Annotated in this window: 47 protein-coding genes, 1 pseudogene and 1 riboswitch (1 of these 49 only partly in view); of the genes and pseudogenes, 28 read left to right on the top strand and 20 right to left on the bottom strand. The window is 70.8% G+C overall.

Going from position 1 to position 57,472, the window contains the following annotated elements; genetic code table 11:
* Positions 1 to 26: 26 nt before the first annotated feature.
* Complete coding sequence (locus ABZV77_RS17120; protein WP_356256825.1) at positions 27 to 446, bottom strand: Dabb family protein; 420 nt, start codon at positions 444 to 446, stop codon at positions 27 to 29.
* Complete coding sequence (locus ABZV77_RS17125) at positions 443 to 1,123, bottom strand: TetR/AcrR family transcriptional regulator (protein WP_356256828.1); 681 nt, start codon at positions 1,121 to 1,123, stop codon at positions 443 to 445. The genes ABZV77_RS17120 and ABZV77_RS17125 overlap by 4 nt, the downstream gene beginning before the upstream one ends.
* Positions 1,124 to 1,386: 263 nt before the next feature.
* Here ABZV77_RS17125 and ABZV77_RS17130 point away from each other — a divergent pair, with 263 nt between their 5' ends.
* On the top strand, positions 1,387 to 1,962 hold the full coding sequence (locus tag ABZV77_RS17130) for a DUF1062 domain-containing protein (RefSeq protein ID WP_356256831.1): 576 nt from the start codon (positions 1,387 to 1,389) through the stop codon (positions 1,960 to 1,962).
* A gap of 42 nt (positions 1,963 to 2,004) precedes the next feature.
* Here ABZV77_RS17130 and ABZV77_RS17135 read toward each other — a convergent pair whose 3' ends face one another.
* On the bottom strand, positions 2,005 to 2,736 hold the full coding sequence (locus tag ABZV77_RS17135; RefSeq protein ID WP_356256833.1) for an FCD domain-containing protein: 732 nt from the start codon (positions 2,734 to 2,736) through the stop codon (positions 2,005 to 2,007).
* 340 nt (positions 2,737 to 3,076) lie between these two features.
* Here ABZV77_RS17135 and leuA point away from each other — a divergent pair, with 340 nt between their 5' ends.
* Together leuA and ABZV77_RS17145 are read left to right on the top strand one after the other, a co-directional pair.
* Positions 3,077 to 4,810 (top strand): 2-isopropylmalate synthase, encoded by a 1,734-nt coding sequence (leuA, locus tag ABZV77_RS17140; protein WP_356257632.1) that lies wholly within the window; start codon positions 3,077 to 3,079, stop codon positions 4,808 to 4,810.
* Positions 4,811 to 4,929: 119 nt separating this feature from the next.
* Entirely contained in the window at positions 4,930 to 5,685 is a 756-nt protein-coding gene (locus ABZV77_RS17145; protein ID WP_356257635.1) for an ATP-binding cassette domain-containing protein, read from the top strand.
* A gap of 72 nt (positions 5,686 to 5,757) precedes the next feature.
* Here the strand turns inward: ABZV77_RS17145 and ABZV77_RS17150 are convergent, their stop codons facing one another.
* A complete protein-coding gene (locus ABZV77_RS17150; protein ID WP_356256836.1) occupies positions 5,758 to 5,970 on the bottom strand; it encodes an EF-hand domain-containing protein in 213 nt (70 codons plus the stop codon).
* A gap of 275 nt (positions 5,971 to 6,245) precedes the next feature.
* On the opposite strand from ABZV77_RS17150, the gene ABZV77_RS17155 reads away from it, so the two are divergent.
* Entirely contained in the window at positions 6,246 to 9,497 is a 3,252-nt protein-coding gene (locus tag ABZV77_RS17155; protein ID WP_356256839.1) for an AAA family ATPase, read from the top strand.
* A 255-nt stretch (positions 9,498 to 9,752) separates the two neighbouring features.
* On the opposite strand, the gene ABZV77_RS17160 is transcribed toward ABZV77_RS17155, so the two are convergent.
* Positions 9,753 to 12,065 (bottom strand): hypothetical protein, encoded by a 2,313-nt coding sequence (locus ABZV77_RS17160; RefSeq protein ID WP_356256842.1) that lies wholly within the window; start codon positions 12,063 to 12,065, stop codon positions 9,753 to 9,755.
* Positions 12,066 to 12,319: 254 nt separating this feature from the next.
* Between ABZV77_RS17160 and ABZV77_RS17165 the strand changes: the two genes are divergently transcribed.
* Positions 12,320 to 13,903 (top strand): alpha/beta hydrolase, encoded by a 1,584-nt coding sequence (locus tag ABZV77_RS17165; RefSeq protein ID WP_356256845.1) that lies wholly within the window; start codon positions 12,320 to 12,322, stop codon positions 13,901 to 13,903.
* 62 nt (positions 13,904 to 13,965) lie between these two features.
* Here ABZV77_RS17165 and ABZV77_RS17170 read toward each other — a convergent pair.
* The 5 genes and pseudogenes from ABZV77_RS17170 to ABZV77_RS17190 form a co-directional block, all read right to left on the bottom strand.
* Positions 13,966 to 15,726: pseudogene (locus ABZV77_RS17170) on the bottom strand (glycosyl hydrolase family 28-related protein); the annotation flags it as partial.
* A 227-nt stretch (positions 15,727 to 15,953) separates the two neighbouring features.
* A complete protein-coding gene (locus tag ABZV77_RS17175) occupies positions 15,954 to 17,519 on the bottom strand; it encodes an alpha-amylase family glycosyl hydrolase (RefSeq protein WP_356256848.1) in 1,566 nt (521 codons plus the stop codon).
* Positions 17,520 to 17,563: 44 nt separating this feature from the next.
* On the bottom strand, positions 17,564 to 18,445 hold the full coding sequence (locus tag ABZV77_RS17180) for a carbohydrate ABC transporter permease (protein ID WP_356256851.1): 882 nt from the start codon (positions 18,443 to 18,445) through the stop codon (positions 17,564 to 17,566).
* Positions 18,446 to 18,448: 3 nt separating this feature from the next.
* On the bottom strand, positions 18,449 to 19,402 hold the full coding sequence (locus ABZV77_RS17185; protein ID WP_356256854.1) for a sugar ABC transporter permease: 954 nt from the start codon (positions 19,400 to 19,402) through the stop codon (positions 18,449 to 18,451).
* Entirely contained in the window at positions 19,402 to 20,769 is a 1,368-nt protein-coding gene (locus ABZV77_RS17190) for an extracellular solute-binding protein (RefSeq protein WP_356256857.1), read from the bottom strand. The genes ABZV77_RS17185 and ABZV77_RS17190 overlap by 1 nt, the downstream gene beginning before the upstream one ends.
* 336 nt (positions 20,770 to 21,105) lie before the next feature.
* Here ABZV77_RS17190 and ABZV77_RS17195 point away from each other — a divergent pair, with 336 nt between their 5' ends.
* Positions 21,106 to 25,389: a discoidin domain-containing protein gene (locus ABZV77_RS17195; RefSeq protein ID WP_356256860.1), complete on the top strand. Its 4,284-nt coding sequence runs from the start codon at positions 21,106 to 21,108 to the stop codon at positions 25,387 to 25,389.
* A 114-nt stretch (positions 25,390 to 25,503) separates the two neighbouring features.
* Entirely contained in the window at positions 25,504 to 26,517 is a 1,014-nt protein-coding gene (locus ABZV77_RS17200; RefSeq protein ID WP_356256863.1) for a LacI family DNA-binding transcriptional regulator, read from the top strand.
* On the opposite strand, the gene ABZV77_RS17205 is transcribed toward ABZV77_RS17200, so the two are convergent.
* The 4 genes from ABZV77_RS17205 to gcvT form a co-directional block, all read right to left on the bottom strand.
* Complete coding sequence (locus ABZV77_RS17205) at positions 26,504 to 27,874, bottom strand: L-serine ammonia-lyase (RefSeq protein WP_356256866.1); 1,371 nt, start codon at positions 27,872 to 27,874, stop codon at positions 26,504 to 26,506. The two genes, ABZV77_RS17200 and ABZV77_RS17205, sit on opposite strands and share 14 nt — an antisense overlap.
* Before the next feature lie 175 nt (positions 27,875 to 28,049).
* On the bottom strand, positions 28,050 to 29,312 hold the full coding sequence (glyA, locus tag ABZV77_RS17210; RefSeq protein ID WP_356256869.1) for a serine hydroxymethyltransferase: 1,263 nt from the start codon (positions 29,310 to 29,312) through the stop codon (positions 28,050 to 28,052).
* A gap of 23 nt (positions 29,313 to 29,335) precedes the next feature.
* A complete protein-coding gene (gene gcvH / locus ABZV77_RS17215; RefSeq protein ID WP_356256872.1) occupies positions 29,336 to 29,713 on the bottom strand; it encodes a glycine cleavage system protein GcvH in 378 nt (125 codons plus the stop codon).
* A 58-nt stretch (positions 29,714 to 29,771) separates the two neighbouring features.
* A complete protein-coding gene (gene gcvT / locus ABZV77_RS17220) occupies positions 29,772 to 30,905 on the bottom strand; it encodes a glycine cleavage system aminomethyltransferase GcvT (protein ID WP_356256875.1) in 1,134 nt (377 codons plus the stop codon).
* Between the two features lie 149 nt (positions 30,906 to 31,054).
* Positions 31,055 to 31,163: riboswitch (glycine riboswitch) on the bottom strand.
* Positions 31,164 to 31,312: 149 nt separating this feature from the next.
* Between gcvT and ABZV77_RS17225 the strand changes: the two genes are divergently transcribed.
* The 9 genes from ABZV77_RS17225 to ABZV77_RS17265 all read left to right on the top strand — a co-directional run bounded on the left by ABZV77_RS17225 (position 31,313) and on the right by ABZV77_RS17265 (position 41,887).
* On the top strand, positions 31,313 to 32,002 hold the full coding sequence (locus ABZV77_RS17225; RefSeq protein ID WP_356257638.1) for an AAA family ATPase: 690 nt from the start codon (positions 31,313 to 31,315) through the stop codon (positions 32,000 to 32,002).
* 59 nt (positions 32,003 to 32,061) lie between these two features.
* Complete coding sequence (locus tag ABZV77_RS17230; RefSeq protein ID WP_356256878.1) at positions 32,062 to 32,844, top strand: enhanced serine sensitivity protein SseB; 783 nt, start codon at positions 32,062 to 32,064, stop codon at positions 32,842 to 32,844.
* Between the two features lie 62 nt (positions 32,845 to 32,906).
* On the top strand, positions 32,907 to 33,680 hold the full coding sequence (locus tag ABZV77_RS17235) for an enhanced serine sensitivity protein SseB C-terminal domain-containing protein (RefSeq protein ID WP_356256881.1): 774 nt from the start codon (positions 32,907 to 32,909) through the stop codon (positions 33,678 to 33,680).
* 297 nt (positions 33,681 to 33,977) lie between these two features.
* Complete coding sequence (locus ABZV77_RS17240) at positions 33,978 to 34,982, top strand: ABC transporter permease (RefSeq protein ID WP_356256884.1); 1,005 nt, start codon at positions 33,978 to 33,980, stop codon at positions 34,980 to 34,982.
* 101 nt (positions 34,983 to 35,083) lie between these two features.
* Positions 35,084 to 36,838: an ABC transporter substrate-binding protein gene (locus ABZV77_RS17245; RefSeq protein WP_356256887.1), complete on the top strand. Its 1,755-nt coding sequence runs from the start codon at positions 35,084 to 35,086 to the stop codon at positions 36,836 to 36,838.
* 151 nt (positions 36,839 to 36,989) lie between these two features.
* Positions 36,990 to 37,991 carry an ABC transporter permease gene (locus ABZV77_RS17250; RefSeq protein WP_356256890.1) on the top strand — a complete coding sequence of 334 codons (1,002 nt, stop codon included), beginning with the start codon at positions 36,990 to 36,992 and terminating at the stop codon, positions 37,989 to 37,991.
* Entirely contained in the window at positions 37,988 to 39,085 is a 1,098-nt protein-coding gene (locus ABZV77_RS17255; protein ID WP_356256893.1) for an ABC transporter ATP-binding protein, read from the top strand. The genes ABZV77_RS17250 and ABZV77_RS17255 overlap by 4 nt, the downstream gene beginning before the upstream one ends.
* 23 nt (positions 39,086 to 39,108) lie before the next feature.
* Entirely contained in the window at positions 39,109 to 40,365 is a 1,257-nt protein-coding gene (locus tag ABZV77_RS17260) for a dipeptide ABC transporter ATP-binding protein (protein WP_356257641.1), read from the top strand.
* 121 nt (positions 40,366 to 40,486) lie between these two features.
* Positions 40,487 to 41,887: a M1 family metallopeptidase gene (locus tag ABZV77_RS17265; protein WP_356256895.1), complete on the top strand. Its 1,401-nt coding sequence runs from the start codon at positions 40,487 to 40,489 to the stop codon at positions 41,885 to 41,887.
* Here ABZV77_RS17265 and ABZV77_RS17270 read toward each other — a convergent pair.
* On the bottom strand, positions 41,853 to 42,062 hold the full coding sequence (locus ABZV77_RS17270; protein ID WP_356256898.1) for a hypothetical protein: 210 nt from the start codon (positions 42,060 to 42,062) through the stop codon (positions 41,853 to 41,855). The two genes, ABZV77_RS17265 and ABZV77_RS17270, sit on opposite strands and share 35 nt — an antisense overlap.
* Positions 42,063 to 42,202: 140 nt before the next feature.
* Between ABZV77_RS17270 and ABZV77_RS17275 the strand changes: the two genes are divergently transcribed.
* Both ABZV77_RS17275 and ABZV77_RS17280 read left to right on the top strand, forming a co-directional pair.
* Complete coding sequence (locus tag ABZV77_RS17275; protein WP_356256901.1) at positions 42,203 to 42,877, top strand: trimeric intracellular cation channel family protein; 675 nt, start codon at positions 42,203 to 42,205, stop codon at positions 42,875 to 42,877.
* A gap of 75 nt (positions 42,878 to 42,952) precedes the next feature.
* Positions 42,953 to 43,840: a thioesterase family protein gene (locus ABZV77_RS17280; protein ID WP_356256903.1), complete on the top strand. Its 888-nt coding sequence runs from the start codon at positions 42,953 to 42,955 to the stop codon at positions 43,838 to 43,840.
* Here ABZV77_RS17280 and ABZV77_RS17285 read toward each other — a convergent pair whose 3' ends face one another.
* Together ABZV77_RS17285 and ABZV77_RS17290 are read right to left on the bottom strand one after the other, a co-directional pair.
* Positions 43,841 to 44,683: an alpha/beta hydrolase gene (locus ABZV77_RS17285; protein ID WP_356256906.1), complete on the bottom strand. Its 843-nt coding sequence runs from the start codon at positions 44,681 to 44,683 to the stop codon at positions 43,841 to 43,843.
* Positions 44,684 to 44,740: 57 nt separating this feature from the next.
* Positions 44,741 to 45,382 (bottom strand): TetR family transcriptional regulator, encoded by a 642-nt coding sequence (locus ABZV77_RS17290; protein ID WP_356256909.1) that lies wholly within the window; start codon positions 45,380 to 45,382, stop codon positions 44,741 to 44,743.
* A 110-nt stretch (positions 45,383 to 45,492) separates the two neighbouring features.
* Between ABZV77_RS17290 and ABZV77_RS17295 the strand changes: the two genes are divergently transcribed.
* The 3 genes from ABZV77_RS17295 to ABZV77_RS17305 all read left to right on the top strand — a co-directional run bounded on the left by ABZV77_RS17295 (position 45,493) and on the right by ABZV77_RS17305 (position 47,237).
* Positions 45,493 to 45,645 (top strand): hypothetical protein, encoded by a 153-nt coding sequence (locus tag ABZV77_RS17295; protein WP_167355636.1) that lies wholly within the window; start codon positions 45,493 to 45,495, stop codon positions 45,643 to 45,645.
* 155 nt (positions 45,646 to 45,800) lie between these two features.
* Positions 45,801 to 46,019, top strand: coding sequence for a DUF4190 domain-containing protein (locus ABZV77_RS17300; protein ID WP_356257643.1), 219 nt, complete (start codon positions 45,801 to 45,803; stop codon positions 46,017 to 46,019).
* Between the two features lie 48 nt (positions 46,020 to 46,067).
* Complete coding sequence (locus tag ABZV77_RS17305; RefSeq protein WP_356256912.1) at positions 46,068 to 47,237, top strand: cysteine desulfurase family protein; 1,170 nt, start codon at positions 46,068 to 46,070, stop codon at positions 47,235 to 47,237.
* Here the strand turns inward: ABZV77_RS17305 and ABZV77_RS17310 are convergent.
* On the bottom strand, positions 47,234 to 47,944 hold the full coding sequence (locus ABZV77_RS17310) for an N-acetylmuramoyl-L-alanine amidase (protein ID WP_356256915.1): 711 nt from the start codon (positions 47,942 to 47,944) through the stop codon (positions 47,234 to 47,236). The genes ABZV77_RS17305 and ABZV77_RS17310 overlap by 4 nt on opposite strands.
* Positions 47,945 to 48,011: 67 nt before the next feature.
* On the opposite strand from ABZV77_RS17310, the gene mnmA reads away from it, so the two are divergent.
* Complete coding sequence (mnmA, locus tag ABZV77_RS17315; RefSeq protein ID WP_356257646.1) at positions 48,012 to 49,142, top strand: tRNA 2-thiouridine(34) synthase MnmA; 1,131 nt, start codon at positions 48,012 to 48,014, stop codon at positions 49,140 to 49,142.
* Positions 49,143 to 49,177: 35 nt separating this feature from the next.
* Here mnmA and ABZV77_RS17320 read toward each other — a convergent pair whose 3' ends face one another.
* Positions 49,178 to 50,125: an NADP-dependent oxidoreductase gene (locus ABZV77_RS17320; RefSeq protein WP_356256918.1), complete on the bottom strand. Its 948-nt coding sequence runs from the start codon at positions 50,123 to 50,125 to the stop codon at positions 49,178 to 49,180.
* 97 nt (positions 50,126 to 50,222) lie between these two features.
* Between ABZV77_RS17320 and ABZV77_RS17325 the strand changes: the two genes are divergently transcribed.
* Complete coding sequence (locus ABZV77_RS17325; protein WP_356256921.1) at positions 50,223 to 51,203, top strand: helix-turn-helix domain-containing protein; 981 nt, start codon at positions 50,223 to 50,225, stop codon at positions 51,201 to 51,203.
* Positions 51,204 to 51,219: 16 nt separating this feature from the next.
* Here ABZV77_RS17325 and ABZV77_RS17330 read toward each other — a convergent pair whose 3' ends face one another.
* Positions 51,220 to 51,549 (bottom strand): DUF427 domain-containing protein, encoded by a 330-nt coding sequence (locus ABZV77_RS17330; protein WP_356256924.1) that lies wholly within the window; start codon positions 51,547 to 51,549, stop codon positions 51,220 to 51,222.
* Positions 51,550 to 51,611: 62 nt separating this feature from the next.
* On the opposite strand from ABZV77_RS17330, the gene ABZV77_RS17335 reads away from it, so the two are divergent.
* The 5 genes from ABZV77_RS17335 to ABZV77_RS17355 all read left to right on the top strand — a co-directional run.
* Positions 51,612 to 52,157 (top strand): TIGR00730 family Rossman fold protein, encoded by a 546-nt coding sequence (locus tag ABZV77_RS17335; protein ID WP_356256927.1) that lies wholly within the window; start codon positions 51,612 to 51,614, stop codon positions 52,155 to 52,157.
* Between the two features lie 16 nt (positions 52,158 to 52,173).
* Positions 52,174 to 52,863 (top strand): SDR family oxidoreductase, encoded by a 690-nt coding sequence (locus tag ABZV77_RS17340; RefSeq protein ID WP_356256930.1) that lies wholly within the window; start codon positions 52,174 to 52,176, stop codon positions 52,861 to 52,863.
* Positions 52,860 to 53,873, top strand: a complete 1,014-nt coding sequence (locus ABZV77_RS17345) for a methionine synthase (protein ID WP_356256933.1) — start codon at positions 52,860 to 52,862, stop codon at positions 53,871 to 53,873. Before ABZV77_RS17340 ends, ABZV77_RS17345 begins: the two co-directional genes overlap by 4 nt.
* 30 nt (positions 53,874 to 53,903) lie before the next feature.
* Positions 53,904 to 56,087, top strand: a complete 2,184-nt coding sequence (gene ligA, locus ABZV77_RS17350; RefSeq protein WP_356256936.1) for an NAD-dependent DNA ligase LigA — start codon at positions 53,904 to 53,906, stop codon at positions 56,085 to 56,087.
* A gap of 314 nt (positions 56,088 to 56,401) precedes the next feature.
* Positions 56,402 to 57,472, top strand: partial view of a bifunctional diguanylate cyclase/phosphodiesterase gene (locus tag ABZV77_RS17355; protein ID WP_356256939.1) — the 5' portion only. It continues 1,287 nt past the right edge of the window; the window shows 1,071 of its 2,358 coding nt (coding positions 1-1,071); the start codon lies at positions 56,402 to 56,404; its stop codon lies beyond the right edge, outside the window.

Here is a 57,472-nt window from a genome sequence, read left to right on the forward strand (position 1 = left end):
AGCCTGTTCGTCCGCCGTGCGCTCGGTCAGCCGGAGTTGGTGGGGGTCGGCGCGCCGCTGCCGGTGTAGGAGGGGAGGTCGGCCACCAGCTTGGTGAGGGCCGGGTCGCCTGCGTAGCGTCGCGTATGCAGGTCGGCGATCTTCTGGGCTATGCCGGGGTCGTCGCTGTCGGTGGTGTCGTAGGAGACGAAGGACTCCAGCAGCGGCAGACCGATCCGGTCGGTGTGGGCGTGTGAGGGCGCCATCAGGTACTCCCAGTAGCCGTCGAGGTCCTCGATGACGAAGACGGCGCCGTACTCGAACTCGCCGCCGATGTCTCTGCCGACGACGTACTGTGCGACCGCATCGATCGACTCGCCCTGGTTGCGCAGGCTGGCGAGGGCCTCCTCGCGCCGTTCGGCGGTGGCGGTCGTCTTGAAGGTGAAGCGGTTGTGGTGGTAGATCATTTCTCTCCCTCGGTGGTCTGCGTGCGGATGGAGGTCTGCTGGCGGAGGGTGGTCTGCTGGCGGACTTCGGGATTCGCGGTCGCGGATGACCAGTAGTCGAGCAGTGCGGTGACTCCCTGGTCGGCGAGGCGCAGGGCGCGGTCGAAGCCGATGTCGTCGATCGATCCGATGCACGCGAGGCCGTGCAGCGTGCCCCACAGCAGGTCGCAGGCGTCCTCGACACGGGCAGGCTCTGCCGCGGTCTCTGGTGCGGTCTCGGCCGCCCACGCGCCGATGAGCTGCCTGGTGAAGGTGATCACGTCGGCTGCGGCGGCGCGGCGGGTGGAGGCATCGACGTCCGTGCCCGGTGCGCCCGACATGAGCTGGTACAGGCCGGGCCGTGACCGGGCGAACTCCAGGTACGCGGCCGCCGCCAAGTGAGGCCCCTGTGCGGCCGGTTGACCGGCCACCGCGGCCCGCATCCGCTCCGCCAACTCGCCGTTGACCCGCTCCAGCAGTGTGTGCAGTACGGCGTCCTTGCTCGGGAAGTGCTGGTAGATCACCGGTGCGCTGTAGCCGATCTCGGCGGCGATCCGTCGGATGGTCACCGCCCGCCAGCCCTCGGCCTCGGCCATCCGGCCCGCTGTCTCCAGGATCTCGGCGAACGTCCGCTGACGTACCTCTTCCCGCTTCCCCACCATGAACCCCTAACGGCGTTAGAAAAGCTAACGCCGTTAGTGTTCTGCGTGTTCCCGAACCTGTCAAGAAGTGAGGCGGCGGGCGAAAACCAGTGGAGCGGCGCCGGTGGCCGCCATTACCGTGCTGCCGAACCACATCGCCGAGGCGAGGACGTGCCGTTGTACACCGTGTGAGACACCCCGAGCGCTGATCTGTCGCGCGTCGCGCCTGCGCGCCGCGCTGCCTTTTGCTGCGGTCTTCTCACTGAAACCGGTGTACCTCTGTGCTCACCCATTGGGTCGTCATGCCCACACGCCTGCCGCTCGTTCTCCGCCGTTGCCACGCCTGCGCGTCCGAGCGCTTCCGGGCCGACGGAAAATTTCGCGTCAACGCACACCACAAACTCATCGACGCCTGGCTCCTCGCGCTCTGCACCGCTTGCGGGGAGACCACGAAGCTCACGGTCTTCGAACGGCGGAACGTCCGCTCCGTACGACCCGAGCTGCTGGACCGCCTGCACGCCAACGACCCCACTCTGGCTGCCGAGTTGCTGCAGGATCCGGTCCTGCGGCGACGTAATCGCGTAGCCGTCGACTGGGGCGGCGCCTGGCGCCTCGACACCGGCGGTTCGGGTCACCTCGACCGCGACGCCATCGACGCCTTCGACGCCACCGATGTCATCGACGTCTCGGTCCGCTTCGCGGCACGGATCCCGGTCCGGCCGGTGCGGCTGATCGCCGAGGGCTGCGGCCTTTCGCGGGCCGGGGTCGAGCGGCTGATCGAGGAGGGGAAGGCCGTCTCGGCGATCCGGCTGAACGGCAAGGTCTCCGGCGACTTCACCTTCATGCTCAAGCGCTGACCGTTCTCGGCGTTCTGCTCTGCCGCGGAGGATGTCGGCCCGCTACGACGAGCGGGTCGGCACCTTCCGCGCCGAATCGGCAGGGTCGCGGGAGAGCAACAGGCGCAGTGTCGACTGGAGTTCGGCCTGCGCCACCCGCGCCGCCTCCTCGGAGTCCTTGGCTTCGACGGCCCGCACCAGATCGGCGTGGGCCCGGTCGCCGTGGTTCGCCTCCTCGGCGCGTACGTCGGTCAGTTCGAGGAGGCTGATCAGACCCTCGCGCAGGGCGGGGGCGAACTCCGCGAAGAGGTCGGTCAGTACGGGGTTGCGGGCCGCCGCCACGACCGCCGCGTGCAGCGTGATGTCGGCGTCGACGAACGCCGCGTCCCCCTCCGCCGCCACGGCCCTGCGCCCCTCCAGCGCCGCCCGCATCGCCGTGATGTCCTCGTCGGTGCGGCGCAGGGCGGCGAGCCTCGCGGCCTGCACCTCGACGAGCATCCGCACCTCGTACACATCGGCGACCGCCGCTCGCCGCAGCCGGGTCGGCCAGTCCTCGACGGCCTCCGTCGCGATGACGAAGACGCCGGAGCCCTGCCGCGGCTGCACGAGGCCCGCGCCGGTCAGGGCGCGGAGGGCCTCGCGGACCGTGGACCGGCCGATGCCGAGTTCCTTGGCGAGGGTCGTCTCGCCGGGCAGCTTGGTGCCGACGGGCCAGGTGCCGCCGGTGATCTGCTCGCGCAGTCGGCTGGCGGCCTGTTCGACGAGGGGGCTGGGGCGTACGGAGTCGAGCGGCATGGTGGGCCTTACGTGTCTGAGGAGTACTCGTCTGAGGGGTACTCGTCCGAGGAGTACTCGTCTGAGGGGTACTCGTCCGAGGAGTACTCGTCTGATGAGTGCTGCCTCTCGACCACTTGTCTGAGGAGTACTTGTCTGAGGACCTGAGGTGTGGCTAGTGTAGCGCCATGATCTTCCGCGGGCTCCTTCTTCTCGGCTGCCGCGGCGGGGCCTGAAGCGACCGGCACCCCGCCGCGGGTGCCGTGCTGCCGGTCTTCCGACCGAGTTCAGGAGCAGAGCCCCCGTGACACGCGCCGCAACCACTCCCACCTACGACTGGAATCAGCAGCGACCCAGTCCCATGCCCCACCACCGCTACCGCCCCTACCAGCAGCGCGTGGAGATCGGCGTCCCCGTCCCCGCCCCCGCCCCCACGCGGAGCTGGCCCGGTGCCCGGATCGAGCGGGCGCCCCTGTGGGTGCCCGTCGATCTGCGGGACGGGAACCAGGCGCTCGCCGAGCCCATGGACACCGAGCGCAAGCGGCGCTTCTTCGACCTCCTCGTGTCCATGGGGTTCAAGGAGATCGAGGTCGGCTATCCGTCGGCGAGCAGGACGGACTTCGAGTTCGTACGCCATCTCGCGGAGCGTGCCGCGCGCGGTGAGCTGCCCGACGATGTGACCGTCGTCGTGTTCACGCCCGCCAGGACCGAGCTGATCGACCGCACCTTCGAGTCGATCGAGGGCCTGCCCCGCGCCGTCGTGCACCTCTACATCCCCACCTCGCCCGTCTGGCGCGACGTCGTCCTCGGCCGGTCGAGGAGCGAGGTGTACGGCGTGGCCGCGGAGGCCGCCGTGCACATGGCGCGGCTCGCCGACGCGCGGCCGCACGCCGACATCCGCTTCCAGTTCGCGCCGGAGACCTTCAACCTCACCGAGCCCGACTACGTGCTCGAAGTCTGCGACGGACTGACCGAGTTGTGGGACGCGAGCCCCGACCGGCCCGTCACGCACAACCTGCCCGCGACCGTCGAGATCGCCACCCCGAACGTGTACGCCGACCAGATCGAGTACATGCACCGGCACCTGGCGCGCCGTGACTCCGTCATCCTCTCCGTCCACCCCCACAACGACCGCGGCACCGGCGTCGCCTGCGCCGAGCTCGCCGTTCTGGCGGGTGCCCAGCGTGTCGAGGGCTGTCTGTTCGGCAACGGCGAGCGGACCGGCAACGTCGACCTGGTGACCCTCGCCCTGAACCTGTACGCGCAGGGCGTCGACCCCATGGTCGACTTCTCCGACATCGACGCCGTCCGCGAGGTCGTCGAGCACTGCAACCGGCTGCCCGTGCACCCCCGCCACCCCTACGCGGGCGACCTCGTGCACACCGCGTTCTCCGGCACCCACCAGGACGCCATCAGCAAGGGGTTCGCGCACCATGCGCGCCGGGCCGCCGAGCTGGGGGTGCCGGAGCGCGAGGCGCCGTGGGACGTTCCGTATCTGCCCATCGACCCCGCCGACATCGGCCGCACCTACGAGGCCGTCATCCGCGTCAACTCCCAGTCGGGCAAGGGCGGCATGGCGTACCTGCTGCAGACCCGGCACGGCCTCGACCTGCCGCAGGCCATGCGCCCCGACTTCTCCCGCGTCGTACAGGAGGCCACCGACGACAGCGGGCAGGAGGCGACGGCGAAGGAGCTGTACGAACTGTTCCGCGCGACGTACGTCGCTCCCGGGCAGGACGGCGAGGTGGCGCTGAGCTCCTGGACCACCGACCGGGCCCCGGACGGCGCGCACCGTTTCGTCTGCACGCTCCAAGTGGGCGAGCGGGCAGGGGACTTCGAGGGTGCGGGCAATGGGCCGCTGTCCGCCTTCGTCGACGCGCTGGCCGCCGCCGGGATCACCGTCGGCATCCTCGACTACGCCGAGCACGCCGTGCCGGAGGGCGGCGGCAGCGAGGCCGAGGCCGCGGCCGTCGCGTACGTGAGGTGCCGGGTCGGCGATGTCGAGCGCTGGGGCGCGGGCCTGGACACGTCCGTCCTGACCGCATCCGTGCAGGCCGTCCTCGCCGCCGTGAACCGCGCGGGGGCCGGACAGTGACCGAGAAAGTGACCGAGAAAGTGACCGAGAAAGTGACCGAGGAAGCGACGGGGGAAGTGACCGAGGAAGCGACCGCGGCAGGGCCGCCGCCCCCGATCCTCCACGCCGACGACGTCACCGTGGTCCGCGACGGACGCCCCATCCTCGAAGAGGTCAGCCTCACCGTCCGCCCCGGCGAGCACTGGGCGCTGCTCGGCGCGAACGGCGCGGGCAAGTCGACGCTGCTCAGCCTCTGCGGCGCCGTCACCCACCCCACGCACGGCACGGTCGAGGTGCTCGGCCGCCGTCTGGGCAGCGTCGACCTGCGCGAGCTGCGGGCGTACGTCGGGCACGTGAACCCGCGCCACCCGCTGCGTTCGCCGCTGCCCGTCCGCGAGGTTGTCCTCACCGGTCTCACCAACAGCGTCGAACCGGTGCCGCGCCGTTGCCCCACGCCCGAGCAGGAGGAGCGGGCCGACCACCTGATCGGACTGCTCGGCCTCGCGCACCGGGCCGACGCGCGGTGGCCCACGCTGTCCCAGGGCGAGCGCGGCCGCACGCTGATCGCGCGCTCGCTGATGCCGAGTCCGCGCCTGGTCCTGCTCGACGAGCCTGCCACCGGGCTCGATCTCGCCGGGCGCGAGCGTCTCCTCGACAGCCTGGACACCCTGCGCGCGGCCCACCCGGAGCTCGCGACGGTTCTGGTCACGCACCACTTGGAGGAGCTGCCCGCCGGTACGACGCACGCGCTGCTCCTGCGCGACGGACGCCTGCTGGCCTCCGGTGCGGTCGGCGACGTACTGACGAGCGACCGGATCAGCAAGTGCTTCGACCACCCCGTGCACCTGGCGCGCACGGACGGCAGGTGGAGCGTGCGCGCCCGCCGCCGGGCCTGAGCACACGGCCCCGGGCCGGAATACGGGAGAAGGGCCCGGCGCACCTGGTGTGCCGGGCCCTTCCCGCGTCGACTACTTGTTCAGGCTCGCCCAGAACTCGTCGAAGGAGAGACGCTTGTCCGCGTTGCTGTCCTTCGCGGCGATCACGGCCTCGGCCACCGCCTCGGTCTGGTAGAAGTCGCCCATCCTGGCCATGGCGCTCTTCCACTCCGCCGCCGTGATGAAGCCGTCGCCGTCCGCGTCGAACTGCTCGAACGTCTTGCGCGCTTCCTCGATGTCCGCCACCGGATCCACCCCTTCTTGGTGCACTACTGACGGGGGTTAGGGTAACGGCCGTTCCGGGACCGGCTGACAAGGCGTACGCCCATGGCCAGCGCTTCCGCCGTGCCCGGGAGATCCGGCCGGTGGCGGGGGCGGAGGTTCCGTTCCTCGCGGGCGTCGTGTCCGAACCGAGATCTTCTTCCGTTTCTTGTGCGCGAACTGAGATCCGGGGCCGCGTCGCGCGCGGGACCGGTGCGGTACAACGTCACCGAGGGGGCCACGAGCCTCCATGTGGGGACGTGGGTACGTGGGGACGGGACGTGGTGGAGATGGCCGGAGGCCCGGCGGGGCAGACGCAGCGGGCGCCGTTCGTGGGCAGGGCCGCTGAACTCGGCCGCCTCGAAGCGCTCCTGGAGAACATGGGTGCGGACGTCGACACCGTCCCAGCCCCAGACACCGTCCCAGCCTCAGACACCGCCCCAGCCCCAGCCCCGGTCCCAGCCCTCGCCACCGTCATCGACGTCGTCGGGGACCCGGGGATCGGCAAGACCAGGCTGCTCGCCGAGTTCGGGGCGCTGGCCCGGGCCCGGGGCGTGACCGTGCTGCGGGGGAGGGCTTCGGAGAGGGTGCGGGAGCATCCGCTGCGGCCGTTCACCGACGCCTTCACCGAGCTGGACCCGCGTGCACGGAGCGCGTTCCCCTCGCTGGCCGGGCTGCCCGCGGCCGTGCGGGGCGACGGGACCGCGGACGCCGCCGGGGACCTCTTCGGCCTGTGCCGGGACACCGCGGAGGCGCTCGGCGGTCTGGGCGGGCGGGGCCTCGTCGTCGTCCTCGACGATCTGCACTGGGCGGACGAGACGACCGTCGAGCTCCTCGACCATCTCGTACGTCACCCCGTGCGCGCCCCCTTCCTGCTGGCCGTCGCCCGGCGCGAGCGGCAGTCCTCGTCCGCGCTGTCCGCCGCTCTCCTGCGGGGGCGCGACTCCGGGGCCGTACTGCGGACCGCGCTCGGCCCGCTCGGCAGGCGGGAGCTGGGCGAGCTGGCAGCGGCGGCCGAGGCGGCAGGGATGGCAGGGGCGGCAGGGATGGCAGGGATGGCAGGGGCGGCAGGGGCGGCGGGACCGGCCGAGGCGGGCGACGGGCGGCTCGTCGCCGGTTCGCCGCGCGAGCGGGCCGCGGAGCTGTACGAGGCGAGCGAGGGAAACCCGCTGTACTTCCTCGCCCTCCTCCGTGGCGACCACGCGGTGCCGCTCCTCGACGAGCTCGCGTCGCTGACCCCGCTGGAGCGCGCCGCCGTGGAGGCCGTCGCGGTGCTGGGCGAGCACGCGAACACCGACCTGATCGCCGCCGTCACCGGAGCCGACCGGGGTGAACTCATCACGGCGCTGCGCGAGTTGCTCCACCGAGACCTGCTCAGGCCGGACCGGCGGGCCCGGTGCCTCGCCCCTCGCCACCCGCTCCTGCGCGCCCGGCTGCGCGACGCCGTCGACCCCTGGCGCCGCCACGAGCTGCACCGCGCGGCCGCCGCCGAACTCACCAGGACCGGCGCACCCCTCGCCGACCGCGCCCACCACGTCGAGGAGTCCCTGTCCCGCTGGGACCCCAAGGCGGCCGCGATCCTCACGGAGGCCGCCGAGCAGGCGGCCGCCACCGCCCCCGCGGTCTGCGCCCGGCTCCTCGGCGCCGTCCTCCGCGTCCTGCCCGAAACGCCCGAACACTGCGACACCCGAAGTGAGTTGATGCTCAGGCGGGCGACCGCACTCGGCATGACCGGTGCCGTCAAGGAGAGCAGGGACCTCCTCCACCGGCTGATCGCGGCACACCGCCCCGACCCGGCGGGCGGGGACGCGCTGCGCACGTCCGCCGTCGTGCAGTGCGCCTTCATGGAGCGTCACCTGGGGCGGTACGCGGCGGCGGGCGCCCTGCTCCGCCGCGAACTCGACCGGCGGCCGGGACCGGCGCCCGCCCAGCGCACCGGCCTCGTCGTCGAGTGGGGCGCCCGCGCCCTGTTCGCCAACCGCTACCCCGAAGTGCGCGACGAGCTGGCGCAGGCCCTGGCCGACGCCCGGGAGCGCGGCGACGAGCTCGGTGTCGCGGAGGTCCTGACGCTGTCCGCGCTGGGGGAGGCGTACGAGGGGGAGATCGCCACGGCACGCGGGCACGCCGCCGAGGCTGCCGCGCTCACCGACGCGACGACCGACGCCGACCTCGCGGGACAGTGCGAGTCCCTGGTGCGCCTTGCGTGGAGCGAGGTGTTCCTCGACGACTGCGCCGCCGCGCTGCGCCACGCCGAACGCGGCGTCGACATATCCCGGCGCACCGGCCGCCCCTTCGCGCTGTCGCAGCTGCTGCTCATCGGCGCGTACGCCCGCCTCACGACGGGACGCGTGGCCGAGGCCCTGGAGTGGGCCGACGAGTCCGTGGCGGTCGCGGGTGCCCTCGGCGGTCGTGAGCTCCTCGGCTTCAGCCGCGGCGTCCGCGCCATGATCCTGATGCAGGCGCGCCCGGCGGGCGACCCGGACGTGCTGGCCGCGGCCGAGGAGGCGGCTGCCACGGTGGGGACGGTGGACGGCTGGTGGGCGACGGTGTCCCGGTGCCTGCTCGCGTACGCGGCCCTGGGCGCCGGTGACCCGTACCGCGTGCGGGACGTCCTGCTGGACGCGGGTGGCGACTGCGATCTTTCCCGGGTGCAGCCCTCGATGCGGCCCAACTTCTTCGAGCTGCTCGTCGCGTCGGCGCTGGCCACCGGGGACGTCATGGACGCGGAGCACTGGGCGGCCCGCGCGCTCGCCGACGCGGACCGGCTCGGCCTGCCCGTCCAGCGGGGCGCGGCGCTGCGCAGCGCCGGTCTTGTCGCGGCGCGGCGCGGCGAACAGGCTGCCGCGGCACGGGCGTTCACCGAGGCGGCGCGCGAGTGCGCGCGGGTCGGGGCGGTGCTGCGGGAGGCGCAGAGCCTGCTGCTCGGGGCGCCCTTCGTGGCCGCCACGGGGGACGGCGCCCGAGCCGCCGCGATGGCTCGCCGGGGGCGCCGCCTCGCCGAGACGGGCGGGGCGCGCCTGCTCCTCGACGTGGCGGCCCGGGCGGCCCGGTCGGACAGGGGACGGCGGGACCAAGGCGGTGCCGGCCAGGAGTACGCGGGGCGGCGCCGGAGGGAAGAGGGCCGGGCGGGCGGAGGCTCCGTCGGCCAGTGGCCCTCCTCCGCGCGGCCCGGCACGCCGACGACCCGGCCACCCGCTCCGCTCGCGGCCCCCGCGCCACACCTCCCGACGCCCGCCTCGACCGCGCCGGGTTCGCCGGCACCGGCGGACCCGTTCGTATCCCTGACGCCGCGTGAGCGTGAGATCTCCTGGCTGGTCGCCGAGGGGCTCACCAACCAGGCCGTGGCCGAACGGCTCTGCCTCAGCACGCGCACGGTCGAGAGCCATGTCGGCCGCATCTACCGCAAGACGGGCGTGGCCTCACGCGCCGCCCTGGCCTCGCTGGTGACGCGCTGTGCCGCCGGACCTGGACCTGGACCCGGGCCCGGACCCGTTCAGTCCTCGTGCGAGTGAGGGCCGGGAGCAGGGGCGTCGGGTTTCCGTAGCGGGGCGGGACCGCCCGCCCCGGCGAGGGCCGCCAACGTGCCGTCGTGATCGGGGCGTTCGCGCACGGCGGTGCTCAGGCGTCGGGCCCGGTCAGTCCTCGTGCGGGTGAGGGTCGGGGCCCGGGGCGGGAGCGTCGGGTTTCCGTAGCGGGGCGGGGCCGTCCGCCCCTGGCGAGGGCCGCCAGCGTGCCGTCGGCATCCGGGCGTTTGCCCACGGCGGTGCTCAGGTGTCGGGCCCGGTCAGTCCTCGTGTGGCTGAGGGGCGGGAGCGTCGGGCTTCCGCAGCGGGGCGCGGGCCGTGCGGCGCAGGGCTGCCCGCCCCGGCGAGGAGGTCGCATTCCTCGGCGAGGGTCGACAACGTGCCGTCGGGATCGGGGCGTTCCCGCACGGAGGCGCTCAGGCGCCGGGCCCGGTCCGCCGCCTCCTCGCGGCGTCCGAGCACGAACGCCAGGCGTGCGGCGAGGAGTTCGACGGGGTGCAGGTCCGCGAGGCCGGGGCCGCCGCAGGCCCGCAATGCCTCGATGGCACGTTCCGCGTGCCCGAGGGCGGTCTCGAAGGCGCGTACGTTGGCGGCGTACTGCTCATGGGTGCCCCGCTCGGCGAGCGGCGGCCCGTCGGCGTGCTCCATCGCCAGGCGGCCCAACTGGACGTGCGTGCGGCCCAGTTCGACCCACAGTTCCGTGCGCTCCGGGTCCTGTTCCGCCTCCTCGGCGCGGCGCCGGTTGGTGGCGAGGGCCTCGGCCATGACCGCATCGGCCGCGGCCGGTCCCTCCGCGGCCAGGGTCTCCCAGGCCCGCGCCCGCAGCGTGCGGACCAGGGCGCCGTGCTCGCCGAGGACGCGCCACAGCTCCTCGGCCCGTTCGTAGGCGCGTGCGGCCTCCGCGCGCAGTCCGGCCAGGCTCAGCGCCTGCGCGGCCTGCTGGGTGAGGGACGCCTCGTACGGCCCGTCGGAGGAGTCTCGCGCGAGGTCGGCGGCGAGGATGAACTGCTCGGCCGCCAGGCGGGGTTCCTCCAGCCGGAGGTAGCTGCGGGCGAGCCAGGTGTGGGCCTGTGTGCGGTCGTCGGCTTCGTGGGCGTCCCCGAGGTCGGGCAGTACGCCCTCCAGGACGGCCGCGGCGTCCTCGTGGCGGCCCGCCTCGCAGTAGAGCCCGCCGAGCCGCAGCCGGGCCAGCGCGCCGAGGTGCGGGCTCCCGCCGGGCAGCTCGGCGAAGCGTGCGGCGTCGATCAGGAGCCGTTCCGCCTGCGGGCCGGTCCCGTCGTCGGAGGGGGGCAGGGACTGGGCGAGGGCCAGGCACAGGCGGGCCCGTTCGGGCGGCGAGAGCCGGTCGACGGCCGCAAAGCGTGACGCTCCGTCAAGGGGGCTTGGCCGCAGGGGAGTCGGTGGCGTCAGCGGTGCCTCGTACGGCCTTGTCCCCAACGGCAGTTCGTCGACGAGGGGCTGTGCGGCCATGCGTGCTCGGGCGCGGTCGGAGACCGCCGTGGTGCCGTTGCGCCGGTCGAAGCGGTCCGCCAGGTCCAGGGTCGTGTCCCGGGCGTGGTCGAGGAGGGTCGCCGCGGTCCACGTGCCGCCCGGCGGCCCCGGCACCGGGCGCTCGCCGTGGCCCGTCTCCACCAGGCGGCGCATCAGCAGCGCGGCGCTCCCCAGCCACTCCAGGTGGTCGAGCGGGTCGCCCGTCTCGGCCCAGCGTCGGCTCTGCTCGGCGAGGATCCGCAGGCCGCGCGGTTCGTTGCCGGTGAGCGCGCAGAACTCGACGTGCAGCCCGATGGCGGGGCCGAACGCCTCGTCGGAGCGCGCCATCCGGTAGCCGCGCAGATGGTGGGCGCGGGCCTCGGCCGTGCGGTCCTCGCGCACCAGGGGCAGCAGGGACCGGGCGAGGGTCTCGTGCGGCTCGCGGTGGCAGCTGTGGGTGCCGCCGAGGACGGGCTCCCACCCCTCCAGGGCCGCCCGGTCGTCGCCGAGGTCCAGCTGGCGCAGGCCCTGCGTCGCGTACTCGCAGGCGAGGCAGTCGGCCATGTCGTCGCGCGCGGCCGCCGTCCACGCGGAGTACGCGCGGGCGGCGCGGGCCGTGTCGCCCAGATGCCGGGCGAGCCTGAACTCGCTGACATGCACGGCCCGTTCGGAGTACCCCGCGGCGCGGTACCGGCGCCGCATCCGGGTCAGCCACTCCTCGGCCTCGGCGAGCGGGACGTCGGGCTGCTGCCGTGCGTCGGTCACCACCCACTTGAACATCCAGTGCACCCGGCGGACGTCGTCCTCGCCGAAGTCCGCCGGGTGCTCGTCGTACAGGCGCAGCAGCCGTGCGAAGGGCTCGAACGTCCTGGCGCACTCGGCACCGAAGCTGTACGAGTGGACGAGGAGGGTCAGCGCCGCCACGAGCAGCGGGCGGTCGCCGGTGGCGGCGGCCTCGTCGGCCAGCGCTTCGGCGCGGGCCCCGCGCGCCCTGCCGTACGGCTCGGCGTCCAGCCTGTGGATGTCGGCCAGGATCTCGTGGCGGGGGCGGGCGTGGAGGTTCCTGATCGCGCCCTGCGGGCCCATGTGGTGTGTTCCTAGTTCGGGACGGTCCGGGTGAGGTGCGGATGCGGCACGGGGAGCAGGTCACGGCTCCACCATGGCCCTGCACACGCACCATGGATGCGCATACATCCTGGTCCACCCTCTCAAAGCCGGGCGGCCCCCGGCATCCGTAGAACTACGCAATCGGCTACGCAAACCAGCCAGGGAGAGGACGGCCGACATCGGCGGCGGCGGTCGGGCAAGCTGGGTGCGACGCACCGACCCTTGGAGCCCTGTTGAACCGCGCCGGCCTGCAACGACGCCGACCCTTCCGCCTCGGCCCCGCGGCCCTCGCCGCCGTCCTGCTCGCGGGCTGCACGACGGGCGGGGCGGGCGGGGAAGCGGCCGGGAACCGGCGGCCCGAGCTCGAGCGGTTCTACGGGCAGGAGCTCACCTGGAAGGCGTGCGGCGACGGGCTGCGTTGCGCGCGCCTGACCGTTCCGCGGGACTACGTGCACCCGGCGAACGGCAAGACGTTCGTCCTGCCGGTGGTGAAGGCGGCCGCCGACGATCCGGACCGGCGCATCGGCTCGCTCGTCTACAACCCCGGCGGCCCGGGAGCCTCCGGTGTGAGCGACCTGAAGGCGGACGGCGGCGACGCCTTCGGCGACGCGGTGCGCGCCCGCTTCGACATCGTCTCCTTCGACCCGAGGGGCGTCGGGGGCAGCAGCCCGGCGGTGAAGTGCGCGGAGACGGACGACGAGGAGACCGACCAAGAAGAGGAAGAGGGGGACGAGGGCCCCGAGCCGATCACCCCTCGCACCGGCCCCGAACGCGCCCGTGCCCTGGCGGACGCCGACGGAGAGGCGGCCGCCTGTGTGCGGAGCAGCCGCGCCGTCCTGCCGCACGTCGGGACCGAGGACGCCGCCCGTGACATGGACGTCCTGCGCGCGGCCCTCGGCGACCGGAAGCTGACCTACCTCGGCTGGTCGTACGGCACGAGCCTCGGGACGTCGTACGCCGAACAGTTCCCGGACCGCGTCCGCGCCCTCGTCCTGGACGGCGGGGTCGACCCGTCCCTGGACTGGCGGCAGCGCGCGCTGAGCCAGGGCACGGGGTTCCGCAGGGCCGTCGACGACTACGCCGAGTACTGCGCGGACATCGTGGGTGACGACTGCCCCGGCTCGACTCCGGAGGAGATCTCGGAGCTGCTCGAAGACCTGTACGAGCAGACGGCCCGCGAGCCGCTGCCGGTCACGGACGAGGACGCGTACGAGGTGGATTCCCGCACGCTCCTGGATGTCGTGACGGCCGCGATGTACAGCCCGGAGGACGACTGGAAGGACCTGTCGAGCGCGTTGGCCGCGGCGGGGGAGGGGGACGGGACGGAGCTCGCCGCGCTGGCGGAGTCCGACGACCCGGCCACGGCGGGCGCGAGCCGCCGGGCCGCACGCGGCGCCCGCTCGGCGGAGAACGACGACGAGGCCATCGTCGCCGTCAGCTGCCTGGACGTACCGCATCCGCGCACCGCGGGCCCCTACTGGAAGGCGCTCGGCGCCGCCGAGAAGCGTGCGGGTGTCTACGGCACATCGAGCGTCGTCGACGAACTCCCCTGCAAGAACTGGCCCGCTGGCACCGCACGCCCGCACCGCGTCGAGGCCGACGGCGTGCCCCCGGTCCTGGTCGTCGGCACCACGGGCGACCCCGCCACCCCGTACGAGGAGGCGCGGAGCCTGGCCCACCAGCTCCCCGGCGGCATGCTCCTCACGTACGACGGCCTCGGCCACACCGCCTACGGCCGCAGCAACGCCTGCGTCGAGGACGCGGTGGACGACTACCTCATCGGCCTGAAGCGGGTCCGCGCCGACACGACCTGCTGAGGCGGGCCGTGAAAAGCTCCGCCGGGGACCCACGGCCCCCGGCGGAGCTCCGGACGGACGGGCTACTTGGCGGCGCAGCCCTCCTTCACCGCGAACTGGGATCCGGGCTCGACGAGCACGTCGCCGTCGGCCGAGTCCGTGATCGTCACGTTGCAGAGCGCCGCGTTGCCGCGGGCCCCGCCGTGGGCGCGCACGCCCGCGCCGTTGTTGGACTTGGAGATCCTGACGTTGTCGATCTTCACGTCGGGTGTGGCGCCGCCGCCCGACTTGAACTGGATGCCGTCGTACGTCGAGTCGTGGATGTCGGTGTCCCGGATGGTGACGCCCGGGATGTTCTGGCCCTGCGCGAAGAGGGTGATGGCGCCGAACTCCTGCTGCTCGCCCCAGAACGCGCCGCCCGTGCGGTACAGGCCGTTGTTGGCGATCAGCGTCTGCCCGGAGAAGGGCAGCGGGTCGTGGTCGGTGGCGAGCATGATGCCGGGGTAGTTCATCGTGTCGGAGACCAGGTTGTTCTCGATCTTGTTGCCGTAGCCGCCGTAGACCGCGATTCCATTGGCGCGCCAGGGGAGTTGGACGGTGTTGCCCGTGAAGGAGTTGTCGTGGCCGATGTCCGTCGACGGGTCCTTCACGTACTTGTTGGCCCATACGGCGAGGGCGTCGTCCCCGGTGTTGCGGAACGAGGAGTTCGACACGGTGGAGTTGCGCGTGCCGTTGGAGAAGTTCACGCCGTCCGCGTAGGTGTTGCGGATGCGCATGCCGCTGAACTCCAGGCCGTCGCCCGGGTTCCACAGGTCGGGGATGTTGCCGTAGTCGCGGCCGACCCAGGCGGCGACGTTGGCGTGCTCGATCCAGACGTTCTTGATCCTGGTGTTCTTGCCGAAGCGGCCGTTGAGGCCGACCCCGCCCTCCTGGCCGCCGTCCCCGCCGCGGATCGTGCCGGAGCCGAAGATGGCGACGTCGGAGATCTGCGTGTTGTCGTCGATGTCGAAGCCGAAGTTGCCCTCGTGCGGATGGTTGATGCCGCCCGCGTCCTGGGGCGGGGTCAGCGTGTAGAGCTGGGAGTGCCACATGCCCGCGCCGCGGATCGTGACGTCACGGATGCCGACCTGGTTGTACGGGCTGCCCGGGTACTTCGGGTCGACGGTGAGGATCTTCTGCTCCTGGCGCCACCGCCCCGCCGGGATCCACACGCACTCGATCTCGCCCTTCTGGTCGGCGGTGACGGCCGCCTGGATGGCCTTCGTGTCGTCCTCGCCGTCGTCGGGCTTCGCGCCGTACTCGGTGATGGAGGTGCACTCGGCGGGCTTCGCGGCGGGCGGCGCGACCTGTTCCAGGTCGACCAGGTCGACGACGTAGAACGCGGCGTCGTCATCGGCGTCGCGCTGCAGCCGGAACTTGGTGCCCTGTGGATACGAGTCCTTCAGGAGGGCGTGCGACTCGTCGAAGAGCCGTCGCGCGTCGCCGCCCGGCCGGTTGGTCAGACCCTCCGGGTCGTCGGTGCTCCCGTACAGCCAGCTGTGCTTGGAGGACAGCGTCACCTTCTGCACGAACGTGCCGTCGGCGTACAGGCTGAGCGTCTTCTCCTGGCCGCCGCCGCCCGGGGCGTCCGGTATGGAGTTGCGTACGACGATGGAGTTGGTGGCGGTCTTCGAGGTGAACTCGACGTGCTGGCCCGTCGAGTCGAGCCGCACCGACTTGCGGCCCGAGGACTCCGTGGCGAAGTTGGTGTGGCCGAAGGGGCGGGTGGACTCCGCCTCCAGGAGCGTGCCCTCGTACGTTCCGTCCTCCGCCTCGTACTCGGTGTACGGCACGTCCGCGCCGCGCTCCGCCGCGGTGGAGCGCGTGGCACCGGTGGCGCCGTTGGCCGTGGCGGGCACGAGTCCCGCCGTCGCCAGGCCGAGGCCGAGGCCGAGCGCCGTGGCGATCAGGCGCCTGCTGCGTGGTGTGCTTCTGGGGCGCTTTGTGGTGCTCATGACATTCCCTTCGGTGGGGGGAGTGGGGGGAGTGGGGATGTGAAGCCGTGGGGGGTGTGCGGTCCGGCTGCGGGCGCTCAGGCGGCCCGCAGCCAGACCGCGGTGTCCTGCGGCAACCGCCCCCGCGGGGACAAGGGACCGCTGGCCAGCAGGAGTTCGGTGTCCGCGGGCAGCGCCGCGTCGTCGGGTCCGAAGTTGACCAGACAGATCAAGGTGGCGCCGTCCCGCCCGGAGGTGCGCGCGAAGGACAGCACCCGCGGCTCGTCCGCGCGCAGTCGGCGCAGCGGTCCCGCCTCGGTGAAGGCACCCCGCAGCCGCAGCGCCGTGCGGTACAGGGAGAGCATCGAGTCCGGCTCGTGGGCCTGGTGCTCGGCCGCGTACCCGGACCAGTCCGGCGGCACCGGCAGCCAGCTCCGCCCCGGCGCGTCGTCCCAGGGCAGCGGCACCCGGCAGCCGTCCCGGCCCGGGTCGATGCCGCCCGACCGCGCGTGCATCGGGTCCTGGATGCGGTCCCGGGGGATCTCCGCCTCGGGCAGCCCCAGCTCCTCGCCCTGGTAGAGGTAGAGCGAGCCGGGCAGCGCCAGGGTGAGCAGGGCCGCGGCCCGCGCCCTGCGGGTGCCGAGCTCCAGGTCGGTGGGGACGCCGAACCGTTTGCGTTCGAAGGCGAAGCCGGTGTCGTCGGCCCGTCCGTAGCGCGTGACCGTGCGGGTCACGTCGTGGTTGGCGAGGACCCAGGTGGCGGGCGCGCCGACCGGGGCGTGCGTGGTGAGCGTCAGGTCGATCGACTCCCACAGCTGCGCCGGGTCCCAGGGCCGGGACAGGAAGTCGAAGTTGAAGGCGGTGTGCAGCTCGTCCGGGCGCAGGTAGCGGGCGAACCGCTCCGCGTCCGGCAGCCAGATCTCGCCGATCAGCGCCGCGCCGTACTCGTCGGCGATCCGCCGCCAGGAGCGGTAGATGTCGTGCAGCTCGGGCCGGTCGTGGAAGGGGTGCGGGCGGTCCCGGTCCATCGAGGGCAGCCCAGCGGCCTTGGCGAGCAGCGCCGCCGAGTCGATGCGCACCCCCGCGGCGCCGCGCTCGAACCAGAAGCGCAGCACGTCCTCGTGCTCCTGACGGACCTTCGGGTGGCTCCAGTTGAGGTCGGGCTGCTCGGGCGCGAAGAGGTGGAGGTACCACTCGCCGTCCTCGGTGCGGGACCACGGCACCCCGCCGAACTCGCCCACCCAGTCGTTGGGCGGCTCCGGCGAGTGGGGCCGGAAGTGGAACAGCTCCCGCTCCGGTGAGCCGGGCCCCGCCGCCAGCGCCGCCTTGAACCATTCGTGCTGGTCGGACACGTGGTTCGGCACGACGTCCACGATGCAGCGCAGGCCGAGCTCCCGGGCCTCGGCGATCAGCTTCTCGGCCTCGCCGAGGCTGCCGAACGCCGGGTCGATGGTGCGGTAGTCGGCGACGTCGTAGCCGCCGTCGGCGAGCGGCGACAGGTACCACGGGGTGAACCACAGGGCGTCCACGCCCAGTTCCGCCAGATAGGGCAGGCGGGCCCGGACACCGGCCAGGTCGCCGGTGCCGTCGCCGTTGCCGTCCGAGAAGGAGCGGACGTACACCTGATAGATGGCAGCGCTGCGCCACCACTCCGTGCTGGGCAAGGGGAGTCCTTTCGTACGTGCTCCGAAGACGTGCTCCGGAGAGCTCAGCCCTTGAGGCTGCCGGCGCCGAGCCCGGCGATGATGTGCCGCTGGAAGACGAGGAACAGGGCGACCAGGGGCAGCGAGGCCATCACGAGCCCCGCCACCAGGCTGTTGAGCGGGGTGTCCTGGGCGACGCGCTGGAGGAAGACGCTCAGCGGTTGCTGTGCCGGGTCGGGCAGCACGAGCAGCGGCCAGAGGAAGTCCTTCCAGGCCGTGACGATGGAGAGGATGGAGACCACGGCGATGATCGGCCGGGCCAGCGGAAGCACCACGCGCCACATCGTCGTCAGCGGCCCCGCGCCGTCCACCTTCGCCGCGTCGAGGAGCTCGTCGGGGATCCGGTCGAAGAAGTTCTTCAGGATGTAGATGTTGAAGGCGTTGGCGGCGGCGGGCAGCCAGATCGCGCTGGGGCTGTTGATCAGGTTCCGGTTGAACAGGGGGACGTCCACGACGGTGAGGTAGACCGGCACGAGGAGCGCGGTGGCGGGCATCATCAGCGTCACGAGCATCAGGCCGAGCACCACGTTCCCGAACCGCGGGCGCAGCTTGGAGAGCGCGTAGGCGGCCGGGATCTGCACCGCGAGCTGCACCAGCCAGGCGCCGCCCGCCAGGACGACCGTGTTGAGGAAGTAGCGGGAGAGGTCCATCTCCCGCCATGCCTTCGTGTAGTTCTCGGGGTGCCAGCTCTCGGGGACGTACGTGGGCGGGTTCTGCGCCAGCTCCGTGGACGACTTCATGGCGCCGGTCGCGGCCCAGTACAGGGGCACGATGAAGGCCACCGTGAACAGGACGAGCGAGAGGGTGAGGACCGACCAGTAGACGAGCCGTCCCTTGCGCGTCCTCAGGACGGCGGGGCGGACGAGTGTGCGCGTCGAGGCGGACATCGGTCACTCCTTGGCGGCGCGGGTGACCCGCAGATAGAGGGCGGAGAAGGCGCCCAGGGCGATCAGGAGCAGCAGGCTCAGTGCGCTTGCGGTGCCGAAGTCGTTGTAGACGAAGGCGTACCGGTAGACGAGGAACATCACGGTCACCGTGGAGTCCTCGGGGCCGCCGCCGGTCATCACGTACGGCTCGGTGAACACCTGCATCGTCGCGACGATCTGGAGCAGCAGCAGGACGAGCAGGACGAACCGGGTCTGCGGGATGGTGACGTGGCGCAGCCGCTGCCAGATGTTGGCGCCGTCCAGCTCCGCCGCCTCGTACAGCTCGCCGGGGATCGTCTGGAGCGCGGCCAGATAGATCAGGGTCGTGGTGCCCATGTTGGCCCAGGTCGAGACGATGACCAGGGAGATCAGGGAGGTGGAGGAGGAGTCCAGCCAGGCAGAGGTCGGCAGGTGCAGCGTGCGGAGGATCTCGTTGAACAGGCCGGGGCCCGGGTCGTAGAACCACTTCCACATCAGCGCCACCACCACCGGCGGCAGCATGACCGGGAGATAGACGAGGACCCGGAAGTACGCCCGCGCGTGCCGGAACTCGTTGAGGAGCACCGCGGTCAGGAACGGCACCGCGAAGCCGAGGACCAGCGCGTACAGGGTGAACAGGCCGGTGTTCTGCCAGGCGGTGAGGAACAGCGGGTCGTTGAACAGCTTCTCGAAGTTGCTGGTGCCGTTCCAGGTGTTGCCGGTGGCGAAGTTGACGCTCTGGAAGCCGAGGAGCACGTTGCGGATGATCGGCCACCACGAGAACAGCGCGAAGATCACGACGGCCGCGCTCAGGAATCCGTACGCCGTCAGGTTCTCGCGCAGTGCGCGGCGGCGGGCCGTCCGTGGCTTGCCGGGTGGTGGGGACGGCGGGGCCGTGGCGGCGCCCTGCCGGGGTGCGGTCTTCAGCGACATGCTCATCAGGAGGCGTCGTAGATCGCGTTGACCTTCTTCTCGGCGTCGTCGAGAAGCGCGTCGATGTCGGCGTCCTTCTTGGTGAGGACGGACTGCATCGCCGAGTCGAGCACCGCGTAGACCTCCTGGGCCCTGGGCGGTTCGATCACGCCGGGCACCTTCGGCGCGGAGTCCATGAACGCCTGGTAGTTGCCGGTCGGCATGTTGGCGTTGTCCTTCTTGACCTTCTCGATCCGGTCGCGGACCGAGCCCTGGAAGACGTCGGGGACGGTGGGCATCGGAATGCCCACCGGGAGCTTGGCGTCGGCGTAGTCGGCGACGTTCTTCTCGATGAGGTCGGGGTTGAGGTAGCGCCACTGGATCCACTTGACGCCCGCCTTGATCTTCGCCGGGGACGCCTTGGGGTTCATCATGTAGCCCTCGCCGCCGAGCAGCGTGGCCTTCGCGTCCGGCGCGGGGGCGAGCGCGTAGTCCTCGTACTTCCCGCCGAACTGCTTGGCGATGACGGTGATGTTGTCGGCGGCCGACACGTACATGCCGAGCTTGCCCGAGCCCATCATCCGCTGGACGTCCTCGACCTGGAGCAGTTGCTTGCTGCCCATCGAGTCGTCCTTCCAGCGCATGTCGTAGAGGTCCTGGAAGGTGGCCTTGCCCTCGGGTGTGTTGAACGCGGCCTTCCACTTGCCGTCGCTCTCCGTCGCGATCCGGCCGCCGCGGGAGTACAGCTCCGCCGTGTAGTGCCAGCCGCCCTGGTTGTTCTTGGAGAAGTCGGCGTAGCCCACGGTGTTGTCGCCGAGTGCGGCGATCTTCTTGGCGGCGCTGCGGACCTCGGCCCAGGTCTTCGGCGCCCGGTCGGGGTCGAGACCGGCCTTCTTGAACAGGGCGCGGTTGTAGACCAGTCCCATCGAGTAGTTCGACGTCGGCAGTCCGTACTGCCGCCCCTCCTCGTCCTGGAAGATCTTCATCAGGGGGTCCTGGAGGTCGCCGCGGTGCGGCATGTCCTTGACGGCGTCCGTGATGTCCGCGGCCTGCTTCTTCTCGATCAGGGACCGGGTGTCGGTGAAGTACACGTAGAAGACGTCCTCGAGCTTGCCGCCCGCGAGCTTCGCGTTGAACGTCTTCGGGTCCATGAAGCCCTCGTGGGGCACGATGTCGATGTCCGGGTTGGCCGTCTCGAACTGCTGCACGTGCTTGTCGTAGAGCTTGCGTTCGAAGGCCTGGGTCTTGGGCGGCTGCCCGTTGACGTCGAGCTTCACCTTGCCGCCGGAATCCGATTCGGCACCGTCGCTGCTGGTGCCGCATGCGGTCAGCGCCACCAGCGCAAGAACGGTCGCGGTGGCGAGCGAGAGTGTTCGGCTGCTCGTGGATGACATCGGGAGACCCCCTCCGGGTCGTGCTGTACGTCCGTGCTGTGGGTGCCGCGTGGTGCGGCGCATACATAACCACCGTCGCAACCAGGTGCGCAATAACTTGTACGAAGATTGCAAAAACTGGATCGCATCACCGAGGCAGGGCGACGCGTGGGGGCTTGAACATCTACGACGCCGTTGAATCGGCCGCTCGCGGTGGCCAGATGGGCGCGAACCTCGGTCGAGCGGGCGGTCACAACATTCGCGTCCGCTGTAGTCAACTCGACAGTTCTCTGCAATTCTCCCACTTCTTCACGCGAGAATCTGCGTGCCCACGAGAGCGAGGGAGTCGCACGAGCCATGAGACCCATCAGAGCCGCACAGGGCGGAGCCCGAAGACCCCACAGGTGGTGGCGGCCCTTCGCCGCCGCCCTCACCGCGGCACTCCTCCTTCTGGGCCTGCCCGCCCTGCCCGCGTCCGCGGCGGGCGGCCCCGACCTGGCCGCGGGCAAGCCCGCCAAGGCGAGCAGCGCCAAGGCGGATTACGGCGCCGCGAAGATCACCGACGGCAACGCGGGTACGTACTGGGAGGGTTCGTCGTCCGACCTGCCGCAGTGGGTACAGGTCGACCTCGGCCGCGCCACCCGCATCGACGAGGTGGTCCTCAAGCTGCCGCCCGCCTGGGAGACCCGCAAGCAGACCCTGTCCGTGCAGGGCAGCCCCGACGGCAGCGGCTTCAGCACCCTCGCCGCGTCCGGGGCCCGCTCCTTCGAACCCGGCTCCGCCAACACGGTGACGATCCGCTTCCCGTCCGCCCAGACCCGTTTCGTCCGGGTGCACATCACCGCCAACACCGGCTGGCCCGCCGCCCAACTCGCCGAACTGCAGGTGCACGGCGCCGCCGACGCCTCCGTGAACCTGGCGCTCGGCAAGACCCTCAAGGCGTCCGGCCACACCCAGACGTACACCGCGGCGAACGCCAACGACGGCAACCGCGACAGCTACTGGGAGAGCGAGAACGGCAAGCTGCCGCAGTGGATCCAGGCCGACCTGGGCTCCTCGGTACGGATCGACGAGGTGGTCCTCCGCCTGCCCGACGGCTGGGGCGACCGCAGCCAGACCCTCAAGATCCAGGGCAGCACGGACGGCTCCGGGTTCACCGACCTGACCGCGTCGAAGGAGTACGCCTTCACCGCGGCCTCCGAACACTCCGCGACCCTCGCCCTCGACACGGTCACCACGCGCTACGTCCGCGTCCTGATCACCGCCAACACCGCGCAGCCCGCGGGCCAGCTGTCCGAGCTGGAGATCTACGGCCCGGCGGGCGGCGACACGCAGGCGCCCACCGCGCCGAAGAACCTCGCCCTCGCCGAGCCGGAGCCGGGCCGGATCAAGCTCGCCTGGGACGCCTCCGACGACGACAAGGGCGTGACCGCGTACGACGTCTACGCCAACGGGGAGCTGCTGACCAGCGTCGCCGGTGACGTGCGCACGTACACCGACACACGGCCCACGAGTGCCACCGTCACCTACTACGTGCGGGCCAGGGACGCCGCGGGCAACGCCTCGGCCAACAGCAACTCCGTCACCCGCAAGGGGGAGTCGGGCGACACGCAGGCGCCGACCGCGCCCGCGAACCTCACCCTCGGCCAGCCGTCCAGCGGTGAGATCAAGCTGACGTGGGGGGCGTCGGACGACAACGTGAAGGTCACGGCGTACGACGTGTACGCGGACGGCAAGCTCCTGAAGTCCGTGGCCGGTGACGTGACGACGTACACCGACACCCGTCCCGCCAACGTCACGGTCTCCTACACGGTGCGGGCCCGCGACGCGGCCGGAAACGTCTCCGCGCACAGCAGCACCGTGACCCGGCCCGGCGGCGGCAACAAGAACCTGGCCGAGGGCAAGCCGATCACGGCCTCGTCGGTGATCCACACCTTCGTCGCCGAGAACGCCAACGACGGGCAGACGTCGACCTACTGGGAGGGCGCCGCGGGCAGTTACCCCAACACCGTGACCGTCAAGCTCGGCGCCAACGCCGACGTCGACGCGGTCGTCGTCAAGCTCAACCCGGACGCCGGGTGGGGTGCGCGCACCCAGAAGGTGGAGGTCCTCGGCCGGGAGCAGAGGGCCGCCGACTTCACCTCGCTGGTGGCGGAGAAGGAGTACTCCTTCAGTCCGTCAGGCAACCAGAACACCGTCACCGTCCCGGTGTCGGCCAAGGTCGCCGACGTGCGCCTGCGGTTCACCGCGAACAGCGGCGCCACGGCCGGGCAGGTCGCCGAGTTCCAGGTCATGGGCGCCCCGGCGGCCAACCCCGACCTGGAGATCACCAAGCTGTCGTACGCGCCGGAGAAGCCGACCGAGACCGACGAGCTCACCCTGACCGCGACCGTGCACAACCGCGGCACCGAGGCCTCGACGGCCACCGACGCCGCCTTCCGCCTCGGCGGCGACAAGGCGGGCACCGCGTCCGTGGGCGCGCTCGGTGCGGGCGAGTCGACGACCGTGAGCGCCAAGACCGGCGCGCGCGATGCGGGGTCGTACCCCTTCAGTGCGGAGGTGGACACCAAGAACGAGGTGATCGAGCAGGACGAGGGCAACAACACCTCCACCAGCGCCAGTCCGCTGGTGGTCAAGCCGGTCGACTCCGCCGACCTGCTGGCCTCTCCGGTGAGCTGGACGCCGTCCGCGCCCTCCAAGGGCAAGGAGGTCACCTTCAGTGTCGCGATCAAGAACCAGGGCACCCAGGCGTCCGCGTCCGGAGCACACGGCATCAAGCTCATCCTTCAGGACGACAAGGGCACCACAGTGAAGACCCTGACCGGCGAGCACAACGGGGTGATCGGCGCGGGGGACACCACGGCACCGGTCAAGCTCGGCACCTGGACCGCGGGCGACGGCCGCTTCTCGATCAGAACGGTCATCGCCGACGACGCCAACGAACTGCCGGTCAAGCGCGCGAACAACACCAGCACCCACTCGCTGTTCGTCGGCCGCGGCGCCGACATGCCCTACGACACCTACGAGGCGGAGGACGGCGTCCTCGCGGGCGGCGCAAGGACCGTCGGCCCCAACCGCACCATCGGCGACCTGGCGGGCGAGGCCTCCGGCCGCAAGGCCGTCACCCTGAACTCGACGGGCGAGTCCGTGGAGTTCACCGCCAAGCAGGACACCAACACCCTGGTCACCCGCTTCTCCATCCCGGACGCCGCGGGCGGCGGAGGCACCCAGGCGACCCTGAACGTGTACGTGGACGGCGTCTTCCGCAAGGCCATCGACCTCACCTCCAAGTACGCCTGGCTGTACGGGGACGAGGCCTCGCCCGGCAACTCGCCGGGAGCGGGTCCGGCCCGGCACATCTACGACGAGGCGCACGTCATGCTCGACGGGACGGTCAAGGCGGGCAGCAGGATCAAGCTGCAGAAGGACAGCGCCAACACCTCCCGCTACGCCATCGACTTCGTCGACCTGGAGCAGGTGGCGGCGAAGGCCAACCCCGACCCCGGCTCGTACGTGGTGCCCGCCGGATTCGGCCACCAGGACGTGCAGAACGCCCTGGACAAGGTCCGCATGGACACCAGCGGAAAGCTGACGGGCGTCTATCTGCCGCCCGGCGACTACGAGACGAGCAACAAGTTCCAGGTCTACGGGAAGGCCGTCCAGGTGGTCGGCGCCGGGCCCTGGTTCACCCGGTTCCACGCACCGAAGTCCCAGGACAACACGGACGTCGGATTCCGTGCCGAGGCGAGCGCCAAGGGCTCGTCCTTCTCGGGCTTCGCCTACTTCGGCAACTACACGTCCCGCATCGACGGACCCGGCAAGGTCTTCGACTTCCAGAACGTCTCCGACATCACCATCGACGACATCTGGAACGAACACATGGTGTGCCTCTACTGGGGCGCCAACACGGACCGCATGACCATCAAGAACTCGCGGATCCGCAACATGTTCGCCGACGGCATCAACATGACCAACGGCAGTACGGACAACCGGGTCGCCAACAACGAGGCGCGGGCCACGGGCGACGACAGCTTCGCCCTCTTCTCGGCCATCGACGCGGGCGGCGCGGACATGAAGGACAACGTCTACGAGAACCTGACCTCGCTCCTGACCTGGCGCGCGGCGGGCTTCGCCGTCTACGGCGGCTACAACAACACCTTCCGCAACAGCCGGATCGCCGACACCCTCGTCTACTCCGGGATCACCATCAGCTCCCTGGACTTCGGCTACCCGATGAACGGCTTCGGGAAGGATCCGACCACCTTCGAGAACATCACGATCGAACGGGCGGGCGGCACCTTCTGGAAGGGCCAGGACTTCCCGGCCATCTGGGCGTTCTCCGCGTCGAAGGTCTTCCAGGGGATCCGGGTGAACAACGTCGACATCGTCGACCCGACGTTCCACGGGGTGATGTTCCAGACCAAGTACACGGGCAGCACTCCCGAGTTCCCGGTGAAGGACACCGTCTTCACGGACGTCTCCATCACCGGCGCGCCCATCGGCATCTACGTCAACGAGCTGCCGGAGGCGGGCCAGGGGCCCGCGGTCGGTGAAGCGACCTTCGTACGGCCCAAGTTGAGCAACAACGGGCAGGACATCAAGAACGACACGTCCACGTTCAAGCTCACCATGCAGCCCTGACCGGCATCTGACCTGCACCTGACCTGTAAGGGAGGCGCACGCGTGCACGGCCGTCCGGATTCCGGGCGGCCGTTTACGTAACTGGCTTGCAGGCCTTGCGCTATTCTTGCGCCCATGACGCGACGACTTGCTCAAGTTGCGAAGAAGGTGGGGGTCAGCGAGGCGACGGTCAGCCGTGTCCTCAACGACAAGCCCGGCGTCTCCGCCGCGACCCGACAGTCCGTGCTGACGGCCCTGGACGTGCTCGGCTACGAACGGCCGACGCAGCTGCGCGGCGAGCGGGCCCGGCTCGTCGGCCTCGTTCTGCCGGAGCTGCAGAACCCGATCTTCCCCGCGTTCGCCGAAGTCATCGGGGGCGCCCTCGCCCAGCAGGGGCTCACCCCCGTGCTCTGCACCCAGACCAGGGGCGGGGTCTCGGAGGCCGACTACGTGGACCTGCTGCTCCAGCAGCACGTCTCCGGCGTGGTCTTCGCGGGCGGCCTCTTCGCGGAGGCCGACGCGCCGCACGACCACTACCGGCGCCTCGCGGAGCGGAACATCCCGGTCGTCCTGATCAACGCGTCGATCGACGGCCTCGACTTCCCCTGCGTGGCGTGCGACGACACCGTCGCCGTCGAGCAGGCCTGGCGCCACCTCGCCTCGCTCGGCCACGAGCGGATCGGCCTGGTGCTCGGCCCGGCCGACCACATGCCCTCGCGCCGCAAGCTGGCGGCCGCCAGGGACATGGCGCGGGCCGCGGGCACGGAGCTGCCCGAGGAGTTCGTGGAGCGGTCGATCTTCTCGCTGGAGGGCGGCCAGGCGGCCGCCGCGCGCCTCATGGAGCGCGGGGTCACCGGCATCGTGTGCGGCAGCGACCCGCTCGCCCTCGGGGCCATCAGGGCGGCCCGCAGGCGGGGGCTCTCCGTCCCCGCCGACGTCTCCGTCGTGGGCTTCGACGACTCGGCCTTCATGACCTGCACCGAGCCGCCCCTGTCGACGGTGCGACAGCCCATCGAGGCGATGGGCCGCGCGGCGGTCGACCTGCTGTGCGCCCAGATCCGGGGCACCCAGACGCACCCCGGCGAGCTCCTCTTCGAGCCGGAACTCGTCGTCCGCGGCTCGACCGCTCAGCCGCTCAGCACTCGATGATGTTGACCGCGAGACCGCCCCGGGCGGTCTCCTTGTACTTGACGCTCATGTCGGCGCCGGTCTCCTTCATGGTCTTGATGACCTTGTCGAGGGAGACCTTGTGGGAGCCGTCGCCGCGCATCGCCATCTTCGCGGCGGTGACGGCCTTGACCGCCGCCATGCCGTTGCGCTCGATGCACGGGATCTGAACGAGTCCGCCGACCGGGTCGCAGGTCAGGCCCAGGTTGTGCTCCATGCCGATCTCGGCGGCGTTCTCGACCTGCTCGGGGGAGCCGCCCAGGACCTCGGCGAGCGCGCCCGCCGCCATCGAGCAGGCGGAGCCGACCTCGCCCTGGCAGCCGACCTCGGCGCCGGAGATCGAGGCGTTCTCCTTGAAGAGCATGCCGATGGCGCCCGCCGCGAGCAGGAAGCGGACCACGCCCTCCTCGTCGGCGCCGGGCACGAAGTTCATGTAGTAGTGCAGGACCGCGGGGATGATGCCCGCCGCGCCGTTCGTCGGGGCGGTCACGACCCGGCCGCCCGCGGCGTTCTCCTCGTTCACCGCCATCGCGTAGAGCGTGATCCACTCCATGGCGCGGGCCTGCGGGTCGCCCTCGGCGCGCAGCTGCCGTGCCGAGTTCGCGGCGCGACGGCGGACCTTCAGACCGCCCGGCAGGATGCCCTCGCGGGACATGCCGCGGGACACGCACGCCTGCATGACGCCCCAGATGTCGAGCAGACCCGAGCGGATCTCGTCCTCGGTGCGCCACGCCTTCTCGTTCTCCAGCATCAGCGCGGAGATGGAAAGACCGGTCTCCTCGGTGAGGCGGAGCAGCTCGTCGCCGGTGCGGAAGGGGTGCCTGAGGACGGTGTCGTCCGGCACGATCGGGTTGTCGCCCGCCACGGCATCTTCGTCGACCACGAAGCCGCCGCCGACGGAGTAGTACGTCTTCTCCAGGACGAGGGCGCCCTCACGGTCGTACGCGAAGATCGTCATGCCGTTGGCGTGGTACGGCAGGGCCTTGCGGCGGTGCAGGACCAGGTCCTCGTCGAAATCGAAGTCGATCTCGTGCATGCCGAGCAGATTGATGCGCCCGCCGCTCTTGATCTCCTCGACGCGGTCGTCGGCGCCCTCCACGTTCACCGTGCGGGGCGACTCGCCCTCCAGGCCGAGCAGGACGGCCTTCGGGGTGCCGTGGCCGTGTCCTGTCGCACCGAGCGAGCCGTAGAGCTCGGCCCGTATCGCCGAGGTGTGGGCCATCAGGCCCTCGTTCTTCAGGCGGCTCGCGAACATGCGGGCAGCGCGCATCGGACCGACCGTGTGGGAGCTGGACGGGCCGATGCCGATCGAGAACAGGTCGAAGACCGAGATGGCCACGGGAACTCCAATGGTGGTTGGTAGACGCCGTTGTCTGCCGGGGTAGTGCAGAAGTACAAGGCGGTGCGGGATCTGGGCGGGACGTGGTGCGGGGCACCCTGCTCACTCTCCAGTGTGCGGGGTGCCCCGATGTTTCGTACGTACGAACAAAAGCGTACAAACAGAGAGTACGGAACTACTTCAGGCCGGGGTACAGGGGGTGCTTGTCGGCCAGAGCGGTCACGCGGGTCTTGAGGGACGCCGCGTCGAAGCCCGGCTTGAGGGCCTCGGCGATGATGTCGGCGACCTCGCGGAAGTCGTCCTCCTGGAAGCCACGGGTGGCGAGCGCGGGCGTGCCGATGCGCAGGCCGGAGGTGACCATCGGGGGGCGCGGGTCGTTCGGGACCGCGTTCCGGTTGACCGTGATGCCGACCTCGTGGAGACGGTCCTCGGCCTGCTGGCCGTCAAGGTCGGAGTTGCGCAGGTCCACCAGGACGAGGTGCACCTCCGTGCCGCCGGACAGGACGTCGACGCCGACGGCCTTCGCGTCGTCCTGCACCAGGCGCTCGGCCAGGATGCGGGCGCCGTCCAGGGTGCGCTGCTGGCGCTCCTTGAAGTCGTCCGTCGCGGCGACCTTGAAGGAGACGGCCTTGGCCGCGATCACGTGCTCCAGCGGGCCGCCCTGGAAGCCGGGGAAGACCGCCGAGTTCAGCTTCTTCGCGAATTCCTTGTCGCGGGCCAGGATGATGCCGCCGCGCGGGCCGCCGAGCGTCTTGTGCGTGGTGGAGGTGACCACGTCCGCGTACGGCACCGGGTTGGGGTGCAGACCCGCGGCGACCAGACCGGCGAAGTGCGCCATGTCGACCCACAGCCTCGCGCCGACCTCGTCGGCGATCCGGCGGAACTCGGCGAAGTCCAGGTGGCGCGGGTAGGCGGACCAGCCCGCGATGATCACCTTGGGGTTGTTCTCCTTGGCCAGGCGCTCGACCTCGGCCATGTCCACCAGACCGGCCTCGTCCACGTGGTAGGCGACCACGTTGAACTGCTTGCCGGAGAAGTTCAGGCGCATGCCGTGGGTGAGGTGGCCGCCGTGCGCCAGGTCCAGGCCGAGGATCGTGTCGCCGGGCTTGGCGATCGCGAAGAGGGCGGCCTGGTTGGCGGAGGCGCCCGAGTGCGGCTGGACGTTGGCGTACTCGGCGCCGAACAGGTCCTTGACCCGGTCGATGGCGATCTGCTCGGTCACGTCCACGTGCTCGCAGCCACCGTAGTAGCGGCGGCCGGGGTAGCCCTCGGCGTACTTGTTGGTGAGGACGGTGCCCTGGGCCTCCATGACCGCGACCGGAGCGAAGTTCTCCGAGGCGATCATTTCGAGGGTGGACTGCTGGCGGTGGAGCTCGGCGTCGACGGCGGCGGCGACGTCCGGGTCCAGCTCGTGGAGGGGGGTGTTGAGAAGCGACATCACACGATCCCTATCGGTATGGGTCAGCCGGCGGTGAAGGCGGTGTACTCATCGGCGGAGAGCAGGTCGTCCGGCTCACCCGAGATGCGCACCTTGAACAGCCAACCGCCCTCGAACGGGGCGGAGTTGACCAGCGAGGGGTCGTCGACGACGTCCTGGTTGGCCGCGACGATCTCGCCGGTCACCGGGGCGTAGAGGTCGCTGACCGACTTGGTCGACTCCAGCTCGCCGCAGGACTCGCCCGCGGTCACCGTGTCGCCGACCTCGGGGAGCTGGGCGAAGACGACGTCACCGAGCGCGTTGGCCGCGTGCTCGGTGATGCCGACCGTCGCCACACCGTCCTCGGTGGCCGACAGCCACTCGTGCTCCTTGCTGTAACGCAGCTGCTGGGGGTTGCTCATGACCTGAATTCTCCTGTACGCGGGTGGGTGCTGCGGAACGGGAAAGATGTGCGGGGGGTCACTTCTGGCGCTTGTAGAACGGCAGCGCCACGACCTCGTAGGGCTCGTGGGTGCCGCGGATGTCCACGCCCACGCCCTCGGTGCCGGGAGCGGCGTGCTCCGCGTCGACGTACGCGATCGCGATCGGCTTGCCCAGCGTCGGGGACGGGGCGCCGGAGGTGACCTCGCCGATCACCTTGCCGTCCGCGACCACCGGGAAACCGGCGCGCGGGACCCGGCGGCCCTCGGCGATCAGGCCGACCAGCTTGCGCGGCGGCGCGGTCTCGGCGCGCTCGGCGGCGGCGGCGAGCGCGGCACGCCCGAGGAAGGTGTCCGACTGGCTGGTCTTCTCGAACTTCACGACCCGGCCGAGGCCCGCGTCGAACGGCGTCAGCTCGGCGGTCAGCTCGTGCCCGTACAGCGGCATGCCCGCCTCCAGGCGCAGCGTGTCGCGGCAGGAGAGACCGGCCGGGACCATGCCGACGGGCGTGCCCGCCTCCATCAGCGCGCCCCACAGCTGCTCCGCGTCGGAGGGGGCGACGAAGAGCTCGAAACCGTCCTCGCCGGTGTAGCCCGTGCGGGCGATGAGGGCGGCGACGCCCGCGACGGTGCCGGGCAGGCCCGCGTAGTACTTCAGGCCGTCCAGGTCCGCGTCGGTGAGCGACTTCAGGATGCCGGGGGACTCGGGGCCCTGGACGGCGAGCAGCGCGTACGCCTCGCGGTCGTCGCGGACCTCGACGTCGAACTTCTCGGCGCGGGCGCTCAGCTCGTCCAGGACGGTCTGGGCGTTGGACGCGTTGGCGACCACCATGTACTCGGGGGCCTCCGGCGCGCCGAGCCGGTAGACGATCAGGTCGTCCAGGATGCCGCCGTCCGCGGCGACGATCATGGTGTAGCGGGCGCGGCCGACGCCGATGGAGCCGATGTTGCCGACCAGCGCGAAGTTCAGGAAGTCCACGGCCTCGGGGCCGCTGACGGTGATCTCGCCCATGTGCGACAGGTCGAAGAGCCCTGCCTTGGTGCGCACGGCGTTGTGCTCGTCGCGCTCGCTGGCGTACCGCAGCGGCATGTCCCAGCCCGCGAAGTCGGTCATGGTCGCGCCGAGCGCGCGATGCACGGCATCTAGGGCGGTCAGACGGGGGGCAGTGCTCATGAAGGGAACTCCCAGGGCATGACGGGCGAGGTCGATCCTCCCCATCTGTCATCGGAACCTGAGAGGTTCGCCGGGAGTGTCTCGCTATCCGAGAAGTCCGGCTTGCACCTTGGGTGGGACCGCCGGGGCGGTCCGCTTTTCAGATGTGCCTCGCCCGCGCGGTACGGGGCCTGAGAGATTCAAGGGAGGGACTTGCTCCTTCGGCGCCCCGGGCCCACAGCACAAGCTGGGTTCCGGAGACTCTCCCGCGCGGATTCAAACGGCCTGTATGGAGTTGGCGGGCACATCATTGCACGCGACTCTGTTCAGGGGGACCCGTGCCCGGCAGCGGGTTCCGTCACTCCGGAGTGCTCTTGTGCCGCATTACCTTCTCTTTACACTTGCGGGGGAAGCAGTACGTGACCGCTATGGGGAGGCCGATCACGGTGCGCAGCAGGACGAGTCTCTATGCCACTTCCACGGGGGTGGCACTGCCCAAGCAGGCTCCTGCCCCGGCCGCGGAGAGCTGCGGTCGGCTGCCCGCCGCCGTCGTCCGCGATCTGCGGCAGCGGGCCGGTCACAGCCCGCACCGCCTCACGTTCGGCGCGGGCGACCTGGTCGTCGTCTCCGGGCTGCCCGGCGGCGGAAAATCGACCCTGATGCGGCAGGCCGTCACGGGCCCGCGCATCGACTCCCAGGACACCCGCGACCGCTGGGCCGACCGGATGCCCCGCCTGCTGCCCTACGCGGTCTACCGCCCCCTGGTCCGCCTCGCGCACTACGCCACGCTGCGCCGCACCCTCCGCTCCGGTGAGAGCGTCGTCGTGCACGACTGCGGCACCCAGACCTGGGTGCGCCGCTGGCTCGCCCGCGAGGCCGCCAGGCGCGGCACGGCCCTGCACCTGCTGATGCTCGACGTCCCGGTGGACACGGCGCTGCGGGGCCAGCACGAGCGCGGCCGCGGCGTCTCGCGGTACGCCTTCGCACGCCACCGCAGGACGGTCGGCCGGCTGGTCGCCGCCACCGAGCGCGGCGACCTGCCGTTCGGCTGCCGCTCGGCCGTGCTGCTCGACCGGGCGGCCGCGCGGGTGCTGCGGGTGATCGCCTTCGACCGCTGAGCCGACCGGCGTTAGGGTTCGAGCCGCAGGCAGAGCGGTCGCGAGCAGGGGTTGGACAGATGGACTTTCCGGCGCAGGCACATGCCCATCCGTACGGCGGATGGCCGGGCAACGAACTGGAGGAGGTCCTTGCGGCCTCACTCGGCGCCCCCGCGTCCGCGGGCGGCCGCATCGTCGAGGTGCTCGGCCGCAGCCACCTCTGGATACCGCTGCCGAGCGGCGGCAGCCCCGAGAGCGGCACCCTGGACCTGCCGACCCTGGAGATCGAGGGCCAGGCGTACGTCCCCGTCTTCACCTCCGAGCAGCAGTTCCGCCAGGCCCTCGGCGACGCGGCCGACCGGATGGGCTGCACCGTGGCGCCCGCCGTCGAGTTCGCCCGCGGCCTCCCCCCGCAGCTGGGCATTGCGCTGAACCCGGACGGCACCGTCGGCGTCCCGCTGCCGCCGCCCGCCGTCGCCGAGCTCTGCCGGACCGGCCGCACCGAGCTCGACGGCCCGAGCACCGGTGGCCGGGTACGGCTGTTCGAGCCGGACTGGCAGGAGGACCCGGTGGACTTCCTGGCCGCCGCTGCACGGGAGTTCGAGGCCGCGGGGGTCGTGCTCACGGCGCGCCGCTGTCTGGCCCATGTGGAGACGGACGACCCGACGCTCTTCGTCGGCGTCGAGCTGTCCACCTGGGACGGCAACGCGCGCGACCTCCCCATGGAGGCGCTGGGCCGCGCCCTGGGGCAGGCCCCGGTCCCATGGCCGGTGAACCTGGTGCTGCTCGACGTGGCGCAGGACCCCGTGGGCGACTGGCTGCGTGCGAAGGTGCGGCCTTTCTACCACCGGATCGCCGCTTAAGCTGGTTCCATTCCTCTGTCTTCCACAGGGTCACCGAGTTCGTCACGAAGGGGCGGTTACGGGTGAGTGCGTCGGGCACGGCCGCGGCCGGGCACATCGAGCAGTTGCTGCGCCAGGTGACGCCGGGGCGTTACGACGCGTACGAGGCACTGCTGCGCGCGCTCGCCACCGACCAGGTGTGGATGCTGCTCTGGCACGGCCAGGCCGGGTCCCCCGACGCCCAGTACGGGAACATGGAGGTCGAGGGCCTCGGCTACGCACCCTGTGTGACCTCCGCCCAGGAGCTGTCCGCCAGTGGCTGGAACCGGAGCTACGAAGTGGTGCGCGGCACCGCCATCGCCCGCACCCTCTACCCCGACCACTACGGCCTCTGGCTCAACCCGCACGCGCCGGGCGGCGGTGTCGGCATCCCCTGGCTGGATCTGCGCCGCATCGCCACGGGCCTCGACGCGCTGCCCGCGGGACCGCTCAGGCTCACCGAGCCGAGCATCGAGATCCCCCAGTTCTACGCCCTGCTGACGCAGAACGCGCACCGCACCCCCGTGGTCCGCTCGCTGCGCCGCGCCTGGGTGCAGCCCGCGCTCGGTGCGCCATATCTGGCCATCGGCCTCGACGTGTACGACACGTCGCCGCCGTCGGTCGACGCGGTGCGCACGATGATGCGGCAGTCCATCCCCGCAGTTCCGGAGGGCCTGCCCGTCTCGACGGTCGCGATGTCGGACGATTACGACCCGGTCGCGATGTGGCTACGAGCCAATGCCAGGCCGTTCTACGACCGTGAGGCCCAGGCGGCCCCGGCGCCCGCGGGCGGCTACGGATACCCCGCGCAGTACTGAGCAGCGCCGACGGACGTGATGTCCGTTGTGGTGCAGGTGGGGCCCTATGGGCCCCTGTGACGCCTTGCAACCCAACTGCCCCGTGTTCGACCCTCGTTCACTCGCGTCCGGATAACGGAACACCTCGATCAGCATCACGGTTGCGCATCCTTTCCCCGTCAAGTCTGGTAACAGATCGCGACGTGGATGAAGACTCCCGCTCCAGGGGCCTCCGCCCCTTCGTACGACGGACTGATCACGTCGCTACAGCGGCAAGTGCGGGCCGGTCACCACCGGTTGAGAGGGGTCCCTGCCACGATGACGGCACCATTGCATGACACACCTGCGGACGCGGACCCGACCCAGGACGTCGCCCCCGCAGTTGATGCAGGGGTGAAAAAGGTCGAGGGTCGGTCCCTCAAGCAGATCGCCTGGACCCGCCTGAAGCGGGACAAGGTCGCCCTGGCCGGCGGCATCACCGTGCTGCTCCTGGTGCTGGTCGCCATCTTCGCGCCCCTGATCGTGAACCTGTTGGGCCACGACCCCAACGGCTTCCACCAGGACAAGCTCGACGAGCTGACGGGTCTGCCCAAGGGCGCGCTCGGCGGTGTGAGCGGCGACTTCCTCTTCGGGGTCGAGCCCAACAAGGGCCGCGACATCTTCAGCCGGATCGTCTTCGGCGCGCGCATCTCGCTCCTGGTGGCGTTCCTCGCGGCCATCGTGGCCGTGGCGCTCGGCACCCTCTTCGGGATCATCGCGGGCTACTTCGGCGGCTGGATCGACGCCGTGATCAGCCGCGTGATGGACGTGCTGCTCTCGTTCCCGCAGCTGCTCTTCATCATCTCGCTGGTCTCCGTGCTCCCCGACGACCTGCTGGGCCTGCAGGGCACCAGCGTGCGCGTGGCCATCCTCGTGCTGGTCATCGGCTTCTTCGGCTGGCCGTACGTCGGCCGCATCGTCCGCGGCCAGACGCTCTCGCTCCGTGAACGCGAGTACGTGGAGGCGGCCCGCAGCCTCGGCGGCGGCAAGCGCCACATCCTGTTCCGCGAACTGCTGCCCAACCTGGTCGCCCCCATCACCGTCTACGCGACGCTGATGATCCCGACCAACATCCTCACGGAGGCGGCCCTGAGCTTCCTCGGCGCCGGTGTGAAGCCGCCGACGGCCTCGTGGGGCGGCATGCTGCGCGACGCGCTCAAGACGTACGAGCACGACCCGATGTTCATGGTTTTCCCGGGCGTCACGATCTTCATCACCGTCCTGGCCTTCAACCTCTTCGGCGACGGGCTGCGTGATGCGCTCGACCCGAAGGGGACGCGCTAGAAGGTCCCAACTGGCTTGCCCCTGCCGCATGTCAGGTGGCTTTAACCATGGTTCTCCGGCAGCACAAGGCCAGGGACCGCGATCTCGGAGGTTACGAGAAAATGCCCACAGGTTCCACGAAACGACGGCTCACCAGCGGTGCGGCCCTCGTCGTCGCGGCGCTGGTGACCACCACGGCGTGCGGCGGCGGTGACGGTGGCGACAGCGACTCGAAGGGTGCCGGCTACAACGCGGCGCTGAACAAGGTCGCCAACCCTTCCAAGAAGAAGGGAGGCACGCTGAAGATGGTCGGCAAGCAGGACCTGGACTCCGCCGACCCGCAGCGCGCCTACTACGGCATGACGTGGGACTTCATGCGCTTCTACACCCGGCAGCTGGTGACCTACGACACCAAGCCGGGCAAGGCGGGCACGAAGCTGGTCCCGGACCTCGCGACCTCCACGGCGAAGATCTCCGACGACGGCAAGACCTACACGTACAAGCTGCGTGACGGCCTTACGTGGGAGGACGGCTCGGCGCTGACCGCCAAGGACATCAAGTACGGCATCGAGCGCGCCTGGGCGACGGACACCATCACCGGTGGTCCCGGCTACATCCGCCAGACGCTCGACCCCAAGGGCAAGTACAAGGGCCCGTACAAGGACAAGGGCGGCCTCGACGCGATCGAGACCCCCGACGACCAGACGATCATCTTCAAGCTGCCCAAGCGCAACGGTGACTTCGAGCAGTTCCTGGCCATGCCCACCGGTTCGCCGGTGAAGGAGGCCAAGGACACGAAGGCCAAGTACACGCAGCGGCCGTTCTCCGCGGGGCCTTACAAGTTCCAGGAGTACAAGTCCAACAAGAAGCTCGTTCTGGTCCGCAACGACAAGTGGAAGAAGTCCTCGGACCCGATCCGCGCCGCGCTGCCCGACAAGATCGACGTGACGTTCTCCGCCAACCAGGAGGAGAACGACAAGAAGCTGATGGAGGGGGACTTCGACCTCGACATCAACGGCACGGGCATGACCCAGTCCGGCCGCGTCAGCGCCGTCACGGACCACCGCGGCAACGTCGACAACATGCACACGTCCTTCGTGCGCTACGTCGCGCTCATCCACAACGCCAAGCCGTTCGACAACGAGCACTGCCGCAAGGCCGTGTTCTACGCGACCGACTTCGCGAGCATTCAGCAGACCCGCGGCGGCAAGGTCGCGGCCGGCGACATCGCCAACAGCACCTTCCCGGTGGCGATCCCCGGCTACAGCAAGTACGACCCGTACGGCGTGCTGAAGCGCAAGGGCAAGCCGGACGTCGCCAAGGCCAAGGACGAGCTGAAGCAGTGCGGCAAGCCGTCCGGCTTCACCACCAAGCTCACCGCCCGCACCAACCAGCCGGGTGAGGTCGACGCCGCCGAGTCGCTGCAGCAGGCGCTCGACAAGGTCGGCATCAAGGTCCAGGTCGACTCGCTCGACGGCGCCGACACCGCCAGCATCACCGGCTCGCCGTCCGTCGTGAAGAAGCGCGGCTACGGCATGACGATGAGCGGCTGGGGCCCGGACTTCCCGTCCGGCCAGGGTTACGCGCAGCCGCTGTTCGACAGCCGCTTCCTGAACCCGACCGGTAACTACAACGAGTCGCAGATCAAGGACAAGAAGGTCGACGCGCTCTTCGACAAGGCGATCGCGGAGACCGACCCGGCCGCGGCCGGCGACATCTACAAGCAGCTCGACAAGAGGATCCTCGACCAGGCCGACTGGATGCCCTTCCTCTACGAGAAGAACATCACCTGGCGCGGGTCGCGGCTGACCAACGCGTACATGTCCGACGGCTACAACGGCCGTTACGACTACGCCTCGCTCGGCGTCGTCAAGTAACACCCGTAGCTGTCACACACTTCCCGTCAGGGAAACAGCAGTTGTAGTTCCACCGCCGCCGAATCCCGCCAGTCCGAAGGGCAGGTGATGGCCCCGGGCGGTGGCCGGGACCCCTCACAAGGGGGTCCCGGCCACCGCCGGGCCGCGCACAGTGCTTGCTTATCTCATCCGGCGCCTGTTCGCCGTAATCATCATGGTGCTGGTCGTACTGCTCGCGACCTTCACCGTCTTCTTCATGCTGCCCAAGTGGGCGGGACAGGACATCGCCGTCCTCTTCGCCGGCAAGGCCACCGGAGCCGAGCAGATCGAAGGCATCCGGACCAAACTGGGACTCGACGATCCTCTGCTCGTCCAGTTCTGGGACTTCATCAAGGGCATCCCGATGGGGCGCGACTACGTCAACGGCAGTGACGTCACGCACTGCCCGGCGCCCTGCTTCGGCTACTCCTTCCGTACCGAGGCGCCCGTCTGGGAGACCCTCAAGGACGCCCTGCCCGTCACCGCCGCGCTCGCCGCCGGTGCCTGTGTCCTGTGGCTCGTCGCGGGTGTCGCCACCGGTGTGATCTCCGCCCTCAAGCGGGGCACGATCTGGGACCGCTCCGCGATGACCATCGCGCTCGGCGGTGTCTCGCTCCCCGTCTTCTTCACCGGCATGATCGCGATGGGCGTCTTCGTCCACCAACTCGGCTGGGTGAAGATCGCGGACAGCCTCAGTACCGACGACTCGATCGACGTCTGGCTACAGACACTGATCCTGCCGTGGATCGTCCTCGCCTTCCTCAACGCGGCGATGTACGCCCGCCTCACCAGAGCGACCATGCTCGAAGTGCTCGGCGAGGACTACATCCGTACCGCCCGCGCCAAGGGCCTCGGCGAGGCCACCGTCATCCGCAAACACGCGCTGCGCTCCGCGATGACCCCGATCCTCACCGTCTTCGGACTCGACCTCGGCGTGCTCATGGGCGGCGCCGTGCTCACCGAGTCCACGTTCAACCTGCCGGGGCTCGGCCTCGAAGCGGTCAGGGCCATCAGCAGCAAGGACCTGCCCGTCATTCTTGGTGTCACGCTGTTCGCGGCGCTCGCGATCGCCATCGCCAACCTCGTCGTCGACCTTCTGTACGCCGTCATCGACCCGCGAGTGAGGCTGGGATGACCGAACTGTCCAAGAGCGGAGCCGCGGTGGGTGAACCCGTCGCCGGTTCGCCCGCTCCCTCCGCCTTCCTCGAGGTGCGCGACCTCAAGGTGCACTTCCCGACCGACGACGGCCTGGTCAAGTCCGTCGACGGGCTCAGCTTCCAGCTGGAGAAGGGCAAGACCCTCGGCATCGTGGGCGAGTCCGGCTCCGGCAAGTCGGTCACCTCGCTCGGCATCCTCGGCCTGCACACCGCGGGTCAGTACGGCGCCCGCAAGGCGCAGATCTCCGGCGAGATCTGGCTGGACGGCACGGAGCTGCTGAGCGCCCCGGCCGACGAGGTGCGCAAGCTGCGCGGCCGCGAGATGGCGATGATCTTCCAGGACCCGCTCTCCGCGCTGCACCCGTACTACTCCATCGGCAAGCAGATCACCGAGGCGTACCGGGTCCACAACAACGTCGACAAGAAGACCGCGCGCAAGCGTGCGATCGACATGCTCGACCGGGTCGGGATCCCGCAGCCCGACAAGCGCGTCGACTCCTACCCGCACGAGTTCTCGGGCGGCATGCGCCAGCGCGCGATGATCGCGATGGCGCTCGTCAACAACCCCGAGCTGCTCATCGCGGACGAGCCGACGACCGCCCTGGACGTGACCGTCCAGGCGCAGATCCTCGACCTCATCCGGGACCTGCAGAAGGAGTTCGGCTCCGCGGTCATCATGATCACGCACGACCTGGGCGTGGTCGCCGAGATGGCGGACGAGCTCCTGGTCATGTACGGCGGCCGGTGCGTCGAGCGCGGCACGGCCGAGAAGGTCTTCTACGAACCCCAGCACCCCTACACCTGGGGCCTGCTGGGCTCGATGCCCCGCATCGACCGCGAGGAGACCGAGCGGCTGATCCCGGTCAAGGGCTCCCCGCCCAGCCTGATCAACCTGCCGAGCGGCTGCGCCTTCAACCCGCGCTGCCCCTACGCGGACATCCCCAAGGACCAGATCACCCGCAGCGAGCGCCCCGAACTGCGCCTGGTGGCCGACGGGCACTACTCCGCCTGCCACATGTCGCAGGACGAGCGCACCCGGATCTGGACCGAAGAGATTGCGCCGAAGCTGTGAACGATGACGTGAAGGGCCAGGAGATGACGATCCCGGCGCAGACGCAGAGCTCGCCCGAGCCGCTGCTCAAGGTCGACGGCCTGGTGAAGCACTTCCCCATCAAGAAGGGGCTGCTCCAGCGCCAGGTGGCGGCGGTCCAGGCGGTGGACGGGCTCAGCTTCGACGTGCGCCCCGGGGAAACCCTCGGCGTGGTCGGCGAGTCCGGCTGCGGCAAGTCGACGATGGGCCGCCTCATCACGCGCCTGCTGGAGCCGACCGGCGGACGCGTCGAGTTCCAGGGCAAGGACATCACGCACCTGGGCACGGGCGGCATGCGTCCGTTCCGCCGCGATGTGCAGATGATCTTCCAGGACCCGTACTCGTCGCTGAACCCCCGGCACACCATCGGCACGATCGTCGGCGCGCCCTTCAAGCTCCAGGGCGTCAAGCCCGAGGGCGGCGTGAAGAAGACCGTGCAGGAGATGCTGGAGCGCGTCGGGCTCAACCCCGAGCACTACAACCGCTATCCGCACGAGTTCTCCGGCGGCCAGCGCCAGCGCATCGGCATCGCGCGGGCCCTCGCGCTCCGTCCGAAGCTGGTCGTGGCGGACGAGCCGGTCTCGGCCCTCGACGTCTCCATCCAGGCCCAGGTGGTCAACCTCCTGGACGACCTGCAGGACGAGCTCGGCCTCACGTACGTGATCATCGCGCACGACCTGTCGGTCATCCGGCACGTCTCGGACCGCATCGCGGTGATGTACCTCGGCAAGATCGTGGAGCTGGCGGACCGCAAGGACCTCTACTCCACGCCGATGCACCCGTACACCAAGGCGCTGCTCTCCGCGGTGCCGGTGCCCGACCCCAAGCGGCGCGGCGTCAAGAGCGAGCGCATCCTGCTCCGCGGTGACGTCCCCTCGCCGATCGACCCGCCCACCGGCTGCCGCTTCCACACGCGGTGCTGGAAGGCGACGGAGATCTGCAAGACGAAGGAGCCGCCGTTGCTCTCGCTGGCCTCCGGGCACCAGGTGGCGTGCCACCACCCGGAGAACGCCGAGGACCAGGCGCCCGAGGACACCAAGCTGCTCTCGGTGGCCAAGGAGGCGATCGAGGTGGTGTCGGTGGTGTCCAAGGCGGAGGAGACCGCCGAGGAGGCGGCCGCGGAAGCGGAAGCCGATGCGGAACCGGAGACCGCCGCGAAGCCCGAGGCCGCCGCGAAGCCGGAGGCCGCCGCGAAGCCGGAAGCCGATGCTTCAAAGGGTGAGGTTTCGAAGGAGAAGGGTCAGAAGTCGACTGACGGATAGGGCAAGTTGACCCGGACGAAGTACGCGTTTCGGGTCATGTACATGCCCTGGCGGGAGAGTGCAGAGTCTGCGTGTCCGATTCAACGGACACCCCATCGGAACGCGTTCGAAGGGAAGACTCATGGCACTCTCCCGTTCGGCACGTCTGGGCGCGCTCGCGACCGCGGCGCTCTCGTTCTGCCTGATCGCCGCGGCCCCCGCGCCCCACCCCGGCTCCGACGGCGTCGGCGACCCGTACTTCCCCCAGCTCGGCAACGGCGGCTTCGACGTACGCCATTACGGTCTCGACGTCGCCTACAACCCCGACACCGACCGCCTCGACGGCCGCACCACCATCACCGCGCGCGCCACCCAGAACCTGTCGTCCTTCGACCTCGACCTGCAGAAGCTGACGGTCACCCGGATCGAAGTGAACGGCAGACGCGCCGAGTTCACGCGGACCGGCGACGAGATCCGCGTCACGCCGCGCGAAGCCCTGGGCAAGAACAAGAACTTCACGGTCACGGTCACCTACGGCGGCGTGCCCGAACCGCTCAGCGGCCCCATCGTCTTCGGCTCCGACTACGGCTGGATGAAGACCGCCGACGGCGTCTTCGTGGCCTGCGAGCCGAACGCCGCGTCCACCTGGTTCCCGTCCAGCGACCACCCCTCCGACAAGGCAACCTTCGACATCCGCATCAAGGCGCCCAAGGGCCTGACCGGGGTCTCCAACGGCCGCCTCGTCGGCACGTACGACAAGGACGGCCAGACCGTCGCCCACTGGCGCGAGTCCACGCCCATGGCGACCTATCTCGCGACCACCACCATCGGCAAGTTCGACGTGAAGAAGGGCACGACCCCGGGCGGGACCCCGATCTACGTCGCCATCGACCCCGTCCTGGAGAACAGCAACAACGTCGACGTGTACGGCGTCACGGCCGAGGTCACCGACTACTGGTCGAAGGTCTTCGGCCCCTACCCCTTCGAGGAGACCGGCGCGATCGTCGACGACATGCCGCAGGCGGGCTTCTCCCTGGAGACCCAGACCAAGCCGGTGTACTCCGCGATCCGCAGCGAGTCGACCATCGCCCACGAGCTCGCCCACCAGTGGTTCGGCGACTCGGTGTCGGTCGAGAAGTGGAACCACATCTGGCTCAACGAGGGCTTCGCGACCTACTCCCAGTGGCTGTGGAGCGAGCACAAGGGCACCCAGACCGCCCACGACGCCTTCCTCGCGGGCTACAACTCGCGCCCCGCCGACTCGGCCTTCTGGCAGATCGTCGTCGGCGACCCGCAGCGCGACACCATGTTCGCCTCCGCCGTCTACCAGCGTGGCGCGATGACGCTCCAGGTGCTCAGGGAGCGCATCGGCGACGAGGACTTCTTCAAGCTCCTCAAGGCCTGGACGAAGCAGCACAGGAACGGGAACGTGACCACCGCCGACTTCGTGCGGCTCGCCGAGAAGATCTCCGGCGAGCAGCTCGACGCGCTCTTCGACACCTGGCTCTTCACGAAGGGGAAGCCGGCGCTTCCTTCGCGGTGATCCGCCAGGCGCCGACCTCGCGGTACGCGGAGTCGTACACCGCCTCTCCGGCGCCGGGCTCCAGCGCGTAGTGCCGCAGGTTGCCGCCCCAGTACCGCAGGATCCGGCCCAGCTCGTCGGCGGCCTGCCCTTCGAACGCCGTCTCGCCCATGTCGATCTCCAACAGGAATCTCATGGCTTCAAGCGTGTCATTGAACTCCTTTGTGAGGCTTTTGGAGCCATGAGGCCCTGCTGGGCGGCCGCCGGACCCCCACAACCCTCAAATCGCGGTGAAGGTCGGAGAGAGGCCGCCGCGGTCACGGGTAAGAATGGCGCGTGCTCCTGGATCTGTTCACGCCCTCCGTCCAGCACTCGCTCGACATCGTGGGGATCTTCGTCTTCGCGATCTCCGGCGCGCTGCTCGCCGTGCGCAAGAACTTCGACGTCTTCGGCATCGCCGTCCTCGCCGAGGTCACCGCGCTGGGCGGAGGGGTCTTCCGTGACCTGGTCATCGGGGCGGTCCCACCGGCCGCCTTCACCGACCTCGGCTACTTCATCACTCCGCTCTTCGCGGCCCTCCTGGTCTTCTTCCTGCACCCGGAGGTGGAGCGCACCCAGCTCGCGGTGAACGTCTTCGACGCGGCGGGCCTCGGCCTGTTCTGTGTGACGGGCACGACCAAGGCGTACGACTACGGGCTCGGCCTCACCGCGTCGGCCACCCTGGGCCTGATGACCGCGGTGGGCGGCGGTGTCCTCCGCGACATCGTCGCCAACGAGGTGCCCTCGCTGGTCCGCTGGGACCGCGACCTGTACGCGGTCCCCGCGATCGTGGGCGCCACGATGGTCGCCCTGTGCATCCACTACGAGCAGCTGACGGCCGTGACCAGCAGCATCGCGGTCGTGACGGCGTTCACCCTGCGGCTGCTCGCGATGCGCTACCACTGGCGGGCGCCACGGGCCTGGAACCGCCGGTCCACGGCGGTGGAGGCGGAGGCGGAGGAGACGCCTTAGGGGTCTGGGGTCCTGGAATCCTGGAGCCGGAAGAAAAAGCTACCGCTCAGTAGTTTCCTGTTGTACGTTGCTGGCATGGCAACGGCAGCATCGGCGGCATCGGCAGCCCCATCTCCGACGGCGGCGCCCGCGAGCATCGGCGACAGCGAGTTCGACCGCGACACCGCGGTGACCCGGCGCGAACCCGGCGTCTACGACACCGAACTGTCCGCAGGCTGGACGATCATCAGCGCCGTCAACGGCGGCTATCTCCTCGCCGTCATCGGCCGCGCCCTCGCCGACGCCCTCCCGCACGCCGACCCCTTCACCGTCTCGGCGCACTACCTCACCGCGTCGAGCCCCGGCCCCGCCGTCATCCGCACGGACGTGGTCCGCGGCGGCCGTTCGCTCTCCACCGGACAGGCCTCGCTCTTCCAGTACGACGAGGAGGGGCGCGAGGTCGAGCGGATCCGCGTGCTCGCCTCGTACGGCGACCTCGACGCGCTCCCCGACGACGTGCGCACCACGGCCACGCCGCCCGCCATCCCGCCGCTCGACCAGTGCTTCGGCGCGCAGGACGCCCCCGACCACCGGCCGGTGCCCGGCAGTTCGGCCATCGCGGACCGCCTCTTCCTCAAGCTCGACCCGGCCACCCTCGGCTGGGCACTCGGGCAGCCGTCCGGCAAGGGCGAGATGCGGGCCTGGTTCGGTCTCGCGGACGGCCGCGACGCGGACCCGCTCTCGCTGCTGCTCGCCGTCGACGCGCTGCCGCCGACCGCCTTCGAGATGGGCCTGACCGGCTGGGTGCCGACCGTGGAGCTGACGGTCCACGTCCGCCACCGCCCGGCCCCCGGCCCGCTGCGCGTCTCGATCACCACCCGCAATCTCGCGGGCGGCTTCCTGGAGGAGGACGCCGAGGTCTGGGACAGCGAGGACCGTCTGGTGGCCCAGTCGCGCCAGCTGGCACGGGCCCGCCTTGGCTGACTAGGTCGTCCGGAGGAAGCGGGTGAGTTCGCCCGCGAGCTCCGCGGGGGCGTCCTCCTGTACGAGGTGTCCCGCGCCCTCGATCAGGCGCAGCTCGGCGCCGGGGACGAGACCCGCCAGCTCCTTGCCCCTGGCCACGGGGATCCAGGGGTCCTCCGTGCCCCAGCAGATCAGGACGGGCAGCTCCAGTTCGCCGTACCGGCCCTGGATCTCGTCGGTGAACCGCTGGTCGTTCTGTGCGATCTGCCGGTAGAAGGCGGCCTGCCCCTCCGTCGTGCACCAGGGCTCCACGAGGCGGTCGAGCACGGCCGGATGCAGTCCGCGCGGGCTCGTCGAGGCGATGTACTCGCGGATCATGGCCCGGTGCAGCGCGGGCGGCAGCTGGGCGTAGACGTCGGCGTTCTCGCCGAGCAGCCGGTACGAGGGGGAGCCCCAGGGGGCGAGCGCCACCGGGTCGACGAGGGCGAGGCGTTCGTAGCGGGCGCCGTGCAGCAGGTGTGCGCGCAGGGAGACGCAGCCGCCGAAGTCGTGGGCCACGACGGCGGGGCGGTCCAGGCCCCAGTGGGCGAGGAGCTCGGTGAGGACCCGGCCCTGCGCGGCGAGCGAGACGTCCTGTCCGGCCCGCATCTCCGAGGCGCCGTACCCCGGCAGGTCCCAGACGTACACGCGGTGTTCGCGGGACAGGGAGCGGGCGATGCCGCGCCAGACGTACGACGAGAACGGCGTGCCGTGGACGAGGACGACGGGCGGGGCGTCGGCCGGTCCCAGGGCGGCCCAGCGCACGTCCCCGGAGGAGCTGGCGAAGGTCTGGTCGAGGACCCAGGAATCCCGTACGGCTGTCATGACCGTAAGGCTAGTAGCTCCTTACGGCTCGCGTCGAGTGTCGGGCGTCGAGTGGTGTCAGTGCTCGTCCCGCTCGTCCTGCCAGTGCATGCGGCCCAGGCCCACCAGGCGCAGCTGTCTGCGGGCGACGTCCGCCACCCGTGCCTCCTCCGCCGTCCCGGGGCCCGCGTCCAGGAAGGACGACGCGGTCATCACCATGTGGTCGACGTACATCCCCGCCAGCATGAGGAGGTCGTCCTCGGTCCACTGCGACGTCGGCGCCTCCTGGGCGAACTGCTCCGCCACCTCCCGCGCGAACAGGTCCAGTTGGGCGCCGATCGCGTCCCGCACCGCCCGCACGCCCCCGTGCCGCTCGCGGGCGATGAAGCGGACGTGGGCGGGGTGGGCGTGGACGTATCCGGCTATCAACTCGACCGTGCCCGCGATGCGCTGCTCGCTGTCGCCGGTCTCCGACGCCAGCATCGCGGCGAGCGTCGTGTGCAGGCTGCCGAGCGTCTCCTCGACCAGGGTCACGCCCAGGTCGGCGGTGTCGCGGAAGTGCCGGTAGAAGGCGGTGGGGGCGACGCCCACGGCGCGGGTGACCTCGCGCAGGCCCAGGCTGCTGAGGCTCTGCTCCTCGAGCAGCTGGAGGGCCGCGTCGAGGAGCGCCTGCCGGGTCTTCTGCTTCTGGGCCTGCCGGATGCCGAGGGTGTGACTCATGCCATGCAGTTAACAACTGTTCTCCGACTTTTGAAAGCCGGAGAGGGAGTAGACTCCAGAGTCAGTGAACAACTGTTACCACAAGCGTTCACCGAATCGAGAGGGATCACATGCTCTTCCTTGTCGCCGCCCTACTGCTGCTGGGTGTCGCCATGGGTTCCGTGGCGCACGCCCCGCTGCCGGTCAGCCTCGTCGCCGCCGTCGTGATCGGTGTGTGGCTCGCGGTCTTCGCGGTGCGTGAGCGCCGCGCCCGGCACCGCTGAGCCACCCCCCTGCGCCGTCGGTCACACCTCCACCTGCCAGGAGTCGCACCATGGAAAGCACCGCAACCCGCCCCCGTCCCCACACCGCTCCCCAGGCCACGGCCCCCGTCCGCGTCGAGGAGACCCGGCCCACCGGGCGGCGGGACACCGACGGCATGGCCGTCGCCTCCTTCGTCCTCGGCCTGCTCGGACTGCTCGTCCTGAACCTCTTCCTCGGGCCCGTCGCGATCGTCCTCGCGGGCATCGCGCTGTGGCGCGGCACCGCCCGCAAGGGCCGCGCACTGCTCGGACTCGGGCTCGGCGTGGCCGACCTCGTCGTCCTCGCCGCGCTCGTCTCGGCGGACAACACCCTGTCGTGGGGTCTCGCAGGCTGATACCACCGGGGCGAAGGGCCCCGCACGACTCGTAGAATCGTGCGCACCATGGCCTACCTCGACCACGCAGCGACCACTCCGATGCTCCCGGAGGCGATCGCGGCGATGACCGCGCAGATCGCCGTCACCGGCAACGCCTCCTCGCTGCACGCGGCGGGGCGCCGGGCGCGACGCACCGTCGAGGAGGCCCGCGAGACACTCGCCGAGTCGCTCGGCGCCCGACCCAGCGAAACCGTCTTCACGTCCGGCGGCACCGAGGCGGACAACCTCGCCGTGAAGGGGCTCTACTGGGCGCGGCGCGATGCGGAACCGGCCCGCACCCGGCTGCTCGCCAGCCCCGTCGAGCACCACGCCGTCCTCGACGCCGTGCACTGGCTCGGCGAGCACGAGGGCGCCACCGTCGAATACCTGCCGGTGGACACGCACGGCCGTGTGCATCCGGAAGCCCTCCGCGAAGCCATCGCGCGCAACCCCGACGACGTCGCCCTGGCCACCGTCATGTGGGCCAACAACGAGATCGGCACCATCCAGCCGATCCGGGAACTGGCCGACGTCGCCCAGGAGTTCGACGTCCCGCTGCACGCCGACGCCGTCCAGGCCTACGGCCAGATCCCCGTCGACTTCGCCGCATCCGGGCTCGCCGCCATGACCGTTTCCAGTCACAAGATCGGCGGGCCCTACGGCATCGGCGCGCTGCTCCTCGGCCGTGAGTACACCCCCGTGCCCGTGCTGCACGGCGGCGGCCAGGAGCGGCACGTGCGCTCGGGGACGCTGGACGTGCCCGCCATCGCGGCGTTCGCCGTCGCGGGGGAGCACGCCGCGGCGCACCGCGAGCAGTTCGCCGCCGAGATCGGCGCACTCCGCGACGACCTGGTCACCGCCGTCCGCGCGGCGGTCCCCGAGGCGATCCTCGGCGGCGACCCGTACCCGGAGGGCCGACTGCCCGCCAACGCGCACTTCACGTTCCCCGGCTGCGAGGGCGACTCCCTGCTGCTGCTCCTCGACGCACAGGGCATCGAGTGCTCCACCGGCTCCGCGTGCACGGCGGGCATCGCCCAGCCCAGCCACGTCCTGCTCGCCACCGGCACCGATCCCGACCTGGCCCGCGGCACCCTGCGCTTCTCGCTCGGCCATACGTCGACGAAGGCGGACGTCGACGCGGTGGCGGCGGCGATCGGCCCGGCGGTGGACCGGGCGCGGACGGCGGGGCTGAGCTAGGTCTTCTTCGTGGGACTCGGGGAGCCCGTGGGCTTCTCGGGTCTCTGCGGCTTGTCCCGTTCCTTCCGGACCAGGCGCATGTACCGGTCCCAGTCCCAGTAGGGCCCCGGGTCCGTGTGGTCCGTGCCGGGCACCTCCACGTGGCCCACGATGTGCTCGCGGTCCACCGGGATGTCGTACCGCCTGCAGATACCGGCGGTGAGCCGCGCCGACGCCGCGTACATCGCGTCGGTGAACGACGACTTCTTGTCGACGAAGCCCTCGTGCTCGATGCCGATGCTGCGTTCGTTGTAGCTCTTGTTGCCCGCGTGGAACGCCACGTCCAGCTCGCGGATCATCTGCGCTATGTGGCCGTCCTTGCGCACCACGTAGTGCGCGGCGGCGCCGTGGGACGGGTCCTTGAAGACGCGCAGCGCCGTCTGGTACCCGCCCTGCACCACGTGTATGACGACGCGGTCGATCTTGTAGTCGTCGGGGCGGTCCGCCCTGCGCCAGTTGTAGTCCGACGCGGCGATCCACTGCACGCCCGGGGCGTCGACCTCGCCCTCCTTGCGCTTCTTGACCACGCCGGGCAGCCGCCACCACAACCGGCCGAGCTCGTCCCTGGCGAGCACGACGGTGCCGGCGGCCGCCGCTGCGCCGCCGATCAGCAGGGTGCGCCGGTCGATGCCCCGGCGCCCCTGCGGCTTCTGCTCAGCTTCCCCCATGTGATCGTCAACGCTTACTCACGGGCGTGCGGTTCCCGTCGCCCCGTACTCTGTTAGAGCTATGACTTTGACCGAGACCCCGCAGCGCCCCCAGCGTCCCCTCCGTGTCCTCGCCGCCATGTCCGGCGGCGTGGACTCCGCCGTCGCCGCCGCCCGCGCGGCCGAAGCCGGGCACGACGTGACGGGAGTGCATCTCGCGCTCTCGGCCAACCCCCAGTCGTTCCGCACGGGCGCGCGGGGCTGTTGCACCATCGAGGACTCGCGCGACGCCCGCCGCGCCGCGGACGTCATCGGCATCCCGTTCTACGTGTGGGACCTCGCCGAGCGGTTCCGTGAGGACGTGGTCGAGGACTTCATCGCCGAGTACGAGGCGGGCCGCACCCCCAACCCGTGCCTGCGCTGCAACGAGAAGATCAAGTTCGCCGCGCTCCTGGACAAGGCCCTCGCCCTCGGCTTCGACGCGGTCGTCACCGGCCACTACGCGCAGGTGATCGTCGACGAGAACGGCACCCGCGAGCTGCACCGCGCCTCCGACATGGCGAAGGACCAGAGCTACGTGCTCGGGGTGCTCGACGACAGGCAGCTCGCCCACGCGATGTTCCCCCTGGGCGACACGGTCACCACCAAGGAGGAGATCCGCGCCGAGGCCGAGCGCCGCGGACTCGCCGTCGCCAAGAAGCCCGACAGCCACGACATCTGCTTCATCGCCGACGGCGACACCCAGGGCTTCCTCGCCTCCCGCCTGGGCAAGGCGGAGGGCGACATCGTGGACGAGTCCGGGGCGGTCCTCGGCAGCCACGAGGGTGCGTTCGGCTACACGATCGGCCAGCGCAAGGGCCTGCGGATCGGCACCCCCGCCCCCGACGGCAAGCCGCGCTACGTCCTGGACATCTCCCCGGTGAACAACACCGTCACGGTCGGCCCCGCCGCCGCCCTGGACGTGACCGGACTGACCGCCATCAAGCCCCGCTGGTGCGGAGCCGCCCCCTCCGGGCCCGGCACGTACACGGCGCAGCTGCGGGCCCACGGCGGCGAGACGGAGGTGACCGCCGAGCTCGTCGACGGCACCCTGAACGTCTCGTTCACCGAGCCCGTGCGCGGCGTCGCCCCCGGCCAGGCGATCGTGCTGTACGACGGCACGCGCGTGGTCGGCTCGGCGACGATCGCGACGACGGACCGCGCCACGGCGGCGGTCTAGGGCCTGTCGCCTTAGCCCCACAGGGAGCCACGCGGCTACGCGACCTGGAGCACGATCTTGCCCTGGGTGCGGCCCAGCTCGCCTTGCGCGTGCGCCTTGGCGGCCTCCTCCAGGGGCAGCACCGTGTTGATCTCGACGCGGAGCTTGCCCTCGTCGACCAGGCGCGCGATCTCAAGGAGGGCAAGACGGTCGGGCTCGACGACCGTCCACCCGGTGTGCACGCCGAGCTCCGCGGCCCGCTCGGGGTCCGGCAGGCCGCCCGGGTCGGGCAGCGTGACCAGGTGGCCGCCGCGCCGCAGCACGGGCAGGGAGCGGTCTCCGTAGGCGCCGCCGACGCCGTCCAGGACCACGTCCACGTCCCGCACGGCTTCGGAGAAGTCCGTCACCGTGTAGTCGATCAGCTCGTCCGCGCCGAGCGAGCGCAGGAAGTCGTGCTTCTCCTCGCGCGCGGTGCCGATGACGTACGCGCCGTGCGCCTTGGCGATCTGCACGGCGAGGTGGCCGACGCCGCCCGCCGCCGCGTGGATCAGCACGCGCTGCCCGGCACGGAGCCCGGCCGTCTCGATCATTCCCTGCCAGGCGGTGAGCGCGGCGAGCGGCAGTGCGGCGGCCTCCTCGTGGCCGATGCCCGCGGGCTTGGGGGCGAAGCGCCGGGCGGGCGCCGCGACGAACTCGGCGTAGCCGCCCGTCTGCTCGGGGAAGCGGGGCATGCCGAACACCGCGTCCCCGGGCTGGTACAGGGTCACCCCGGGGCCGACCTCCTCGACGACGCCCGACACGTCGTACCCGAGGATCGGGGTCTCTCCCCAGCTGCCGAAGGCGCCCTCCGCGCGGATCTCCCAGTCGACGGGGTTGACGCCCGCCGCGTGGACCCGGACCAGGATCTCGGTCAGTCCGGGCTCGGGGCGGTCGACCTCGACCGGGACCAGGTTCTCGGGGGCGCCCCAGGCGCGGGGGGTGACGGCACGCATCTTCCTGGTCATGGTCCTTCTGTTGCAAAAGGGCTGGTGGGACCAAGAGTGCGGCGGAGCGGCCGATCACGGTGCTGGCAGTTTGGCCATCATGTGACAGGATTCGGCCATGGCTTCGAAGAGCAGACGGCACCGGGTGGCAGTCCTCGCCCTGGACGGCGTGTACGCCTTTGAGATGGGCATCCCCCCGCGGATCTTCGGAGCCGCCGAGGACGCCGAGGGGCACCCGCTGTACGACGTCGTCGTCTGCACCGTGGACGGCGGGCCGGTGCGGACCGACGCCGGGTTCCAGGTGATGGCGGCGCACGGCCCGGAGGCGCTGGCCGCGGCGGACACGGTGGTCATCCCGCCCACGGACCGGCTCTGCGGCGGCACCACGGACGGCGTCCTGCCCGAGCCGCTCGCGGCGGCCCTCGCCCGCGTCAGGCCCGGCACGCGATGGGTGTCGTTCTGCACCGCGTCGTACGTCCTCGCGGCCGCCGGGCTGCTCGACGGGCGCCCCGCGACCACGCACTGGAAGGAGGCCGACCACTTCCGGCGCGCCTTCCCCAGGGTCGCCCTCGACGAGAACGTCCTCTTCGTGGACGACGGCGACGTCCTGACGGCGGCGGGCGTCGGTGCGGGCGTGGACCTCTGTCTGCACCTGCTGCGCCGCGACCACGGCAGCGCGGTGGCCCACCGCGCCGCCCGCTTCTGCGTCGTGCCGCCCTGGCGCGAGGGCGGGCAGGCCCAGTACATCGAGCGGCCCGTCCCCGAGCCCACGCTCGCCACGACGGCCGCCACGCGCGTGTGGGCGCTCGAACGGCTCCAGGAACCGCTGCCCCTCGGCGAACTGGCCGCCCACGCGCGCATGAGCCTGCGGACCTTCACCCGCCGCTTCCAGGAAGAGGTCGGCATGCCGCCCGGCCGCTGGCTGACCGCCCAGCGCATCGAACTCGCCCGGCAGCTCCTGGAGTCGAGCGACCTGCCCGTGGACGTGGTCGCCCACCGGTCCGGGTTCGGCACCGGCAACTCCCTGCGCCAGCACATGCGTGCCGTGCTGGGCGTCTCACCGGCGGCCTACCGGCGGACGTTCACGGCTGCGTCGTGACCTCTGCTTCGGTGACCTACGCCTCGGTGACCTCTGCTTCGTAGAAGCAGAAGTGGTCCTTGATCCCGGCCACGGCCGCCTTCGGCTCCGGGTACGCCCACACCGTGTCCGCCGCCCCCGGCAGCGACCAGTAGGAGGCCGTTCCCTTGAAGGGGCAGTACGTGGTGGTCTCCGACGACGTCAGCAGATCCGTGCGGACGTCCTCCGGAGGGAGGTAGTACCGGACCGGGTACCCCGTCTCGCGCAGCAGCAGCGGGCTGCTGCTCTCCGCCACGACCTGCCCGTCGTGCACCACGCGCACGTGGTCGGTGCCCTTCTCGACGGTGATCTGATGCCCGTTGGTCATGTCGTGCCCTCCTCGGCGAGTGCTTTGAGAGTGCCTTCAGGGACGGAACGTACCGTGGGCGCATGAATATCTGCGTCTTTCTCTCCGCCGCCGACCTCGACGACCGCTACACCCGCCCGGCCCGTGAATTCGCCGAACTGCTCGGCAAGGGCGGCCACACGCTGGTGTGGGGCGGCTCCGAGAGCGGTCTGATGAAGGTCGTGGCGGACGGCGTGGACGAGGCCGGAGGGCGGCTCGTGGGCGTCTCCGTCGACTTCCTCGCGGCGAAGGCCAGGCAGGTCTCCGAGCCCAACGAGATGGTGATCGCGCGCGACCTCGCCGAGCGCAAGGCGCTGCTCCTGGAGAAGGCCGACGCGGTCGTGATCATGGTGGGCGGCACCGGCACGCTCGACGAGGCCACCGAGATCCTTGAGCTGAAGAAGCACGGCAAGCAGACCATGCCGGTGGTCCTGCTGAACTCCGAGGGGTTCTACGACGGCCTCAAGGAGCAGTTCCGCCGCATGGAGGACGAGGGCTTCCTGCCCGTCCCACTCACCGACCTGGTCTTTTTCGCGGAGGAGCCCGTGGGCGCGCTGGCCTACCTGGAGGAGTCCGCGGGCACCCAGTGATGCGAGCATGGCGGGTATGGCAACACATGTGATCACCGGGGCGGGCTCCGGCATCGGCGCGGCCGTCGCCCGCCGCCTCCACGCACGCGGCGACGACCTCGTCCTGCACGCGCGGGACGCGGGCCGCGCCAAAGAGCTCGCCGCCCAGTTCCCCGGCGCGAGCACCCTCGTCGGAGACCTCTCCGACCCCGACAAGCTGTCCTGGGCGTTCGGGCACCAGTCGCTGCCCGCGAGCGTGGACTCCCTGCTGCACATCGCGGGCGTCGTCGACCTCGGCCCGGTCGGCGAGCTCACCCCCAAGACCTGGCGGCACCAGCTCAACGTCAACCTCATCGCACCCGCCGAGCTGACCCGCCACTTCCTGCCCCAACTCCGGCTCGCCCAGGGGCACGTGCTCTTCGTCAACTCGGGCGCGGGTCTCAACGCCAGCGCCAACTGGTCCGCGTACGCCGCCTCCAAGCACGGTCTGAAGGCGCTCGCAGACTCGCTGCGCCACGAGGAGCACGGCAACGGCGTCCGCGTCACCACGGTCTACCCCGGCCGCACGGCCAGCGCCATGCAGGTCAAGGTCCACCAGCAGGAGGGCAAGGAGTACGACGCGGCGCGCTTCATCGACCCCGAGTCGGTCGCCACGACGATCGTCATGGCCCTGGACCTGCCGCGCGACGCGGAGGTCAACGACCTGACGGTGCGGCCCGGACGATGAGCGACGCGTTCACCTGGGGCCCGGCCACCGGCGTCGGGTCCATGCCCGGCGGGGACGCCCGCGAGGCCGCCAAGACCGTGACCGGCAGCTTCGAGGGGCCCGAGCAGGGCACGCCGTACCTCGCCGAGCTGCCCGCACGCGGCCCCGGCGCCGACATGATCGGCCGCACCGCTGGGCTCCTCGTCGACCTGTACGCGCGCGTGGAGCCCAGCGGCTGGCGCGTCGGCGACCGCCCGGGGCGCGACACCCGGCGGGCGAAGGCCTGGCTCGGCGAAGACCTCGACGCCCTGGAGGAGTTCACCCAGGGGTACCAGGGCCCGCTGAAGGTCCAGGCCGTCGGCCCCTGGACGCTCGCCGCCGCCCTGGAGCTCAGGAACGGCGAGGCCGCGCTCTCCGACCCCGGCGCCTGCCGCGACCTGGCAGGATCCCTCGCCGAAGGCCTGCGCGAGCACCTCGCCGACGTGCGCCGCAGGGTGCCCGGCGCCCAGGTGGTCCTGCAGCTCGACGAGCCCTCGCTGATCGCCGTGCTGCGCGGGCAGATCAAGACCGCCAGCGAGTACCGCACCCACCGTGCCGTGGACCGGCAGGTCGTCGAGAGCACGCTGCGCGACATCCTCGCCGTCAACGGCGACGGCGCGTCGGTCGTGCATTCGTGCGCGCCCGACGTGCCGTTCGCGCTGCTGCGCCGCGCAGGTGCCGACGCGATCTCCTTCGACTTCTCGCTGCTCACCGAGCGTGACGACGAGACGATCGGTGAGGCGGTCGAGGGGGGCACGAAGCTCTTCGTCGGTGTCGTGCCGGGCGTGGACGGCCGATTGTCAGACCCTGCCGGTAGCGTCATGGGTGTCAGGACGTTGTGGCGCAGGCTGGGGCTGAATCCGGGATCACTCGCGGAGTCGGTCGTGGTCACTCCGTCGTGCGGGCTCGCGGGCGCATCACCCGCGTATGCGCGCGCGGCGCTCGCCCACTGCGTCAGGGCGGCGAGATCGCTCGCAGACAACCCTGAGTAATTGGGTATGACGTAACGGGAGGACGAAACGGTGGCTGTCGAACAGCAAGGCTCTGTGCCCGCCGAGGCACGGGATCAGCATGCCCAGCTGGCCGAGCAGATCGAGGAGCACCGCTTCCGGTATTACGTGAAGGACCAACCGGTCGTCAGCGATGCCGAGTTCGACAAGCTCCTGCGTTCCCTCGAAGCCCTGGAGGAGGCGCACTCCGAGCTCCGGACGCCCGACTCGCCCACCCAGAAGGTCTCCGGTTCGTACGAGACGGAGTTCACCGCCGTAGAGCACCGCGAGCGCATGCTCTCCCTGGACAACGCGTTCGACGACGAGGAGCTGGCCGCCTGGGCCGAGCGCGTCGCCAAGGAGGCAGGCACCCCGGACTTCCACCTCCTGTGCGAGCTGAAGGTGGACGGCCTCGCGGTCAACCTGACGTATGAGGACGGGAAGCTGACCCGCGCCGCCACCAGGGGCGACGGCCGCACCGGCGAGGACATCACGCCGAACGTCCGGACGATCGCGGACATCCCCCAGCGCCTGGAGGGCGACCGGATCCCCGCCCTCGTGGAGATCCGCGGCGAGGTCTTCTTCCCCATGGAGAAGTTCGAGGAGCTGAACGCCCGCCTGGTGGAGGCGGGCGACAAGCCCTTCGCCAACCCGCGGAACGCGGCGGCGGGTTCGCTGCGCCAGAAGGACCCGCGCGTCACCGCGACCCGGCCGCTGCACATGGTGGTGCACGGCATCGGCGCCCGCGAGGGCCTCGACATCGACTGCCTCAGCCACGCCTATGAGCTGCTGCACGAGTGGGGCCTGCCCACCGCCAAGCACAACAAGGTCGTCGAAGGCCTGGACGGCGTGCGCGAATTCATCGCGTACTTCGGAGAGAACCGCCACTCCGTGGAGCACGAGATCGACGGCGTCGTCGTCAAGCTCGACGAGATCCCGCTGCAGGGCCGCCTCGGCTCCACCTCGCGCGCCCCGCGCTGGGCCATCGCCTGGAAGTACGCGCCCGAGGAGGTCAACACCAAGCTCATCAACATCCGCGTCGGCGTCGGCCGCACCGGCCGCGTCACGCCGTATGCGCAGGTGGAGCCCGTCACCGTGGCGGGTTCCGAGGTCGAGTTCGCGACCCTGCACAACCAGGACGTGGTGAAGAAGAAGGGCGTCTTCATCGGGGACACCGTTGTGATCCGCAAGGCGGGCGACGTCATCCCGGAGATCCTCGGCCCCGTCGTGGACCTGCGGGACGGCACCGAGCGGGAGTTCGTGATGCCCGCCGAGTGCCCCGAGTGCGGCACGGCGCTGCGGCCCATGAAGGAGGGCGACATCGACCTCCGCTGCCCCAACGCCCAGTCGTGCCCGGCCCAGTTGCGTGAACGTCTCTTCTACCTCGCGGGCCGCAAGTCCCTGGACATCGAGAACTTCGGGTACGTCGCGGCGGCCGCGCTCACCAAGCCCCTGGAGCCCGCACAGCCGCCGATCCTCGACGAGGGCGACATCTTCGACCTGAAGATCGAGGAACTGCTCCCCATCAAGTCGTACGTCCTGGACCAGGACTCGGGCCTGCCCAAGCGCGACCCCAAGACCGGCGAGGAGAAGGTCGTCACCTTCTTCGCCAACCAGAAGGGCGAGGCGAAGAAGAACTCCCTCGCCATGCTGGAGAACATCGCGGCGGCCAAGGACCGGCCGCTCGCCCGCATCCTCACGGGCCTCTCGATCCGGCACGTCGGCCCGGTGGCGGCCGAGGCGCTGGCCCGTGAGTTCCGTTCCATCGACAGCATCGATCAGGCCACCGAGGAGGAACTGGCCGCTGTGGAGGGCGTCGGCTCGACCATTGCGGCCTCCCTCAAACAGTGGTTCGCCGAGGAGTGGCACCGGGAGATCCTCCGCAAGTGGCGGGAGGCCGGCGTGCGCATGGAGGAGGAGGCGAGCGGCGAGGACGAGGGACCGCGCCCGCTCGCGGGACTCACGGTGGTCGTCACCGGCACGCTGGAGCACCACACCCGGGATGGCGCGAAAGAGGCGTTGCAGAGTCGCGGAGCCAAGGTGACCGGTTCCGTTTCCAAGAAGACGTCCTTCGTCGTCGTCGGCGACAACCCCGGGTCGAAGTACGACAAGGCCATGCAGGTGAAGGTTCCGGTTCTCAACGAGGAAGGCTTCGCTGTCCTGCTCGAACAAGGACCGGACGCGGCGAGGGAAGTTGCGCTTCCGACCGAGGAGTAGCGGTTGAAGGCCACCCGTTCGGCGCATACCAGAGGCATACGGGTGGCCGGGTCGCATTCGGGCAACCGTAGCCGACCGCTGCCCGTGGAAGCCTTCTGCGGCCTACTGTTGAGGTGTGCGCCTGCCGTGCCCCGCTGCGAACGGGGTATCACCTGCTCATCAAGAGCTCGGAAGGGGGCATCCCCTGCTCGGCATGAGTGCGGGAGAACTGCATCTCCTTGCTCGTGCGGAGTGCGGGGACGGATCTTAGGGCGCGGCCGCATCAGGGCCGAGTCCGCATGGCGTGGGCACCGCCGGCTGTGAGAGGGACGGGAATGGAACCGACCGAGAGCGCCGCCCCGGACTCACGGCTGCGCGCGCGCCTGTTGCGCGCGCCGGGAGCCTGGCTGCGCGGCCGCCGAGCCGTGACGAACACCGACTCGGGCAGCATGCCCCAGCCCGCCCCGGGCTCCGGATCCTGCACGCTGAGCACCGCCGTGGAACCACGCGAACGGGCCTGGACCGCCGCTCCGCAGCACGGCACCGACGTCCCCGCCCTCACCGGGACGGGCGCCCCGGCCGCCCAGGACACCCGTGACCCCTGGCCGCTGCTGCCGCTCCTGGTCGTCGCCGGGGCCGCCGTGCTGCTCGGCGCCGGTTTCTTCCAGGCCTTCACCGGCCGCCACGCCCTGTTCCCGACCGGCACCGCGGGCTGGTCCCTCGCCGTCCTCACCGGCCTCATCGTCGGCCACCTCGTCGCGCTCGGCCGCGACCGGTGGTGGGGCGGCACGGGCTCCGGCGGTGCGCTCACCGTCGCCGTCCTCCTTCTCTACGGCTGGGTGCCCGCGGGCATGGTCAGCCTCACCGTCGTCGTCCTCGTCGGCGTCGCGCGCAGGCACCGCTGGCGGCAGGGGCTGCTGCACGGCGCGGTCGACATCCTCGGCATCGGCGCGGGCGCACTCGCCCTGGCCGCCTTCGGCACGGCACCGAGCGCCGAATCCCCCTGGCTCCCCGAGACCTGGGACCTCTACACCGCACCTCAAGTGGCCCTGGTGGCCGTCGCGTATCTCGTCGTCACCCGCGTCCTGCTCTGGTACGTCCACGCGCCGCACACCGGAGCCCTGCCCACGGTCACCCGCACCGCCCTCGTCAGACAGGGCCTCCTCGGCATCGCACTGCTCGGCATCGCCCCGCTGATCTGCGTCGTGGCGATCTCCCTGCCGATCCTGCTGCCCCTCTTCGCGATCCCGCTCGTCGCCCTCGACTCCACCCTCTGGATCGCCCGCGCCCGGGCCGAGGAGCAGCTGCGCGACCCGCTCACCGGGCTGCCCAACCGGCAGTGGCTCCTCGAACGGACCTGGACCGCCCTCGACGACGCCGAGCGGATCGGGGCGCGATCGGCCTTA

This window comes from Streptomyces sp. NPDC004732, assembly GCF_040609235.1.
Taxonomy (GTDB): Bacteria; Actinomycetota; Actinomycetes; order Streptomycetales; family Streptomycetaceae; genus Streptomyces.

Excerpts from the sequence above, each read along its gene's own strand:
- ABZV77_RS17120 (WP_356256825.1), bottom strand. The coding sequence starts at position 446 with ATGATCTACCACCACAACCGCTTCACCTTCAAGACGACCGCCACCGCC.
- ABZV77_RS17135 (WP_356256833.1), bottom strand. The coding sequence starts at position 2,736 with ATGCCGCTCGACTCCGTACGCCCCAGCCCCCTCGTCGAACAGGCCGCC.
- leuA (WP_356257632.1), top strand. The coding sequence starts at position 3,077 with ATGCCCCACCACCGCTACCGCCCCTACCAGCAGCGCGTGGAGATCGGC.
- ABZV77_RS17160 (WP_356256842.1), bottom strand. The coding sequence starts at position 12,065 with ATGGGCCCGCAGGGCGCGATCAGGAACCTCCACGCCCGCCCCCGCCAC.
- ABZV77_RS17180 (WP_356256851.1), bottom strand. The coding sequence starts at position 18,445 with ATGTCCGCCTCGACGCGCACACTCGTCCGCCCCGCCGTCCTGAGGACG.
- ABZV77_RS17185 (WP_356256854.1), bottom strand. The coding sequence starts at position 19,402 with ATGAGCATGTCGCTGAAGACCGCACCCCGGCAGGGCGCCGCCACGGCC.
- ABZV77_RS17190 (WP_356256857.1), bottom strand. The coding sequence starts at position 20,769 with ATGTCATCCACGAGCAGCCGAACACTCTCGCTCGCCACCGCGACCGTT.
- ABZV77_RS17195 (WP_356256860.1), top strand. The coding sequence starts at position 21,106 with ATGAGACCCATCAGAGCCGCACAGGGCGGAGCCCGAAGACCCCACAGG.
- ABZV77_RS17200 (WP_356256863.1), top strand. The coding sequence starts at position 25,504 with ATGACGCGACGACTTGCTCAAGTTGCGAAGAAGGTGGGGGTCAGCGAG.
- glyA (WP_356256869.1), bottom strand. The coding sequence starts at position 29,312 with ATGTCGCTTCTCAACACCCCCCTCCACGAGCTGGACCCGGACGTCGCC.
- gcvH (WP_356256872.1), bottom strand. The coding sequence starts at position 29,713 with ATGAGCAACCCCCAGCAGCTGCGTTACAGCAAGGAGCACGAGTGGCTG.
- gcvT (WP_356256875.1), bottom strand. The coding sequence starts at position 30,905 with ATGAGCACTGCCCCCCGTCTGACCGCCCTAGATGCCGTGCATCGCGCG.
- ABZV77_RS17225 (WP_356257638.1), top strand. The coding sequence starts at position 31,313 with ATGGGGAGGCCGATCACGGTGCGCAGCAGGACGAGTCTCTATGCCACT.
- ABZV77_RS17230 (WP_356256878.1), top strand. The coding sequence starts at position 32,062 with ATGGACTTTCCGGCGCAGGCACATGCCCATCCGTACGGCGGATGGCCG.
- ABZV77_RS17240 (WP_356256884.1), top strand. The coding sequence starts at position 33,978 with ATGACGGCACCATTGCATGACACACCTGCGGACGCGGACCCGACCCAG.
- ABZV77_RS17245 (WP_356256887.1), top strand. The coding sequence starts at position 35,084 with ATGCCCACAGGTTCCACGAAACGACGGCTCACCAGCGGTGCGGCCCTC.
- ABZV77_RS17255 (WP_356256893.1), top strand. The coding sequence starts at position 37,988 with ATGACCGAACTGTCCAAGAGCGGAGCCGCGGTGGGTGAACCCGTCGCC.
- ABZV77_RS17260 (WP_356257641.1), top strand. The coding sequence starts at position 39,109 with ATGACGATCCCGGCGCAGACGCAGAGCTCGCCCGAGCCGCTGCTCAAG.
- ABZV77_RS17265 (WP_356256895.1), top strand. The coding sequence starts at position 40,487 with ATGGCACTCTCCCGTTCGGCACGTCTGGGCGCGCTCGCGACCGCGGCG.
- ABZV77_RS17270 (WP_356256898.1), bottom strand. The coding sequence starts at position 42,062 with ATGAGATTCCTGTTGGAGATCGACATGGGCGAGACGGCGTTCGAAGGG.
- ABZV77_RS17280 (WP_356256903.1), top strand. The coding sequence starts at position 42,953 with ATGGCAACGGCAGCATCGGCGGCATCGGCAGCCCCATCTCCGACGGCG.
- ABZV77_RS17285 (WP_356256906.1), bottom strand. The coding sequence starts at position 44,683 with ATGACAGCCGTACGGGATTCCTGGGTCCTCGACCAGACCTTCGCCAGC.
- ABZV77_RS17290 (WP_356256909.1), bottom strand. The coding sequence starts at position 45,382 with ATGAGTCACACCCTCGGCATCCGGCAGGCCCAGAAGCAGAAGACCCGG.
- ABZV77_RS17295 (WP_167355636.1), top strand. The coding sequence starts at position 45,493 with ATGCTCTTCCTTGTCGCCGCCCTACTGCTGCTGGGTGTCGCCATGGGT.
- ABZV77_RS17300 (WP_356257643.1), top strand. The coding sequence starts at position 45,801 with ATGGCCGTCGCCTCCTTCGTCCTCGGCCTGCTCGGACTGCTCGTCCTG.
- ABZV77_RS17305 (WP_356256912.1), top strand. The coding sequence starts at position 46,068 with ATGGCCTACCTCGACCACGCAGCGACCACTCCGATGCTCCCGGAGGCG.
- ABZV77_RS17310 (WP_356256915.1), bottom strand. The coding sequence starts at position 47,944 with ATGGGGGAAGCTGAGCAGAAGCCGCAGGGGCGCCGGGGCATCGACCGG.
- ABZV77_RS17320 (WP_356256918.1), bottom strand. The coding sequence starts at position 50,125 with ATGACCAGGAAGATGCGTGCCGTCACCCCCCGCGCCTGGGGCGCCCCC.
- ABZV77_RS17325 (WP_356256921.1), top strand. The coding sequence starts at position 50,223 with ATGGCTTCGAAGAGCAGACGGCACCGGGTGGCAGTCCTCGCCCTGGAC.
- ABZV77_RS17330 (WP_356256924.1), bottom strand. The coding sequence starts at position 51,549 with ATGACCAACGGGCATCAGATCACCGTCGAGAAGGGCACCGACCACGTG.
- ABZV77_RS17335 (WP_356256927.1), top strand. The coding sequence starts at position 51,612 with ATGAATATCTGCGTCTTTCTCTCCGCCGCCGACCTCGACGACCGCTAC.
- ABZV77_RS17340 (WP_356256930.1), top strand. The coding sequence starts at position 52,174 with ATGGCAACACATGTGATCACCGGGGCGGGCTCCGGCATCGGCGCGGCC.
- ABZV77_RS17345 (WP_356256933.1), top strand. The coding sequence starts at position 52,860 with ATGAGCGACGCGTTCACCTGGGGCCCGGCCACCGGCGTCGGGTCCATG.